General features: G+C 65.1%; 51 protein-coding genes (1 of these 51 only partly in view). 34 read left to right on the top strand and 17 right to left on the bottom strand.

What is annotated here, in order from left to right:
* The 17 genes from ispC to ispD form a co-directional block, all read left to right on the top strand.
* Window positions 1-1,161, top strand: partial view of a 1-deoxy-D-xylulose-5-phosphate reductoisomerase gene (ispC, locus tag ACFPU0_RS21990; protein WP_377695407.1) — the 3' portion only. Its footprint begins 30 nt before the window's first position; 1,161 of the gene's 1,191 nt are visible here — the last part of the coding sequence; the start codon falls outside the window, past its left edge; it ends in the stop codon at window positions 1,159-1,161.
* A gap of 15 nt (window positions 1,162-1,176) precedes the next feature.
* Window positions 1,177-2,529: a sigma E protease regulator RseP gene (gene rseP / locus ACFPU0_RS21985; protein ID WP_377695406.1), complete on the top strand. Its 1,353-nt coding sequence runs from the start codon at window positions 1,177-1,179 to the stop codon at window positions 2,527-2,529.
* Window positions 2,530-2,603: 74 nt separating this feature from the next.
* Window positions 2,604-4,967, top strand: coding sequence for an outer membrane protein assembly factor BamA (gene bamA, locus ACFPU0_RS21980; RefSeq protein WP_377695405.1), 2,364 nt, complete (start codon window positions 2,604-2,606; stop codon window positions 4,965-4,967).
* Window positions 4,968-5,009: 42 nt separating this feature from the next.
* Entirely contained in the window at window positions 5,010-5,513 is a 504-nt protein-coding gene (locus ACFPU0_RS21975; protein WP_377695404.1) for an OmpH family outer membrane protein, read from the top strand.
* A 2-nt stretch (window positions 5,514-5,515) separates the two neighbouring features.
* Window positions 5,516-6,574 carry a UDP-3-O-(3-hydroxymyristoyl)glucosamine N-acyltransferase gene (lpxD, locus tag ACFPU0_RS21970; RefSeq protein WP_377695488.1) on the top strand — a complete coding sequence of 353 codons (1,059 nt, stop codon included), beginning with the start codon at window positions 5,516-5,518 and terminating at the stop codon, window positions 6,572-6,574.
* A 48-nt stretch (window positions 6,575-6,622) separates the two neighbouring features.
* On the top strand, window positions 6,623-7,063 hold the full coding sequence (fabZ, locus tag ACFPU0_RS21965) for a 3-hydroxyacyl-ACP dehydratase FabZ (RefSeq protein ID WP_377695403.1): 441 nt from the start codon (window positions 6,623-6,625) through the stop codon (window positions 7,061-7,063).
* Window positions 7,060-7,836, top strand: coding sequence for an acyl-ACP--UDP-N-acetylglucosamine O-acyltransferase (gene lpxA, locus ACFPU0_RS21960; RefSeq protein WP_377695402.1), 777 nt, complete (start codon window positions 7,060-7,062; stop codon window positions 7,834-7,836). The genes fabZ and lpxA overlap by 4 nt, the downstream gene beginning before the upstream one ends.
* 4 nt (window positions 7,837-7,840) lie before the next feature.
* Window positions 7,841-8,974, top strand: coding sequence for a lipid-A-disaccharide synthase (lpxB, locus tag ACFPU0_RS21955; protein ID WP_377695401.1), 1,134 nt, complete (start codon window positions 7,841-7,843; stop codon window positions 8,972-8,974).
* Window positions 8,974-9,588, top strand: a complete 615-nt coding sequence (rnhB, locus tag ACFPU0_RS21950) for a ribonuclease HII (RefSeq protein WP_377695400.1) — start codon at window positions 8,974-8,976, stop codon at window positions 9,586-9,588. Before lpxB ends, rnhB begins: the two co-directional genes overlap by 1 nt.
* 277 nt (window positions 9,589-9,865) lie before the next feature.
* Window positions 9,866-13,390 (top strand): DNA polymerase III subunit alpha, encoded by a 3,525-nt coding sequence (gene dnaE, locus ACFPU0_RS21945; RefSeq protein ID WP_377695399.1) that lies wholly within the window; start codon window positions 9,866-9,868, stop codon window positions 13,388-13,390.
* 127 nt (window positions 13,391-13,517) lie between these two features.
* Window positions 13,518-14,468 carry an acetyl-CoA carboxylase carboxyl transferase subunit alpha gene (accA, locus tag ACFPU0_RS21940; RefSeq protein ID WP_377695398.1) on the top strand — a complete coding sequence of 317 codons (951 nt, stop codon included), beginning with the start codon at window positions 13,518-13,520 and terminating at the stop codon, window positions 14,466-14,468.
* A gap of 72 nt (window positions 14,469-14,540) precedes the next feature.
* The gene (tilS, locus tag ACFPU0_RS21935) at window positions 14,541-15,857 is read left to right on the top strand and encodes a tRNA lysidine(34) synthetase TilS (protein WP_377695397.1); all 1,317 of its coding nucleotides are present in this window, start codon (window positions 14,541-14,543) and stop codon (window positions 15,855-15,857) included.
* A 172-nt stretch (window positions 15,858-16,029) separates the two neighbouring features.
* On the top strand, window positions 16,030-17,658 hold the full coding sequence (locus tag ACFPU0_RS21930; RefSeq protein ID WP_377695395.1) for a CTP synthase: 1,629 nt from the start codon (window positions 16,030-16,032) through the stop codon (window positions 17,656-17,658).
* A gap of 3 nt (window positions 17,659-17,661) precedes the next feature.
* Window positions 17,662-18,507 carry a 3-deoxy-8-phosphooctulonate synthase gene (gene kdsA, locus ACFPU0_RS21925; protein ID WP_377695394.1) on the top strand — a complete coding sequence of 282 codons (846 nt, stop codon included), beginning with the start codon at window positions 17,662-17,664 and terminating at the stop codon, window positions 18,505-18,507.
* Between the two features lie 144 nt (window positions 18,508-18,651).
* Window positions 18,652-19,941, top strand: a complete 1,290-nt coding sequence (eno, locus tag ACFPU0_RS21920) for a phosphopyruvate hydratase (RefSeq protein WP_377695393.1) — start codon at window positions 18,652-18,654, stop codon at window positions 19,939-19,941.
* Window positions 19,942-20,259: 318 nt separating this feature from the next.
* Window positions 20,260-20,544, top strand: a complete 285-nt coding sequence (gene ftsB / locus ACFPU0_RS21915; RefSeq protein WP_377695392.1) for a cell division protein FtsB — start codon at window positions 20,260-20,262, stop codon at window positions 20,542-20,544.
* A complete protein-coding gene (ispD, locus tag ACFPU0_RS21910) occupies window positions 20,541-21,251 on the top strand; it encodes a 2-C-methyl-D-erythritol 4-phosphate cytidylyltransferase (RefSeq protein ID WP_377695391.1) in 711 nt (236 codons plus the stop codon). Before ftsB ends, ispD begins: the two co-directional genes overlap by 4 nt.
* Here ispD and ACFPU0_RS21905 read toward each other — a convergent pair.
* Window positions 21,227-22,141, bottom strand: coding sequence for a LysR substrate-binding domain-containing protein (locus tag ACFPU0_RS21905; RefSeq protein WP_377695389.1), 915 nt, complete (start codon window positions 22,139-22,141; stop codon window positions 21,227-21,229). The two genes, ispD and ACFPU0_RS21905, sit on opposite strands and share 25 nt — an antisense overlap.
* Before the next feature lie 103 nt (window positions 22,142-22,244).
* Here ACFPU0_RS21905 and ACFPU0_RS21900 point away from each other — a divergent pair, with 103 nt between their 5' ends.
* From ACFPU0_RS21900 to rpoS, 8 genes are all read left to right on the top strand, one after another.
* Complete coding sequence (locus tag ACFPU0_RS21900) at window positions 22,245-23,357, top strand: S-(hydroxymethyl)glutathione dehydrogenase/class III alcohol dehydrogenase (RefSeq protein WP_377695388.1); 1,113 nt, start codon at window positions 22,245-22,247, stop codon at window positions 23,355-23,357.
* A 96-nt stretch (window positions 23,358-23,453) separates the two neighbouring features.
* A complete protein-coding gene (fghA, locus tag ACFPU0_RS21895; protein ID WP_377695387.1) occupies window positions 23,454-24,299 on the top strand; it encodes an S-formylglutathione hydrolase in 846 nt (281 codons plus the stop codon).
* A 55-nt stretch (window positions 24,300-24,354) separates the two neighbouring features.
* Window positions 24,355-24,828, top strand: coding sequence for a 2-C-methyl-D-erythritol 2,4-cyclodiphosphate synthase (gene ispF / locus ACFPU0_RS21890; RefSeq protein ID WP_377695386.1), 474 nt, complete (start codon window positions 24,355-24,357; stop codon window positions 24,826-24,828).
* Window positions 24,825-25,883, top strand: a complete 1,059-nt coding sequence (gene truD, locus ACFPU0_RS21885; RefSeq protein WP_377695384.1) for a tRNA pseudouridine(13) synthase TruD — start codon at window positions 24,825-24,827, stop codon at window positions 25,881-25,883. The genes ispF and truD overlap by 4 nt, the downstream gene beginning before the upstream one ends.
* Window positions 25,871-26,620, top strand: a complete 750-nt coding sequence (surE, locus tag ACFPU0_RS21880) for a 5'/3'-nucleotidase SurE (RefSeq protein WP_377695383.1) — start codon at window positions 25,871-25,873, stop codon at window positions 26,618-26,620. The genes truD and surE overlap by 13 nt, the downstream gene beginning before the upstream one ends.
* 41 nt (window positions 26,621-26,661) lie before the next feature.
* Window positions 26,662-27,297, top strand: a complete 636-nt coding sequence (locus ACFPU0_RS21875) for a protein-L-isoaspartate(D-aspartate) O-methyltransferase (RefSeq protein ID WP_377695487.1) — start codon at window positions 26,662-26,664, stop codon at window positions 27,295-27,297.
* A 158-nt stretch (window positions 27,298-27,455) separates the two neighbouring features.
* A complete protein-coding gene (locus tag ACFPU0_RS21870) occupies window positions 27,456-28,328 on the top strand; it encodes a peptidoglycan DD-metalloendopeptidase family protein (protein ID WP_377695486.1) in 873 nt (290 codons plus the stop codon).
* 107 nt (window positions 28,329-28,435) lie between these two features.
* A complete protein-coding gene (rpoS, locus tag ACFPU0_RS21865; RefSeq protein WP_271408894.1) occupies window positions 28,436-29,440 on the top strand; it encodes an RNA polymerase sigma factor RpoS in 1,005 nt (334 codons plus the stop codon).
* Between the two features lie 446 nt (window positions 29,441-29,886).
* Here rpoS and fdxA read toward each other — a convergent pair whose 3' ends face one another.
* Together fdxA and mutS are read right to left on the bottom strand one after the other, a co-directional pair.
* On the bottom strand, window positions 29,887-30,210 hold the full coding sequence (fdxA, locus tag ACFPU0_RS21860) for a ferredoxin FdxA (protein ID WP_342243153.1): 324 nt from the start codon (window positions 30,208-30,210) through the stop codon (window positions 29,887-29,889).
* Between the two features lie 141 nt (window positions 30,211-30,351).
* The gene (gene mutS / locus ACFPU0_RS21855; RefSeq protein ID WP_377695381.1) at window positions 30,352-32,919 is read right to left on the bottom strand and encodes a DNA mismatch repair protein MutS; all 2,568 of its coding nucleotides are present in this window, start codon (window positions 32,917-32,919) and stop codon (window positions 30,352-30,354) included.
* A 70-nt stretch (window positions 32,920-32,989) separates the two neighbouring features.
* Between mutS and ACFPU0_RS21850 the strand changes: the two genes are divergently transcribed.
* The 3 genes from ACFPU0_RS21850 to recX all read left to right on the top strand — a co-directional run bounded on the left by ACFPU0_RS21850 (window position 32,990) and on the right by recX (window position 35,105).
* Window positions 32,990-33,502: a CinA family protein gene (locus tag ACFPU0_RS21850; RefSeq protein ID WP_377695380.1), complete on the top strand. Its 513-nt coding sequence runs from the start codon at window positions 32,990-32,992 to the stop codon at window positions 33,500-33,502.
* A gap of 87 nt (window positions 33,503-33,589) precedes the next feature.
* A complete protein-coding gene (recA, locus tag ACFPU0_RS21845; protein ID WP_044873798.1) occupies window positions 33,590-34,633 on the top strand; it encodes a recombinase RecA in 1,044 nt (347 codons plus the stop codon).
* 7 nt (window positions 34,634-34,640) lie between these two features.
* Window positions 34,641-35,105, top strand: a complete 465-nt coding sequence (gene recX / locus ACFPU0_RS21840) for a recombination regulator RecX (protein ID WP_377695379.1) — start codon at window positions 34,641-34,643, stop codon at window positions 35,103-35,105.
* Window positions 35,106-35,182: 77 nt separating this feature from the next.
* Here the strand turns inward: recX and ACFPU0_RS21835 are convergent, their stop codons facing one another.
* Together ACFPU0_RS21835 and ACFPU0_RS21830 are read right to left on the bottom strand one after the other, a co-directional pair.
* Complete coding sequence (locus tag ACFPU0_RS21835; protein WP_377695378.1) at window positions 35,183-36,262, bottom strand: LOG family protein; 1,080 nt, start codon at window positions 36,260-36,262, stop codon at window positions 35,183-35,185.
* Between the two features lie 236 nt (window positions 36,263-36,498).
* Complete coding sequence (locus ACFPU0_RS21830) at window positions 36,499-36,912, bottom strand: quorum-sensing-regulated virulence factor family protein (protein WP_377695377.1); 414 nt, start codon at window positions 36,910-36,912, stop codon at window positions 36,499-36,501.
* Between the two features lie 218 nt (window positions 36,913-37,130).
* On the opposite strand from ACFPU0_RS21830, the gene ACFPU0_RS21825 reads away from it, so the two are divergent.
* Window positions 37,131-37,841, top strand: a complete 711-nt coding sequence (locus tag ACFPU0_RS21825; protein ID WP_377695376.1) for a tRNA-uridine aminocarboxypropyltransferase — start codon at window positions 37,131-37,133, stop codon at window positions 37,839-37,841.
* On the opposite strand, the gene ACFPU0_RS21820 is transcribed toward ACFPU0_RS21825, so the two are convergent.
* Entirely contained in the window at window positions 37,842-38,822 is a 981-nt protein-coding gene (locus ACFPU0_RS21820; RefSeq protein WP_377695375.1) for a DMT family transporter, read from the bottom strand.
* A 125-nt stretch (window positions 38,823-38,947) separates the two neighbouring features.
* Between ACFPU0_RS21820 and erdR the strand changes: the two genes are divergently transcribed.
* Both erdR and ACFPU0_RS21810 read left to right on the top strand, forming a co-directional pair.
* Window positions 38,948-39,598, top strand: a complete 651-nt coding sequence (gene erdR, locus ACFPU0_RS21815) for a response regulator transcription factor ErdR (protein WP_377695374.1) — start codon at window positions 38,948-38,950, stop codon at window positions 39,596-39,598.
* Between the two features lie 72 nt (window positions 39,599-39,670).
* Window positions 39,671-40,036 carry a diacylglycerol kinase gene (locus ACFPU0_RS21810; protein ID WP_151136295.1) on the top strand — a complete coding sequence of 122 codons (366 nt, stop codon included), beginning with the start codon at window positions 39,671-39,673 and terminating at the stop codon, window positions 40,034-40,036.
* 4 nt (window positions 40,037-40,040) lie between these two features.
* On the opposite strand, the gene ACFPU0_RS21805 is transcribed toward ACFPU0_RS21810, so the two are convergent.
* Window positions 40,041-40,967, bottom strand: a complete 927-nt coding sequence (locus ACFPU0_RS21805) for a LysR family transcriptional regulator (protein WP_377695373.1) — start codon at window positions 40,965-40,967, stop codon at window positions 40,041-40,043.
* A gap of 123 nt (window positions 40,968-41,090) precedes the next feature.
* Between ACFPU0_RS21805 and fpr the strand changes: the two genes are divergently transcribed.
* Entirely contained in the window at window positions 41,091-41,870 is a 780-nt protein-coding gene (gene fpr / locus ACFPU0_RS21800; RefSeq protein ID WP_377695372.1) for a ferredoxin-NADP reductase, read from the top strand.
* 57 nt (window positions 41,871-41,927) lie between these two features.
* Here fpr and ACFPU0_RS21795 read toward each other — a convergent pair whose 3' ends face one another.
* Window positions 41,928-42,341 (bottom strand): VOC family protein, encoded by a 414-nt coding sequence (locus ACFPU0_RS21795; protein ID WP_377695371.1) that lies wholly within the window; start codon window positions 42,339-42,341, stop codon window positions 41,928-41,930.
* Between the two features lie 60 nt (window positions 42,342-42,401).
* Between ACFPU0_RS21795 and ACFPU0_RS21790 the strand changes: the two genes are divergently transcribed.
* On the top strand, window positions 42,402-42,704 hold the full coding sequence (locus tag ACFPU0_RS21790) for a putative quinol monooxygenase (protein ID WP_377695370.1): 303 nt from the start codon (window positions 42,402-42,404) through the stop codon (window positions 42,702-42,704).
* A 107-nt stretch (window positions 42,705-42,811) separates the two neighbouring features.
* Here ACFPU0_RS21790 and tsaA read toward each other — a convergent pair whose 3' ends face one another.
* From tsaA to rimO, 5 genes are all read right to left on the bottom strand, one after another.
* Window positions 42,812-43,504: a tRNA (N6-threonylcarbamoyladenosine(37)-N6)-methyltransferase TrmO gene (tsaA, locus tag ACFPU0_RS21785; protein ID WP_377695369.1), complete on the bottom strand. Its 693-nt coding sequence runs from the start codon at window positions 43,502-43,504 to the stop codon at window positions 42,812-42,814.
* Between the two features lies 1 nt (window position 43,505).
* The gene (locus ACFPU0_RS21780) at window positions 43,506-43,691 is read right to left on the bottom strand and encodes a hypothetical protein (protein ID WP_377695368.1); all 186 of its coding nucleotides are present in this window, start codon (window positions 43,689-43,691) and stop codon (window positions 43,506-43,508) included.
* 137 nt (window positions 43,692-43,828) lie between these two features.
* A complete protein-coding gene (locus ACFPU0_RS21775; protein ID WP_377695367.1) occupies window positions 43,829-44,470 on the bottom strand; it encodes a glutathione S-transferase family protein in 642 nt (213 codons plus the stop codon).
* Between the two features lie 49 nt (window positions 44,471-44,519).
* Entirely contained in the window at window positions 44,520-44,870 is a 351-nt protein-coding gene (locus tag ACFPU0_RS21770; RefSeq protein WP_377695366.1) for a thiol-disulfide oxidoreductase DCC family protein, read from the bottom strand.
* 120 nt (window positions 44,871-44,990) lie between these two features.
* A complete protein-coding gene (rimO, locus tag ACFPU0_RS21765) occupies window positions 44,991-46,313 on the bottom strand; it encodes a 30S ribosomal protein S12 methylthiotransferase RimO (RefSeq protein ID WP_377695365.1) in 1,323 nt (440 codons plus the stop codon).
* A gap of 208 nt (window positions 46,314-46,521) precedes the next feature.
* Here rimO and ACFPU0_RS21760 point away from each other — a divergent pair, with 208 nt between their 5' ends.
* Window positions 46,522-48,426 (top strand): potassium transporter Kup, encoded by a 1,905-nt coding sequence (locus tag ACFPU0_RS21760; protein ID WP_377695364.1) that lies wholly within the window; start codon window positions 46,522-46,524, stop codon window positions 48,424-48,426.
* Window positions 48,427-49,144: 718 nt separating this feature from the next.
* Here the strand turns inward: ACFPU0_RS21760 and ACFPU0_RS21755 are convergent.
* The 4 genes from ACFPU0_RS21755 to ACFPU0_RS21740 all read right to left on the bottom strand — a co-directional run bounded on the left by ACFPU0_RS21755 (window position 49,145) and on the right by ACFPU0_RS21740 (window position 56,325).
* Window positions 49,145-49,693 (bottom strand): cytochrome b, encoded by a 549-nt coding sequence (locus ACFPU0_RS21755; protein WP_377695363.1) that lies wholly within the window; start codon window positions 49,691-49,693, stop codon window positions 49,145-49,147.
* A 76-nt stretch (window positions 49,694-49,769) separates the two neighbouring features.
* The gene (locus ACFPU0_RS21750; protein WP_377695362.1) at window positions 49,770-51,047 is read right to left on the bottom strand and encodes a virulence factor family protein; all 1,278 of its coding nucleotides are present in this window, start codon (window positions 51,045-51,047) and stop codon (window positions 49,770-49,772) included.
* Window position 51,048: 1 nt separating this feature from the next.
* The gene (gene mprF / locus ACFPU0_RS21745; protein WP_377695361.1) at window positions 51,049-53,703 is read right to left on the bottom strand and encodes a bifunctional lysylphosphatidylglycerol flippase/synthetase MprF; all 2,655 of its coding nucleotides are present in this window, start codon (window positions 53,701-53,703) and stop codon (window positions 51,049-51,051) included.
* 216 nt (window positions 53,704-53,919) lie between these two features.
* Complete coding sequence (locus ACFPU0_RS21740) at window positions 53,920-56,325, bottom strand: EAL domain-containing protein (RefSeq protein ID WP_377695360.1); 2,406 nt, start codon at window positions 56,323-56,325, stop codon at window positions 53,920-53,922.
* Window positions 56,326-56,443 lie beyond the last annotated feature (118 nt).

Below are 56,443 nucleotides of genomic sequence, written 5' to 3'. Positions count from 1 at the left end.
GGGGCCACCGGTTCCATCGGCCTCAGCACACTGGACGTGATCGCTCGTCACCCGGACCGCTACACCGCTTTCGCCCTCAGCGGCTTCAGTCGCCTGAGCGAGCTGGAGGCGCTGTGCCTGCGCCATCGCCCCGAATTCGCCGTGGTGCCCGATGCCGAGTCTGCGCGCCATCTGCAGGGTGGGCTGCTGGCCGCCGGTCTGCAGACCCGCGTACTGGTGGGGGAGCAGGGGCTGTGCGAGGTCGCTGCGCATCCCCGGGCGGATGCGGTGATGGCGGCTATCGTCGGCGCCGCGGGCCTCAAGCCCACGCTGGCGGCGGTGGAGGCCGGCAAGCGGGTGCTGCTGGCCAACAAGGAGGCGCTGGTGATGTCCGGCGCCCTGTTCATGCAGGCGGTGCGCAAGAGCGGTGCCGTACTGCTGCCCATCGACAGCGAACATAACGCGATCTTCCAGTGCCTGCCCCAGGACTACGCTCGGGGTCTTGCTCCTGTAGGCGTGCGCCGCATCTTGCTGACCGCCTCTGGCGGTCCCTTCCGCGAGATGCCGCTGGAGCAGTTGGCGGATGTTTCGCCGGAGCAGGCCTGTGCCCATCCCAACTGGTCCATGGGGCGCAAGATTTCCGTCGACTCGGCGAGCATGATGAACAAGGGGTTGGAGCTGATCGAGGCCTGCTGGCTGTTCGATGCACAGCCCGCCCAGGTGGAAGTGGTGATTCATCCGCAGAGCGTGATCCATTCCCTGGTGGATTACGTGGATGGCTCGGTGCTGGCCCAGCTCGGCAATCCCGACATGCGCACGCCCATCGCATATGCCCTGGCCTGGCCGGAGCGGATCGATTCCGGTGTGTCCCCCCTGAACCTCTTCGCCGTGGCGCGCCTGGACTTCCAGGCTCCCGACGAGGAGCGCTTTCCCTGTCTGCGCCTGGCGCGCCTGGCGGCGGAGGAGGGCGGCAGCGCGCCGGCCATGCTCAATGCCGCGAACGAGGTGGCCGTGGCGGCCTTCCTCGACAGGCGCATCCGCTTCACCGAGATCGCGAGTATCATCGATGAAGTGCTGAACCGCGAGGCCGCCGCAGCGGTCGAAACGCTGGACGCCGTGCTGCATGCCGATGCCCGTGCCCGGGCGACGGCGCAGCAGTGGCTGGTCCGTCAGGGGCGTTAGCCCCGGAGGAAACCGATGAGCGCGCTATACATGATTGTCGGCACCCTGGTGGCTCTCGGGGTTCTGGTCACTTTCCACGAATTCGGCCATTTCTGGGTGGCCCGCCGTTGCGGGGTCAAGGTCCTGCGTTTCTCCGTGGGTTTCGGTACGCCGCTGCTGCGCTGGCATGATCGCCATGGTACCGAGTTCGTCGTGGCCGCCATTCCCCTCGGCGGTTACGTGAAGATGCTCGACGAGCGCGAGGGCGACGTTCCGGCGGAGCTGCTCGGGCAGTCCTTCAATCGCAAGCCGGTCGGCCAGCGCATCGCCATAGTGGCCGCCGGGCCGATCGCCAACTTCCTCCTGGCCCTGCTGTTCTTCTGGGCTCTGGCCATGCTCGGCAGTCAGCAGGTGCGGCCGGTCATCGGCAGTGTCGCGCCGGACAGCATCGCCGCCCTCGCGGGCCTGGAGACCGGGCAGGAGATTGTGTCGGTCGATGGCGAGGCGGTCAGCGGCTGGTCCCAGGTCAACCTGCAGCTGGTGCGTCGCCTCGGTGAGAGCGGCACGCTGCTGGTGGGGGTGCGCGACGAGGGGGCCACTACCGAACAGTCCCGTGAGCTGCACCTGAACGCCTGGCTCAAGGGGGTCGATGAGCCTGATCCCATCGGCTCCCTGGGCATCACGCCATGGCGCCCGGCCATTGCGCCGATCATCGCCGAGCTGGACCCGAAGGGCCCGGCCCAGGCTGCCGGCCTCAAGGTCGGCGACCGCTTGTTGGCCCTTGACGGCCAGGCCCTGGATGACTGGCAGCAACTGGTGGATCAGGTGCGCAAGCGTCCGGCCGAACGCATCACCCTCAGCGTCGAGACCGAGGGTCAGGTGCGTCAGGTCGTCCTGACCCTGGCCGCTCGCGGAGAGGATGATGCCCGCAGTGGCTACCTCGGAGCAGGGGTCAAGGCGGTCGAGTGGCCGGCGGAAATGCTCCGGGAAGTGAGCTTCGGCCCGGTCGCGGCGGTGGGTGAGGCGGCTGCCCGGACATGGTCCATGAGCCTGCTAACTCTGGATTCCTTAAAGAAAATGGTGCTCGGTGAGCTCTCGGTAAAAAACTTGAGCGGGCCGATAACCATTGCTAAAGTGGCGGGCGCTTCGGCCCAGTCCGGGGTGGGGGATTTCCTTAACTTCCTCGCCTATCTGAGCATAAGCCTGGGGGTTCTCAATCTGTTGCCAATCCCTGTCCTGGACGGGGGGCACCTGCTGTTCTACCTGATCGAACTGGCGCGGGGTCGCCCGTTGTCGGATCGGGTACAGGCTTGGGGGGTGCAGATCGGTATCAGTCTGGTCGTGGGGGTCATGTTGCTCGCCCTGGTAAACGATCTGAGCCGTCTGTAACGAGTCACTGAATGCCGAGTCTGCCGCCTTGCGCGGCAGATTCTTTATTACCGGTTGGAATAAAAAAGGACTTCATGAAACGCCTGCTGCTACCTGCGGTGCTTGCCGCACTCATGATCGCCGAGGTTCACGCCGAGTCCTTCACCATCTCCGACATCCGCGTCAACGGCCTGCAACGGGTATCCGCCGGCAGCGTGTTCGGCGCCCTGCCGCTCAACGTCGGCGAAATGGCGGATGACCGCCGCCTGGTCGAGGCCACCCGCGCCCTGTTCAAGACCGGTTTCTTCCAGGACATCCAGCTCGGCCGCGACGGCGACGTGCTGGTTATCACCGTAGTTGAGCGCCCGTCGATTTCCAGCATCGAGATCGAAGGCAACAAGGCCATCAGCACCGAAGACCTGCTCAAGGGCCTCAAGCAGTCTGGTCTGGCCGAAGGCGAAATCTTCCAGCGCGCCACCCTCGAAGGTGTGCGTAACGAGCTGCAACGCCAGTACGTGGCCCAGGGCCGCTACTCCGCCGAGATCGAGGCCGAAGTGATTCCGCAGCCGCGCAACCGCGTGGCGCTGAAAATCAAGATCAATGAAGGCTCGGTCGCGGCCATCCAGCACATCAACATCGTCGGCAACACCGTCTTCCCCGATGAAGACCTGATCGACCTGTTCGAGCTGAAGACCAGCAACTGGCTGTCCTTCTTCAAGAACGACGACAAGTACGCCCGCGAGAAACTCTCCGGTGACCTGGAGCGCCTGCGTTCCTATTACCTGGACCGCGGCTACATCAACATGGATATCTCTTCCACCCAGGTATCCATCACGCCGGACAAGAAGCACGTCTACATCACCGTGAACGTCGATGAGGGCGAGAAGTACACCGTCCGCGAAGTGAAACTCTCCGGTGACCTCAAGGTGCCGGAAGAAGAAGTGAAGTCCCTGCTGCTGGTGCAGAAGGGCCAGGTCTTCTCGCGCAAGGTGATGACCACGACTTCCGAGCTGATCACCCGCCGCCTGGGCAACGAGGGCTACACCTTCGCCAACGTCAACGGCGTGCCGGAACCCCACGACGAGGACAACACCGTTTCCATCACCTTCGTGGTGGACCCGGGCAAGCGCGCCTACGTGAATCGCATCAACTTCCGCGGCAACACCAAGACCGAAGACGAAGTGCTGCGCCGCGAAATGCGCCAGATGGAAGGCGGCTGGGCCTCGACCTACCTGATCGACCAGTCCAAGACCCGCCTGGAGCGCCTCGGCTTCTTCAAGGAAGTGAACGTCGAAACCCCGCAGGTGCCCGGCACCGACGACCAGGTGGACGTCAACTACAGCGTGGAAGAGCAGCCCTCCGGCTCCATCACCGCCAGCGTCGGCTTCGCCCAGAGCGCCGGCCTGATCCTCGGCGGCTCCATCAGCCAGAACAACTTCCTCGGTACCGGTAACAAGGTCAGCATCGGCCTGACCCGTTCCGAGTACCAGACCCGCTACAACTTCGGCTTCGTCGACCCCTACTGGACTCCGGATGGCGTGAGCCTGGGCTACAACGCCTTCTACCGCAGTACCGACTACGACGACCTCGACGTCGACGTGTCCAGCTACGCGGTGGACAGCTACGGCGCCGGCGTCAGCATCGGCTACCCGATCAGCGAGACCTCGCGCCTGACCTACGGCCTGACCGTGCAGCAGGACGAAATCAACACCGGCATCTATACCGTCGACGAGATCTTCGACTTCATCAAGCAGGAAGGCGATAGCTACCTGAACTTCAAGGGCTCGGTCGGCTGGTCCGAATCCACCCTGAACAAGGGCGTGCTGGCCACCCGCGGCCATTCCCAGAGCCTGGTGCTGGAAAGCACCATCCCGGGTAGCGACCTGTCGTTCTACAAGCTCGACTACCGCGGCCAGCTGTTCACTCCGCTGACCCAGAGCACCGCGCTGCGTTTCCACACCGAACTGGGCTACGGCGACAGCTACGGCTCCACCTCCGAGCTGCCGTTCTACGAGCACTACTTCGCGGGCGGCTTCAACTCCGTTCGCGGCTTCGAAGACAGCAGCCTCGGCCCACGCAGTACGCCGAGCCGCGGCGAGGCGGTTACCGGGAACGCCGGCACCGCAGCCGACCCGGACCAGGATCCGCTGCCCTTCGGTGGCAACGTGCTGATCCAGGGCGGTGTCGAGCTCCTGTTCCCGCTGCCCTTCGTCAAGGACCAGCGTCAACTCCGCACCGTGCTGTTCTGGGACGTGGGTAACGTATTCGACACCAGCTGCTCGTCCACCGCGACCAACTGCAGCAGCATCAACGCGGGCGAGCTGGCCAGTTCCGTGGGTGTTGGCCTGACCTGGATCACCGCACTGGGTCCGTTGAGCTTCAGTCTGGGCATGCCGGTCAAGAAGCCGGACAATGCGGATACCCAGGTGTTCCAGTTCTCCCTGGGCCAGACTTTCTAAGTGTTTCATCAAGACAACAGTATTTGTTGCAGGAGTTGCATCGTGCGTAAGTTGACTCAATTCGTTCTGGTTGCCGCTGCCTTGATGGCGACACCGGCCTTCGCCGAAATGAAGATCGCTGTACTGAACTACCAGATGGCGCTGCTGGAATCCGACGCCGCCAAGAAATACGCCGTCGACGCCGAGAAGAAGTTCGGCCCCCAGCTGAACAAGCTGAAGACCCTGGAAAGCGACGCCAAGCGCATCCAGGACCGCCTGGTGAAGGATGGCGAGAAGATGCAGCAGGCCGAGCGTGAGCGCCTGGAACTCGAATTCAAGCAGAAGGCCCGTGACTTCCAGTTCCAGTCCAAGGAGCTGAACGAAGCCAAGGCCGTCGCCGACCGCGACATGCTCAAGCAGCTCAAGCCGAAGCTGGACAAGGCGGTCGAGGAAGTCCTGAAGAAAGGCAGCTATGACCTGGTGCTGGAGCGTGGTGCGGTGGTCGACGTCAAGCCGCAGTACGACATCACCCGTCAGGTCATCGAGCGCATGAACCAGCAGCGCTGATGATGACAGCCCCGGTCTTCACCCTCGGCCAACTGGCCGAACGCCTCGGCGCCACCGTACGTGGCTCCGAGGACAAGGCGATCAGTGGTCTGGCCACCCTGCAGGAGGCCGGTCCCGGCCATCTCAGCTTCCTGGCCAATCCGCAATACCGCAAGTACCTCGTCGACACCAAGGCGGCCGCCGTACTGCTGACCGCGGCCGATGCCGAAGGCTACGCCGGCGATGCGCTGGTGGTGGCCAACCCCTACCTGGCCTACGCCGAACTCTCCCATCTGTTCGATCTCAAGCCCAAGGCCGAGCCCGGCATCCACCCGACTGCCGTGGTGGCGGCCGACGCCAAGGTCGATCCGAGCGCCAGCGTCGGTGCCTATGTGGTGATCGAGTCCGGCGCGCAGATCGGCGCCGGCGTGACCCTGGGGGCCCATTGCGTGGTCGGTGCCCGAACCTCGATAGGCGAGGGCGGCTGGCTGGCGCCCCGCGTGACCCTCTATCACGACGTGAAGATCGGCAAGCGGGTGGTGATCCAGTCCGGTGCCGTCATCGGTGGCGAGGGCTTCGGCTTCGCCAATGAGAAGGGCGTGTGGCAGAAGATCGCGCAGATCGGCGGTGTCACCCTGGGCGATGACGTGGAAGTGGGGGCCAACACCACCATCGACCGCGGCGCCCTGTCCGACACCCTGATCGGCAACGGCGTGAAGCTGGATAACCAGATCATGATCGCCCACAACGTGCAGGTCGGTGACAACACCGCCATGGCCGGCTGCGTCGGGATCTCCGGCAGCACCAGGATCGGCCGTAACTGCATGATCGCCGGCGGCGTGGGCATGGTCGGCCATATCGAAGTGTGCGACAACGTGTTCGTCACCGGCATGACCATGGTGACGCGCAATATCACCGAACCGGGCGCCTATTCTTCCGGTACCGCGATGCAGACCGCCGCGGAATGGAAGAAGAGCGCTGCCCGGATCCGCCAGCTGGACGACATGGCGCGTCGTCTGCAGCAGCTGGAAAAACGCCTGGCGGCAGTGACCCCGGGCGGGGATGCTTCATCAGATGCGTGATCCACGCTGCGCCGTGCATCCCCAATCCTTTCAGAAGGCTCCAGGAACATGATGGACATCAACGAGATTCGCGAATATCTGCCGCACCGCTACCCCTTCCTCCTGGTGGATCGGGTGGTGGAGCTGGATGTTGAAGGCAAGCGCATTCGCGCCTACAAGAATGTCAGCATCAACGAGCCATTCTTCAACGGCCATTTCCCGCAGCATCCGATCATGCCGGGCGTGCTGATCATCGAGGCCATGGCCCAGGCGGCCGGCATCCTCGGTTTCAAGATGCTCGACGTCAAACCCGCTGACGGCACCCTCTACTACTTCGTGGGTTCCGACAAGCTGCGCTTCCGCCAGCCGGTGCTGCCGGGCGACCAGTTGATCCTCAATGCGCAGTTCATCAGCGTCAAACGCGGCATCTGGAAGTTCGACTGCCAGGCCACCGTCGATGGCAAGGAAGTCTGCTCGGCCGAGATCATCTGTGCGGAACGCAAACTATGAGTTTGATTGACCCTCGCGCCATTATCGATCCGTCGGCGAAGCTGGCGGATGGCGTTCAGGTCGGCCCCTGGTCGATCATTGGACCCGATGTGGAAATCGGCGAGGGGACGGTGGTCGGACCTCATGTGGTGGTCAAGGGACCGACCCGCATTGGCAAGCACAACCGTATCTACCAGTTCTCTTCGGTCGGCGAGGATACGCCCGACCTGAAGTACAAGGGTGAACCCACCCGCCTGGTGATCGGCGACCACAATGTGATCCGCGAGGGCGTGACCATCCACCGCGGTACGGTCCAGGACAGGTCCGAGACCACCATCGGCGACCACAACCTGCTGATGGCCTATGTGCATATCGGTCATGACAGCGTGATCGCCAATCATTGCATCCTGGTGAACAACACCGCACTGGCCGGCCACGTGCACGTCGACGATTGGGCGATCCTGTCCGGCTACACCCTGGTGCACCAGTTCTGCCGCATCGGTGCACACAGCTTCTCCGGCATGGGCACCGCCATCGGCAAGGACGTGCCGGCCTACGTCACTGTTTTCGGCAATCCGGCCGAGGCGCGCAGCATGAACTTCGAGGGCATGCGCCGCCGTGGATTCAGTGCCGATGCCATCGCCGCCCTGCGCCGCGCCTACAAAGTGGTGTACCGCCAGGGGCTGACCGTGGAGCAGGCGCTGGCCGAGCTGGCCGAAGCTTCCGCCCAGTTCCCGGAAGTCGCCGTGTTCCGCGATTCCATCCAGTCCTCGACCCGTGGCATAACCCGCTGAACCCATGAATCGTCCCTTGCGCATCGCGCTGGTTGCCGGCGAGGCGTCCGGCGACATCCTCGGTTCCACCCTGATGCAGGCGCTCAAGGCGCGCCACCCCGATGCCCGTTTCATTGGTGTTGGCGGTCCGCGTATGCAGGCAGAGGGCCTGGAATCCTATTTTCCCATGGAGCGCCTGGCGGTCATGGGGCTGGTGGAAGTGCTGGGGCGTCTCCCCGAGCTGCTGCGTCGGCGCAAACGGCTGATCCAGTCCCTCATCGACGAGCGTCCCGACGTTTTCATCGGCATCGATGCGCCCGACTTCAACCTGGGCGTCGAACTCAAGCTGCGCCGTGCCGGGATCAAGACCGTGCACTACGTCAGTCCCTCGGTCTGGGCCTGGCGGCAGAAGCGGGTGCTGAAGATCCGCGAAGGCTGCGACCTGATGCTCACGCTCTTCCCCTTCGAGGCGCGCTTCTACGAAGAGCATGGAGTTGCGGTCCGCTTCGTCGGCCATCCGCTTGCCGATGCCATCCCGCTCGAGGCCGATCGCGCGGCTGCGCGCGCGGCACTGGATCTGCCGGACAACGTACCGGTAGTGGCCCTGCTGCCGGGTAGCCGGGGGGGCGAGGTCGGCAAGCTCGGTGCCCTGTTCCTCGACGCCGCCGAACGCATGCGTTCGGTCCGCCCGGGCATCCAGTTCGTGCTGCCTTGTGCCAGTCCCGAGCGGAGGGTGCAGCTGGAAGCCATGCTGGCGGGGCGTGATCTGTCGCTGAGACTGCTCGATGGGCGTTCCCACGAGGCCCTCGCCGCCTGCGACGCGGTGCTGATCGCCTCCGGTACCGCCACGCTGGAAGCGCTGCTCTACAAGCGCCCCATGGTCGTGGCCTACAAGGTGGCGCCGCTCACTTACCGAATTCTCAAGCGTCTGGTGAAGAGCCCCTACGTGTCCCTGCCCAATCTCCTGGCCCAGCGCCTGCTGGTGCCCGAGTTGCTGCAGGACGCCGCCACCGCCGATGCCCTCGCCCAGGCCGTGGTGCCGCTGCTGGACGACGGCGAGGTGCAGACCCACGGATTCGACGTCATCCATCGCGCCCTGCGCCAGGATGCGTCGCGCCAGGCGGCTGACGCCATCCTGAACCTGATCGGAGCCCCCTGATGCAACTCGGACTGGATTTCAGCCTGGTGGAACAACTGGTGGCCGGCGTCGACGAAGTCGGCCGCGGCCCGCTTTGTGGCGCGGTGGTCACCGCCGCGGTAATCCTCGACCCGGCCCGCCCCATCCTTGGCCTGAATGACTCGAAGAAGCTCTCCGAAGCGCGGCGTGATGCGTTGTTCGACGAGATCCGTGAAAAGGCCCTGGCCTGGTGCATCGCCCGCGCCGAGGTGGAGGAGATCGATCAGCTGAACATCCTGCATGCCACCATGCTGGCCATGCAGCGTGCCGTCGAAGGACTCAGTGTGACGCCGAAGCTGGCACTGATCGATGGCAACCGCTGCCCGAAACTCAAGGTGCCCTGCGCTCCCGTGGTCAAGGGCGACAGCCAGGTGCCGGCCATCGCTGCAGCGTCCATCCTGGCCAAGGTCAGCCGCGACCGGGAGATGGTCGAACTCGATGCTCTCTATCCCGGCTACGGCATTGCCGGCCACAAGGGCTACCCCACCGCCGTCCACCTCGAAGCCCTGCGCCGCCTGGGACCGACGCCGATCCACCGTCGCTCCTTCGGTCCGGTGCGCGCCCTGCTCGAAGCCGAAGGCGGAGAAAAGCGCTGAAGGCTGAAGGCTGAACGAAAAAGCTCGATGTGGTCCGTAGACCAAGGATGGGTAGAGCTTGCGAAACCCATCAGCCATGGTCCGCATGGGTTTCGTGCCTCAACCCATCCTACGAACTTGACATGGCGCCGTGCCGAGCGAAGGCTGTCCAGCCTCCAGCCTCCAGCCTCCAGCCTCCAGCCTCCAGCCTCCAGCCTCCAGCCTCCAGCCTCCAGCCTCCAGCCTCCGGTTGCTGCTACAATCCGCGACCCGTCGTTTTCTCCAGCAAGGCCCGTCCATGACCGCTTCCTTCGTCCATCTGCGTCTGCACTCCGAGTATTCCCTGGTCGACGGCCTGGTGCGGGTCAAGCCGCTGGTCAAGGCCGTGGCGGGGGCGGGCATGCCGGCGGTGGCGATCACCGACCAGAGCAACATGTGCTCCCTGGTGAAGTTCTACAAGACCGCCATGGGCGGCGGTATCAAGCCTATCTGTGGCGCGGACATCTGGCTGGCCAGTCGGGACGAAGACGGCCCCCTGAGCCGCATGACCCTGCTGGTGATGAATGCCAAGGGCTATCGCAATCTCACCGAACTGGTTTCCCGTGGCTGGTCCGATGGCCAGAGCAACGGCCTGGTGATCATCCAGCGTGACTGGGTGAAGGAGGCTGCCGAAGGTCTGATCGCCCTGTCCGGTGCCAAGGAAGGGGAGATCGGCATGGCCCTGCTGAACGGCGATCAGGCCAGTGCCGAGGCGCTGCTGGCCGAGTGGCAGGCCGTGTTCCCCGACCGCTTCTACCTGGAGCTGCAGCGTACCGCGCGGGTCAACGACGAAGAACATGTGCACGCCGCCGTCGCCCTGGCTGGCCGCTGTGGTGCGCCGCTGGTGGCGACCAACGACGTGCGCTTCATCAAGCCGGACGACTTCGAGGCCCACGAGACCCGAGTCTGCATCGGTGAGGGGCGCGTCCTCGACGACCCGCGCCGGCCGCGCAACTTTTCCGACCAGCAGTACCTCAAGTCTCCCGAGGAAATGGCCGAGCTGTTCGCCGACATTCCCGAGGCGCTGGAGAACACCGTCGAGATCGCCAAGCGCTGCAACATCGAGGTCCAGCTGGGCAAGCACTTCCTGCCCGATTTCCCCACGCCCAACGGCATGGGTATCGACGACTACCTGCGCCATGCCTCCTACGAAGGCCTGGAAGAACGCCTGGCGGTGCTCTGGCCGAAGGACACCACTCCCGACTACGAAGAGAAGCGCCAGCTCTATATCGACCGCCTGGAATTCGAGCTGGGCACCATCATCCAGATGGGCTTCCCCGGCTACTTCCTGATCGTTGCCGACTTCATCCAGTGGGCGAAGAACAACGGCGTGCCGGTGGGCCCGGGCCGGGGTTCGGGTGCCGGCTCGCTGGTCGCCTACGTGCTGAAGATCACCGACCTCGATCCGCTGGCCTACGACCTGCTGTTCGAGCGCTTCCTCAACCCCGAGCGGGTCTCCATGCCCGACTTCGACGTGGACTTCTGCATGGACGGCCGCGACCGGGTGATCGACTACGTGGCCGACAAATACGGCCGCAACGCGGTGAGCCAGATCATCACCTTCGGTTCCATGGCGGCCAAGGCGGTGGTGCGCGACGTGGCGCGGGTACAGGGCAAGTCCTACGGCCTGGCCGACCGCCTGTCGAAGATGATCCCCTTCGAAGTGGGCATGACCCTCGAGGCCGCCTACAACCAGGAAGAGGTACTGCGCGACTTCCTCAAGGCCGACGAGGAAGCCCAGGAAATCTGGGACATGGCGCTGAAGCTGGAAGGCATCACCCGCGGTACCGGCAAGCACGCCGGTGGCGTGGTGATCGCCCCCACCAAGCTCACCGACTTCGCCCCCATCGCCTGTGATGAGGAAGGTGCCGGCCTGGTGACCCAGTACGACAAGGACGACGTGGAAGCCGCCGGCCTGGTGAAGTTCGACTTCCTCGGCCTGCGCACCCTGACGATCATCAAGTGGGCCATGGAGATGATCAATCGCGAGCAGGAGAAGAAGGGCCTGCCGCCGGTAGATATCGACCGCATCCCGCTGGACGACAAGAAAACCTACGACATGCTGCAGAAGGCGGAGACCACCGCGGTCTTCCAGCTCGAATCGCGCGGCATGAAGGAGCTGATCAAGAAGCTCAAGCCGGACTGCCTGGAGGACATGATCGCCCTCGTGGCGCTGTTCCGTCCGGGCCCGCTGCAGTCGGGCATGGTGGACGACTTCATCAACCGCAAGCACGGTCGCGCCGAGCTGTCCTACCCGCACCCGGACTACCAGTACGCCGGCCTGGAGCCGGTGCTCAAGCCCACCTACGGCATCATCCTGTACCAGGAACAGGTGATGCAGATCGCCCAGGTGATGGCGGGTTACACCCTCGGCGGCGCGGACATGCTGCGCCGCGCCATGGGCAAGAAGAAGCCCGAGGAGATGGCCAAGCAGCGCGGTGGCTTCATCGAAGGCTGCTCCGCCAACGGCATCGATCCCGAACTGTCGGGCAACATCTTCGACCTGGTGGAAAAGTTCGCCGGCTACGGCTTCAACAAGTCCCACTCGGCCGCCTACGGCTGGGTCTCCTACCAGACCGCCTGGCTCAAGGCGCACTTCCCGGCACCCTTCATGGCTGCGGTACTCACCGCGGATATGCACAACACCGACAAGGTGGTGACGCTGATCGAAGAATGCCGGCACATGAAGCTGCGCATCGTCGCACCGGATGTGAACAACTCCGAGTACCGCTTCACCGTTGATAACGACGGCCAGATCGTCTACGGCCTGGGCGCGATCAAGGGCGTCGGTGAGGGACCGGTGGAAGCCATCACCGAATGCCGTGCCGAGGGCGGGCCCTTCAAGGACCTGTTCGACTTCTGCAACCGCGTCGACCTCAAGCGCATCAACAAGCGCACCCTGGAAGCGCTGATCCGCGGCGGCGCCCTGGATCGCCTGGGGCCGTTTTTCAGCAACGAGCCCAAGGCCTACCAGGCCGGCGTCGATCGCAACCGCGCGGTGCTGCTGGCGGCCATGGAGGAAGCCATCCAGGCCGCCGAACAGACCGCACGCAGCCATGACAGCGGCCACATGGACCTCTTCGGCGGCCTGTTCGCCGAGCCCGAGGCGGACATGTACGCCAACCACCGCAACGCCAAGGAACTCTCCCTCAAGGAGCGCCTGAAGGGCGAGAAGGACACCCTGGGGCTGTACCTGACCGGCCATCCCATAGACGAATACGAAGGTGAGATCCGCCGCTTCGCCCGCCAGCGCATCGTCGAGCTCAAGCCGGCGCGGGATACCCAGATCATCGCCGGCCTGATCGTCAACCTGCGGGTGATGAAGAACAAGAAGGGCGACAAGATGGGCTTCATCACCCTCGACGACCGCTCCGGGCGCATCGAGGCCTCGCTCTTCGCCGATGCCTTCAACGCCGCCAGCGGCCTGCTGCAGACCGACGCCCTGGTGGTGGTGGAAGGCGAGGTCAGCCACGACGACTTCTCCGGCGGCCTGCGCCTGCGCGCCAAGCGGGTGCTGAGCCTGGAAGAGGCCCGTACCGGCCTGGCGGAAAGCCTGCGCATGAAGGTGGACTTCAGCGCTCTGCAGGGCGATCGGCTGCGCTGGCTCGCCGAGCTCTGCGGCCGCCATCGCGGCTCTTGCCCGCTGACCCTGGACTACAGCGGCAGTGACGCCAAGGCATTGCTGCAGTTCGGCGATGACTGGCGAATCGCCCCGGCCGATGCATTGATTCAGGCATTGCGTGACCAGTTCGGCCGCGACAACGTCTTTCTGCACTACCGCTGATGCGAACGTGGCAACACGCCCGCCTCGGCCCGATTTCGATTTGATCTCGACCCGAACGCGCCCGATCCCTTAAGGTAGGGCGCCAAATGGAACCAGCCGCCTGGCCCCAAGCGCACGACGGAAGCCTATGAACCCGAACTTTCTGGATTTCGAACAGCCCATCGCCGATCTGCAAGCCAAGATCGAGGAGCTGCGTCTGGTCGGTAACGACAACGCCCTGAACATCACCGACGAGATCTCGCGTCTGCAGGACAAGAGCAGCGCGCTGACCGAGAGCATCTTCGGCAACCTCTCCAGCTGGCAGATCGCCCAGCTGGCGCGGCACCCGCGCCGTCCCTACACCCTCGACTACATCGAGCACATCTTCACCGAGTTCGACGAACTGCATGGCGACCGCCACTTCTCCGACGATGCCGCCATCGTCGGCGGTGTCGCCCGTCTGAACGATGCCCCGGTCATGGTCATCGGCCACCAGAAGGGCCGTGAGGTACGCGAGAAGGTCCGCCGCAACTTCGGCATGCCGCGCCCCGAGGGCTATCGCAAGGCCTGCCGCCTGATGGAGATGGCCGAGCGCTTCAAGATGCCGATCCTGACCTTCATCGACACCCCCGGCGCTTACCCGGGCATCGATGCCGAGGAGCGTGGCCAGAGCGAAGCCATCGCCTGGAACCTGCGCGTGATGGCACGCCTGAAGACCCCGATCATCGCCACCGTGATCGGCGAAGGCGGTTCCGGCGGCGCGCTGGCCATCGGCGTCTGCGACCGCCTGAACATGCTGCAGTATTCCACCTACTCGGTGATCTCGCCGGAAGGCTGCGCCTCCATCCTGTGGAAAACCGCCGAGAAGGCGCCGGATGCGGCCGAGGCCATGGGCATCACCGCCGAGCGCCTGAAGGGCCTGGGTATCGTCGACAAGGTGATCGCCGAACCCCTGGGCGGTGCCCACCGCGACCCGGCCACCGCTGCCGAGTCCATCCGCAAGGAGCTGTCCGAGCAGCTGAAGAGCCTGCAGAAGCTCGGCACCGACGATCTGCTGGCGCGTCGCTACGAGCGCCTGATGAGCTACGGCGTAGCCTGATCCGGGCCCAGGGCTGTAAAGATCGGGTCCCGGCTTTATGCTTGGGACCCGATTTCGTTTCCGGGCCGCCCAATGTCCCTCGAATCCCGCCTGCTGTCCGCCCTGGCCCCTTGGCGCCAGGCGCCGGCTTGGCGCGTCGCTTTTTCCGGCGGGCTCGATTCCACAGTGCTCCTGCACTTGTTGGTGCGCCTTGCCCAGTGCGAAGCCTTGCCGCCGCTTTCCGCCATCCATGTCCACCACGGCCTGCAGGCTGCGGCCGACGCCTGGCCTGCGCATTGCCGGCGAGTCTGTGAAACGCTTGGCGTGCCGCTCAGCGTCCTGCGGGTGAACGTGGACAACGGGCCCAGCCTGGAGCGTGCCGCGCGGGATGCCCGCTACGCAGCGTTCGTCGGCGAGTTGGGGGGGGGAGAGGTACTGTTCAGCGCCCAGCATCGGGATGACCAGGCCGAGACCCTGTTGTTCCGCCTGTTGCGAGGGGCGGGGGTGCGCGGCCTTGCAGGCATGCCGGAATGCCGGCCGTTGGGGCGGGGGACGCTGGTGCGGCCGCTGTTGCGAGTGTCCCGCGCCGAGCTGGAAGCCTATGCCCACGCCGAGGGCCTCCGCTGGGTGGAGGACCCGAGCAACGCGGATACGAACCTTGCCCGCAACTTCCTCCGCCACGACATCCTTCCGGCCTTGCGGAGCCGCTGGCCGGGCGTGGTGGAAAACCTCGCGCGCAGCGCCGCGCATATGAGCGAGGCCGAGGCCCTGCTGGGCGAGTTGGCCAGGACCGATCTCCAGGACGCCAAGGGCAATTGCGACTTCCCCTGGCTGCCGTTGCCGTCCCTCGATCTGCAGTCGCTGGCGGCACTGACGCCCGCCCGGCAGCGCAATGCCTTGCGCCACTGGCTGGCGCCGTTGACGCCGTTGCCGGACAGCGACCACTGGGCCGGCTGGGCGGACCTGAGGGATGCGGCCGCTGACGCCAGGCCGGTCTGGCGCCTGGCGACGGGGGAGCTGCATCGCGCCGACGGGCGGTTGTGGTGGCTTGCGGGGGAGTGGCTCGCCTCGCCGCTGTCGGGCCTGGACTGGATCGATCCGGGCCGGCCGCTGGAGTTGCCCGGCAATGGCCGGGTCGAACTGCTCGGCACGCCTCCCGCCGGCAGGCTGGAAGTGCGCTATCGGCAGGGCGGGGAAGTGTTGCAGCTACCGGGGCGGGGACGTCGCGACCTCAAGCGCCTGCTCAACGAGTCGCGGCTGCCGGCCTTCGTCCGTGGCCGATTGCCGCTGCTGATGGCGGATGGGGAGCTGCTCGGCGTTGCCAATCTGCCTGACCTCGACGGCTCGCGGCGGGGCGGCTGGCAGCTGCGCTGGACGCCACCGACGAATGACCAAGGTTTGAGCTGGTAGGGTCTTTCCGGTAGACTACGCTCCCGTCTTACATAGCTTCCGCTGATTCCTTCGGAATCGGCGGTTGTTGCTTTTGAAGCAGCGCCCATTGGCGCTCCATGGTTGAAGGCCTTTGCCCTTCATCGCTTTCCCCGGCGGCTTTCCGCCTAAACGCAGACTTCTAGGGTTTTTCATGACGCGCTACATCTTCGTCACGGGCGGTGTTGTTTCTTCTTTGGGGAAAGGCATCGCCTCGGCATCCTTGGCCGCCATTCTGGAAGCGCGGGGACTGAAGGTCACCATGCTCAAGCTCGATCCGTACATCAACGTCGATCCGGGCACCATGAGTCCCTTCCAGCACGGTGAAGTCTTCGTGACCGAGGACGGCGCCGAGACCGACCTCGACCTGGGCCACTACGAGCGCTTCGTGCGCACCACCATGACCCAGAACAACAACTTCACCACCGGCCGCGTCTATGCCGACGTGCTGCGCAAGGAGCGCCGTGGTGACTACCTGGGCGCGACCATCCAGGTGATCCCGCACATCACCGACGAGATCAAGCACCGCATCATCAAGGGCGCTGCCGGCGCGGACGTGGCCCTGGTGGAAATCGGCGGCACCGTCGGCGACATCGAGTCCCAGCCTTTCCTCGAAGCCATCCGCCAGCTGCGCGTGGAAGTGGGCGCCAAGCGCGCCATGCTGATGCACCTGACCCTGGTCCCCTACATCGCCACCGCCGGCGAGACCAAGACCAAGCCGACCCAGCACTCGGTGAAGGAACTGCGCTCCATCGGCCTGCAGCCCGACGTGCTGATCTGCCGTTCCGACCACGAAGTCGACCTGTCCTCGCGCCGCAAGATCGCCCTCTTCACCAACGTGGAAGAGCGCGCGGTCATCGCCCTGCAGGACGTCGACACCATCTACAGGATTCCCTCCGTGCTGCATGCCCAGGGCCTGGACGACTTCGTCGTCGAGCGCTTCGGCCTGCAGTGCAACGGTGCCGACCTCTCCGAATGGGACCGCGTGGTGGATGCCAAGCTGAACCCGGAAAAGGAAGTCACCATCGCCATGGTCGGCAAGTACATGGAGCTGCTGGACGCCTACAAGTCGCTGATCGAAGCGATGAGCCACGCCGGCATCCAGAACCGCACCAAGGTCAACCTGCGCTACATCGACTCCGAAGACATCGAGACCCAGGGCACCGGCCTGCTGGAAGGCGTCGACGCCATCCTGGTTCCCGGCGGCTTCGGCCTGCGCGGCGTGGAAGGCAAGATCACCACCGTGCGCTATGCCCGCGAGAACAAGATCCCTTACCTCGGTATCTGCCTCGGCATGCAGGTGGCGGTGATCGAGTACGCCCGTAACGTACTGGGCTGGTCCGACGCCAACTCCACCGAATTCGACAAGTCCAGCGGCCACCCGGTCGTGGGCCTGATCACCGAGTGGCAGGACGCCACCGGCGCTACCGAAATCCGTACCGAAGCTTCCGACCTGGGCGGCACCATGCGCCTGGGTGCCCAGGCGTGCCAGCTCGAAGCCGGTTCCCAGGTCCGCGCCTGCTACGGCAAGGATGAGATCGTCGAGCGTCACCGTCATCGCTACGAAGTGAACAACAACCTGCTGCCGCAGCTGCAGGAAGCCGGCCTGAAGGTCACCGGCCGCTCCGGCGACGGCGCCCTGGTTGAAGTGGTTGAGGCACCGGAGCATCCCTGGTTCGTCGCCTGCCAGTTCCACCCGGAGTTCACCTCCACTCCGCGTGACGGCCACCCGCTGTTCAGCGGCTTCGTCACCGCCGCCCTGAAATTCGCCGGGAAGGCCTGACCCATGGTGCAGAAGATCGTCCGCGTCGGCAGCATCGAGATCGCCAACGACAAGCCCTTCGTGCTGTTCGGCGGCATGAACGTGCTGGAGTCCCGCGACCTCGCCCTGAAAGTCTGCGAAGAGTACGTGCGGGTGACCGAGAAGCTCGGCATCCCCTACGTGTTCAAGGCCAGCTTCGACAAGGCCAACCGCTCCTCGATCAACTCCTTCCGTGGCCCGGGCCTGGAGGAGGGCATGAAGATCTTCGAGGACGTGAAGAAGACCTTCGGCGTGCCGGTGATCACCGACGTCCACGAGCCCCACCAGGCGGCTCCGGTGGCCGAGGTGTGCGACATCATCCAGCTGCCGGCCTTCCTCTCCCGCCAGACCGACCTCGTGGTCGCCATGGCCAAGACCGGCGCGGTGATCAACATCAAGAAGGCGCAGTTCCTGGCTCCCCAGGAGATGAAGCACATCCTCGCCAAGTGCGAGGAGGCCGGCAACGATCGCCTGATCCTCTGCGAACGTGGCTCCTCCTTCGGTTACAACAACCTGGTGGTGGACATGCTCGGCTTCGCCATCATGAAGCAGTTCGAGTACCCGGTGTTCTTCGACGTCACCCACGCCCTGCAGATGCCGGGCGGGCGTGCCGACTCCGCCGGTGGCCGCCGCGCCCAGGTCACCGACCTGGCCAAGGCCGGCATGAGCCAGGGCTTGGCGGGCCTGTTCCTCGAGGCCCATCCGGACCCGGACAACGCCAAGTGCGACGGCCCCTGCGCCCTGCGTCTGAACAAACTCGAGCCCTTCCTGTCCCAGCTCAAGCAGCTGGACGACCTGGTCAAGGGTTTTCCGCCGATCGAGACTGCCTGAACCGGCCGTTCTCCGGTAAAGTGCCGCGTGGGCACAATCTGACCGATCGGTCAGAACCTTCGCCGGGTCGGCCGACCCTGAGGCCCGGTGATTCGCCTCACCTTCTGCTGAGCGTTTTCGTCAACTTTTGGAGTGCTAACAACAATGGCAAAGATCGTCGACATCAAGGGCCGCGAGGTTCTGGACTCCCGTGGCAACCCCACCGTGGAAGCCGATGTGATCCTCGAGAACGGCATCGTCGGCAGCGCTTGCGCGCCGTCCGGTGCGTCCACCGGTTCCCGCGAGGCACTGGAACTGCGTGATGGCGACAAGAGCCGTTACCTGGGCAAGGGCGTGCTGAAGGCCGTGGCCAACATCAACGGCCCGATCCGCGACCTGCTGCTGGGCAAGGACGCTGCCGACCAGCAAGCCCTGGACCGCGCCATGATCGAACTGGACGGTACCGAGAACAAGGCCAAGCTTGGCGCCAACGCCATCCTCGCCGTGTCCCTGGCTGCCGCCAAGGCCGCTGCCCAGGCCAAGGGCATTCCGCTCTATGCCCACATTGCCGAACTGAACGGCACTCCCGGCCAGTACTCCATGCCGGTACCGATGATGAACATCATCAACGGCGGCGAGCACGCCGATAACAACGTCGACATCCAGGAGTTCATGGTGCAGCCGGTCGGCGCCAAGAACTTCGCCGACGCCCTGCGCATGGGCGCCGAGATCTTCCATCACCTGAAAGCCGTGCTGAAGGCCCGTGGCCTGAACACCGCCGTGGGTGACGAAGGTGGCTTCGCGCCGAACCTGGCTTCCAACGAAGACGCCCTGGCCGCCATCGCCGAAGCCGTCGCCAATGCCGGCTACAAGCTGGGCACCGACGTGACCCTGGCCCTGGACTGCGCTTCCAGCGAATTCTTCAAGGACGGCAAGTACGACCTGTCCGGCGAAGGCAAGACCTTCGATGCCGCCGGCTTCGCCGACTACCTGGCCGGCCTGACCCAGCGCTACCCGATCATCTCCATCGAGGACGGCATGGACGAGTCCGACTGGGCCGGCTGGAAAGGCCTGACCGAGAAGATCGGCGCCAAGGTGCAACTGGTGGGCGACGACCTGTTCGTGACCAACACCAAGATCCTCAAGGAAGGCATCGAGAAGAGCATCGCCAACTCGATCCTGATCAAGTTCAACCAGATCGGTTCCCTGACCGAGACCCTGGAAGCCATCCAGATGGCCAAGGCCGCCGGCTACACCGCGGTGATCTCCCACCGTTCCGGTGAAACCGAGGACAGCACCATCGCCGACCTGGCCGTAGGCACCGCCGCCGGCCAGATCAAGACCGGCTCCCTGTGCCGTTCCGACCGCGTGTCCAAGTACAACCAGCTGCTGCGCATCGAAGAGCAACTGGGCGACAAGGCTCCGTACCGCGGCCGTGCCGAGTTCCGCGGCTAAGAGACTGGCCACGATCGGCTGCGCGTCGGAATAACTGCGTTGAGAATGGCTTCGGGTTTGCTCATTTACAGCTCGTAAACTACGCACCCTCAGCCATTCTCGCCTTGTTCTTCTCCAGCTCGCGCGATCGTGAACAAGTCTCGGTCGGTCCATGTTGAAATCAGGCGCTGAATGCATCTTTACTTCATGTAAACTTCGCACCTTCACCTGATTTCACCTGACCGGTCGTCTCCCGCCGCACGGCAGCGACGCAACCGGTTGAGGAATGGTAAAAGGGCAGCGCAAGCTGCCCTTTTCGCATGGATACTCCCTGGCAAAATGACTCGCCCTAACACTTACTGGCTGTTCGTCGTCCTGATCCTGCTGCTGTCTGGCCTGCAGTATCGCCTCTGGGTGGGCGACGGCAGCCTGGCGCAGGTCGAGGAACTGCAGCAGCAGATCGCCGAGCAGAAAGGCGAGAACGAACGCCTGCTGGAGCGCAACCGCATCCTCGAGGCGGAAGTGCTGGAGCTGAAGAAGGGCATGGAAACCGTCGAAGAACGTGCCCGCCATGAGCTGGGCATGGTCAAGGACGGCGAAACCCTCTACCAGATTGCCGAATGAGCCAGTCCGATACTCCCTTCTTCTGGGCGGTGATTCCCGCCGCCGGCGTCGGTGCCCGCATGCGCGCCGACCGTCCCAAGCAATACCTGGAACTCGCCGGGCGCACCATCCTCGAGCACAGCCTCGACTGCTTCCTCGACCACCCGCAGCTCAAGCGGCTGGTCATCAGCCTGTCGGTGGACGACCCTTACTGGCCGGCACTGCCCTGCGCCGGCGACGACCGCATCATCCGTGCCGACGGTGGCAAGGAGCGCGCCGACTCGGTGCTGAGCGCACTGCTGCGCCTGGCCGAACACGGTGCCCGGCCCCACGACTGGGTGCTGGTGCACGATGCGGCACGGCCGAACCTGTCGCGTTTCGACCTTGACCAGCTGCTCGCCGAGCTGGCCGATGACCCTGTGGGCGGCCTGCTCGCGGTGCCGGCCCGGGACACCCTCAAGCGTGTCGGTGCCGATGGGCGGGTGGCGGAAACCGTCGATCGCAGCCTGATCTGGCAGGCCTACACGCCGCAGATGTTCCGTTTCGGTGCCTTGCACCGTGCCCTCGCCGACGCCCTGGTGGCTGGAGTCGCCATCACCGACGAAGCCTCGGCCATGGAGTGGGCGGGATACGCACCGAAGCTGGTGGAAGGGCGCGCCGATAACCTCAAGGTCACCCGTCCCGAGGACCTCGACTGGCTACGTCAGCGCTGGTCGATGCGCGGCTGACCCTCGGCGTACTCCGGCCGCCCGGCCAGCCCCTCCTTCAACAGGTTCACCAGTTGCCGCACCTTGGGTGAAAGGTGCCGCTGCTGTGGATAAAGCGCCCAGACCGCGGTGTTCGGTGGCCGGTGCTGTTCCAGCAGGGAGACCAGGGCACCGCTGCGCAGATGCTCCAGCACGTAGTAGTCCGGCAATTGGCACAGGCCGAAACCCCGCAGGGCCGCGTCCAGCACCGCCTGCCCGCTGTTGCAGCGCCAGTTGCCCTGGACCCGGATGGCATGCTCGCGCCCCTGCTGGAGAAAGTCCCAGTGGTCGGTACTGCCGATCAGGCAGTTGTGCCGCGCCAGTTCCGACAGGCTGTGGGGACGGCCATAGCGTTCCAGGTAGGACGGGGCCGCGCACAGGTACATGACCCTGGGGGCCAGGCGGGTTGCCACCAGTCTCGAGTCCTGCAGGCGGCCCAGGCGGATCGCCAGGTCCAGTCCTTCATGCACCAGGTCCAGGGTGCGGTTGCTCAGCTCGATATCCACCCGCAGCTGCGGGTGGCGCGCCATGAATTCGTTGACCAGCGGCACGATGAAGCGCTCGCCGTAGGCCACTGCGCAGGTCATGCGTAGCAGGCCCTTGGGTTCGCTGGTGAGGTCGCTCACCGCGCGTAGTGCTTCCTCACGCGCGTCCAGCAGGCGTTGGCAGTGCTGCAGGAAGGTCTGGCCGGCTTCGGTCAGGGCCACCTTGCGGGTGCTGCGGTAGAACAGGCGGGTCTGCAGGCGCTCTTCCAGGCGGGCGATCTGCCGGCTGACATGGGAGGAAGAAACCCCCAGGCGATCGGCGGCGGCGGTGAACTGGCCTGACTCGGCGACGGCGACGAACTCGTCCAGGCCTTCCCAGCGACTCATGGATTATCCCTCAGCGGCAATAATGTTTTTCATTGAGGTGGATTATTTACCATCAGACGCTCAACTACACTCCTTGGCCATTTCAATCAGCTGGAGACTCACCATGATCAAGTCCCGTGCCGCCGTGGCCTTCGCGCCCAACCAGCCGCTGCAGATCGTCGAAGTGGATGTAGCGCCGCCCAAGGCCGGCGAAGTCCTGGTGCGGATCGTGGCCACCGGCGTCTGCCATACCGATGCCTACACCCTCTCCGGAGCCGACTCCGAAGGCGTGTTCCCCTGCATCCTCGGCCATGAAGGCGGCGGCATCGTCGAAGCGGTGGGCGAGGGCGTCACCTCGGTGGCGGTGGGTGACCACGTGATCCCGCTCTATACCCCGGAATGCGGCGAGTGCAAGTTCTGCAAGTCCGGCAAGACCAACCTCTGCCAGAAGATCCGCGCTACCCAGGGCAAGGGCCTGATGCCCGACGGCACCACCCGCTTCTCCTACCAGGGCCAGCCGATCTACCACTACATGGGCACCTCGACCTTCTCCGAGTACACCGTGCTGCCGGAAATCTCCCTGGCCAAGGTGCCCAAGGAGGCGCCGCTGGAGAAGGTCTGCCTGCTGGGCTGCGGCGTGACCACCGGCATCGGTGCGGTACTCAACACCGCCAAGGTGGAGGAGGGCGCCACAGTCGCCATCTTCGGTCTCGGCGGCATCGGCCTGGCGGCGATCATCGGCGCGAAGATGGCCAAGGCCAGCCGCATCATCGCCATCGACATCAACCCGGCCAAGTTCGACATCGCCAAACAGCTTGGCGCCACCGACTTCGTCAATCCCAAGGAGCACAGCAAGCCGATCCAGGAGGTCATAGTCGAGCTGACCGATGGCGGCGTGGACTATTCCTTCGAGTGCGTCGGCAATGTCCAGTTGATGCGCGCCGCCCTGGAATGTGCCCACAAGGGCTGGGGCGAGTCGGTGATCATCGGCGTGGCCGGTGCCGGCCAGGAGATCAGCACCCGTCCGTTCCAACTGGTGACCGGCCGCGTCTGGCGCGGCTCGGCCTTCGGTGGCGTCAAGGGGCGCAGCGAGCTGCCGAGCTATGTGGACAAGGCACAGAAGGGCGAAATCCCGCTGGATACCTTCATCACCCACACCATGGGCCTGGATGAGATCAACAAGGCCTTCGACCTGATGCACGAAGGCAAGAGCATCCGTTCGGTCATTCACTACTAATGAAGCGAGAAGCCTGAAGCTCGAAGCTGGAAGTTCTCGGGAGCCCGTGCTCCTGGCTTCCAGCTTCTGGTTCATGGCCTGGACGGAGACTGCTCCATGACCCTCGAAATCGTTTCCAGCAACAAGAGCTTCGGCGGTTGGCACAAGCGTTATCGCCATCGCTCCAGCAGCCTCAACTGCGACATGGTGTTCGCCGTCTACCTGCCGCCCCAGGCCGAGCAGGGCGCGAAGCTGCCGGTGCTCTACTGGCTGTCGGGGCTGACCTGCACCGACGAGAACTTCATGCAGAAGGCCGGCGCGCAGCGCCTGGCAGCCGAACTGGGGCTGATCATCGTCGCCCCGGACACCAGCCCGCGCGGGGCGGACGTACCGGGCGACCCGGACGGCGCCTGGGACTTCGGCCTGGGCGCCGGCTTCTACCTGAACGCGACCCAGGAACCCTATGCCCGGCACTACCGCATGCACGACTACGTGGTGCACGAGCTGCCGGCGCTGATCGAGGCCAACTTCCCGGTATCCGGGAAGCGCGGTATCAGCGGCCACTCCATGGGCGGCCACGGCGCACTGGTCTGCGCCCTGCGCAATCCGGGGCGCTACCAATCGCTGTCGGCCTTCGCCCCCATCAGCAACCCCATGGCCTGCCCCTGGGGCGAGAAAGCCTTCAGTCGCTACCTGGGCGAAGACCGTGCCCGCTGGCGCGAATGGGATGCCAGCGGGCTGCTGGCCGAAGCGGAGGAACGCCTGCCGATCCTGGTCGACCAGGGCGACCGCGACGATTTCCTCGTCAACCAGCTCAAGCCCGAGGCGCTGCAAGCCGCGGCCAAGGCCGCGGGCCATCCGCTGACCCTGCGCCTGCAACCCGGCTACGACCACAGCTACTACTTCATCGCCAGCTTCATCGACGACCACTTGCGGCATCACGCCGAGGCCCTTAAGGGCTAAGTGCCGTCAAAGCGGGTAGAATCGCGCCCTGACTTTTCAGGGCGTATTTCTGACTATGCGAATTGGCCACGGTTACGACGTACACCGCTTCGGCGAGGGTGATTTCATCACCTTGGGCGGTGTGCGCATTCCCCACAAGTTCGGGCTCATCGCCCATTCCGATGGCGACGTGCTGCTGCACGCCCTCAGCGATGCGCTGCTGGGTGCAGCCGCGCTGGGCGACATCGGCAAGCACTTCCCGGATACCGATCCGCAGTTCAAGGGCGCGGACAGCCGTGCGCTGCTGCGCCATGTGCTGGCCCTGGTGAAGGCCAAGGGCTGGAAGGTCGGCAATGTCGACGGGACCATAGTCGCCCAGGCACCGAAGATGGCTCCGCACATCGAGGCCATGCGCGCCAACATCGCCGCCGACCTGGAAGTCGAGCTGGACCAGGTCAACGTCAAGGCCACCACTACCGAGAAGCTCGGCTTCGCCGGTCGCGAGGAGGGCATCGCCGTGCATGCGGTGGCCCTGTTGCTGCCGGCATGACCGAGCTCGAACTGCTGGGCCCGCGTGCCCATGGCGAGCCCCTGGGGCAGGCGCAGTTGAAGGCGACGGCGGAGGATTTCCAGGTCGATGAGGTACTGGACATCCCCCTGGCCGGCGAAGGCGAGCACCTCTGGCTCTGGGTGGAAAAGCGCGAACTGAATACCGAGGAAGCGGCGCGGCGTATCGCCCGCGCGGCCGGTGTGCCGCTGCGGGTGGTCAGCTATGCCGGGCTCAAGGACCGCCAGGCCCTGACTCGCCAGTGGTTCAGCCTGCATTTGCCGGGCAAGGCCGATCCGGATCTGTCTGCCGCCGAGAACGCCAACCTGCGCATCCTCAGAAGCGAACGCCACAAGCGCAAGCTGCAACGCGGCGCCCATTCGGCCAACGGATTCACCCTGCGCCTGACCCGCCTGGCGGCCGATCGCCAGGCGCTGGACCTGCGCCTTGAGCGCCTCGCGGAAGCCGGCGTGCCCAATTACTTCGGCCTGCAGCGCTTCGGCCATGGTGGCGGTAACGTCGTCGATGCCCGCGCCTTCGCCGAACGCAAGGAGCTGCCCGTGCAGCGCAACCTGCGTTCGCGGCTCCTCTCGGCGGGACGCAGTTTCCTGTTCAACCGGGTGTTGGCCGAGCGGGTCGCCGCCGGCACCTGGAACCAGGCCCAGGTCGGCGATCTGCTGGCGTTCACCGACAGCCGCAGCTTTTTCGCGGCCGGCGAGGCTGAATGTGTCGACCCGCGCCTGGCGCTACTCGACCTGCACCCGACCGGCCCGCTCTGGGGCGCCGGTCCGTCCCCCGCAGCGGGAGGCACCCAGGCCCTGGAGCAAGGCGTGGCGAGGGCTGAGGAGGCACTTTGCCATTGGCTCGGCGAAGCGGGACTGGCGCACGAACGGCGCATCCTCCGCCTCCCCATCGGCGGTCTGACATGGCATTATCCCGAGCCTGACGTTCTGCAACTGGAATTCGTCCTGCCGGCTGGATGCTTCGCCACCGCAGTGGTGCGTGAACTTGTCGATCTGCTGCCGGCAGGACAGATGGAAAACCCATGCGCATTCTGATTTCCAACGACGACGGGGTGAATGCCCCCGGTCTCGCCGCTCTGCATGGTGCGCTCAAGGATTACGCCGACTGCGTAGTCATCGCACCTGACCAGGACAAGAGCGGTGCCAGCAGTTCCCTGACCCTGGACCGCCCGCTGCATCCCAGCGAGCTGGAGAACGGTTTCATCAGCCTCAATGGCACGCCGACCGACTGCGTGCATCTGGGGCTGAACGGCATGCTCGAGCAGTTGCCGGACATGGTGGTATCGGGCATCAACCTCGGCGCCAACCTGGGCGACGACGTGCTCTATTCCGGTACCGTGGCGGCCGCCCTCGAAGGGCGCTTCCTGGCCTTGCCCGCGTTCGCCTTTTCCCTGCTGTCGCGCCAGGTGGACAACCTGCCCACCGCCGCCCATGTCGCCCGCCGGCTGGTGGCGGCCCATGACCGGCTCGACCTGCCGCCGCGCACCGTGCTCAATGTGAACATCCCCAACCTGCCGCTGGAGCGCATCCGTGGTATCCAGCTGACCCGGCTCGGGCATCGGGCGCGCGCTGCGGCACCGGTGAAAGTGGTCAACCCACGGGGGAAAGAGGGATACTGGATATCCGCGGCCGGCGATGCCGAAGACGGCGGGCCGGGCACGGATTTCCATGCGGTGATGCAGGGCTACGTATCCATCACGCCCTTGCAGCTCGATCGGACTTTCAACGAGGCCTTCAATGGTCTCGACAGCTGGTTGGAGGGCCTGCTCTGATGTCCCGGGAACAGGACGACCTGATGCGCCGCGGGATCGGCATGACCTCCCAGCGTACCCGCGAGCGCCTTATCCAGCGGTTGTACGAGGAAGGACTGTCGAACGCCCGCGTGCTCGAGGCCATTCGCCGGACGCCGCGTCACCTGTTCGTCGATGAAGCCCTGGCCCATCGCGCCTACGAGGATACGGCGCTGCCCATCGGTCACAACCAGACCATCTCCCAGCCCTACATGGTTGCCCGGATGACCGAGTTGTTGCTCGCCGCCGGCCCGCTGGACAAGGTGCTGGAGATAGGTACCGGTTCCGGGTATCAGACGGCGATCCTCGCGCAGCTGGTGGAGCGCGTGTTCTCCGTGGAGCGTATCCAGGTACTGCAGGACAAGGCCAAGGAGCGGCTCGCGGTGCTCAACCTGCGCAACGTGGTGTTCCGCTGGGGTGATGGCTGGGAAGGCTGGTCCGCGCTGGCGCCGTACAACGGCATCATAGTGACCGCCGCCGCGGCCGAGGTGCCGCAGGCATTGCTCGATCAACTGGCCCCGGGCGGGCGCCTGGTGATTCCGGTAGGCGCTGGCGACGTCCAGCAGTTGATGCTGATCATCCGTGAGGAGCAGGGGTTCGCTCGTCATGTGCTCGATGCGGTGCGCTTCGTGCCGCTGCTCAACGGCCCCCTGGCCTGAGTCCGCACCGAGGGAACCTGCGTCGCGGGCAACTTTCTGATGCATCGCAAGCCGCTCGCCTGCTGCACATTGTGCCGCAGGCGGCTGGCTCACCCGGATATTTCCGGCACAATAACTAACACCTAGGAACGTTGGGAAAGGGGACAAGAGTGAGCCTGATGGCCATTCGGCAGAGGATCAGCATGGGGAAAGGGCTCACCTGGTTGCCCGCTATGGCCGTTGGCATCTTGCTGGCCGGCTGCTCCAGTACCCAAAAGGACGGTGTCAGCGTCGTGGACCGCAACCACTCGGGGGCGTCCGCCGCTCCGCAGCGCAAACCCGTCACCAGCGGCCAGTACCGGGTCCAGCGCGGCGATACTCTCTACTCGATCGCTTTCCGCTTCGGCTGGGACTGGAAGGCCCTGGCCGCGCGCAACGGCATTCCGGCCCCTTACGTGATTCGCCCTGGCCAGATCATTCGCTTCGACGTCCAACCCGGCCAGGCACGACCTGCGGCCGTTGCGACGGCACCTGTGGTTGCCAATCCCAAGACGGGAAGCGGTGTTTCCAAGCGGCCGCCTGTGCAGCCCCAACAGCCGGCTGTCCGTCCGCAACCCCCCGTGCAGCAGCCTGTGGCAACGGCCCCGGCGACTGCGCCGAAAGCGTCTGGCACGGGCTCTGCGGCGGGTTGGGTGTGGCCTGCGAGCGGCCCTCTGATCGGGCGTTTTTCGTCAAACGGCAGTTTGAATAAAGGGATTGATATCGCTGGGGAATTAGGCCAGCCTGTCTTGGCTGCGTCAGATGGTTCTGTTGTATACGCCGGAAGTGGATTACGGGGCTACGGCGAACTGGTCATCATCAAGCACAGCGATACCTACGTAAGCGCCTATGGTCATAACCGCAGGTTGCTAGTGCGGGAGGGACAGCAGGTCAAGGTCGGGCAGACAATTGCCGAGATGGGCTCAACGGGGACTGACCGGGTGAAGCTTCATTTTGAGATTCGCCGTCAAGGTAAGCCTGTAGATCCCCTGCAATACCTGCCACGTCGTTGATCCGTTATTCAGCCCGTTCCACCACGTGGTAAGGACGGGCTCAGGCGGCGCCAGGGATAGAAGGCTTCGCCGGGGCTTGTTGTCGAACTCAGCAAGGGACAACAACAATGGCACTCAATAAAGAAGCGCCGGAGTTTGACGTCGATGACGAACTGCTCCTTCTGGAGCCGGGGGTCATTTTGGATGATGCGTTGAGCGAGGAGAACGACGCGCCTCTGCCTACCGCCAAATCCCGACACTCAACCTCACCCAAGCAGCACAAGTACATCGACTACACCCGCGCGCTCGACGCGACCCAGTTGTACCTCAACGAAATCGGTTTCTCCCCCCTGCTTACCCCGGAAGAAGAAGTGCACTTCGCGCGCCTCGCACAGCGCGGAGATCCTGCCGGGCGCAAGCGCATGATCGAAAGCAACCTCCGCCTCGTGGTCAAGATCGCGCGACGCTACGTCAACCGTGGCCTGTCGCTGCTCGACCTGATCGAAGAGGGCAACCTCGGGCTGATCCGGGCGGTGGAGAAGTTCGATCCGGAGCGGGGCTTCCGCTTCTCGACCTATGCGACCTGGTGGATCCGTCAGACCATCGAACGGGCCATCATGAATCAGACGCGGACCATCCGCCTGCCCATCCATGTGGTCAAGGAACTCAACGTCTACCTGCGGGCTGCGCGTGAGTTGACTCACAAGCTGGACCACGAACCGTCGCCGGAAGAGATCGCCAACTTGCTGGAAAAGCCGGTTGACGAGGTCAAGCGGATGCTTGGGCTCAACGAGCGGGTGACTTCCGTGGACGTTTCCCTCGGACCGGATTCCGACAAGACCCTGCTGGATACCCTGACCGACGAGCGTCCGACCGACCCTTGCGAACTGCTGCAGGACGACGACCTCTCGCAGAGCATCGACCAGTGGCTATCCGAGCTGACCGACAAGCAGCGTGAAGTGGTGGTGCGGCGCTTTGGTCTGCGTGGCCACGAAAGCTGCACGCTGGAGGAAGTGGGCCAGGAAATCGGCCTGACCCGCGAGCGGGTGCGGCAGATCCAGGTCGAGGCGCTCAAGCGCCTGCGGGAAATCCTGGAGAAGAATGGCCTGTCCAGTGACGCATTGTTCCAGTAGTGCTTTGGTGATTTGCAAAAGCCCGGCTTCGGCCGGGCTTTTTTGTGCTTGGCCATGTAAGTGATTGCTTACAAAGAGCGTACGTGATTGCTGGAAGTTGTTGCTGGTGAACAGCCTGATTCAATAGAGGTATTTTTTAACTTATTGATATTTAAAGAATTATTTTTATGCTGAAGTGCCTTTCATCCCGTGGACTACGATTTTGGCAACTTGCTCCGGGCCTCCGGATCGCTAATATCACACCTGCGTACAGGATGTATGCGGGTTGATAAGGAAATCGACCAGGACATCGCCGGATGCGATTCATCAGGATGATGAGCAAGGACTACAGGGAATAGGGACAAAAGAGTGGGCGGGTACCCCCCGCCCCTTTTTTCGTCCACAGGAAAGCAAAAGGCCCGCATATGCGTATGCGGGCCTTGTTGCGTCTGGGCTGCTGAGTTGGATCAGCGCTCCAGGTGTTCCAGCTTGCCTTTGACGCCATCCCATTCCTCGGCGTCGGGCAGGGAGTCCTTCTTCTCGGTGATGTTCGGCCAGACTTCGGCCAGATCACGGTTCAGCTCGATGAACTCCTGCATGTCTTCAGGCACCTCATCCTCGGAGAAGATGGCTTGTGCCGGGCATTCAGGCTCGCAGAGCGCGCAGTCGATGCACTCGTCCGGGTGAATGACCAGGAAGTTCGGGCCTTCGTAGAAGCAGTCCACCGGACAGACTTCCACACAGTCGGTGTATTTGCATTTGATGCAGTTGTCGGTGACGACGAAGGTCATTTCTATTCTTCTCCTCAAGCGGCGGCTCGGAAGCCCTCTGCATCGGGCTTCTCGGCTCGGGAACTCACGGCATCGGGGCAGGCTGTTTCCCCGAGGTATTCCAGAGCGCGCGGGATTCTAGCAGCTTGTGCGGTCCAAGGGTTAGATGCGTGACTTCAATGTATATAACAGCTCCAGCGCCTGCCGGGGGGTTAGATCATCCGGTTTGATCTTCGCCAATTCGTCCAGCACCGGGTGCGGCAGGCTGGCGAAGAGATCGCTTTGCATGGGCGCGCTCGGCTGGCCGGGATCATGGCGCGGACTTTCATGGGGCAGGCTGGTGGTTTCCAGGCGCGCCAGGTGTTCGCGGGCGCGCTGGATAACTCCGCCGGGAACCCCTGCCAGTTGCGCCACCGCCAGGCCGTAGCTCTGGCTGGCCGGGCCGGGCAGCACATGGTGCAGGAACACGATGCGCTCGTTGTGCTCGGTGGCGTTCAGGTGCACGTTGGCCACCACCGGTTCGCTTTCCGGCAGTACGGTCAGCTCGAAATAGTGGGTGGCGAAGAGGGTGAAGGCGCGCAGCCGCGCCAGGTGCTCGGCAGCCGCCCAGGCCAGCGACAGGCCGTCGAAGGTGCTGGTGCCGCGGCCCACTTCGTCCATCAGTACCAGGCTGCTGGCGCTGGCGTTGTGCAGGATGTTGGCGGTCTCGCTCATCTCCACCATGAAGGTTGAGCGGCCACCGGCCAGGTCGTCGCTGGAGCCGATGCGGGTGAAGATGCGGTCCACCAGTGACAGCTCGCAACTGGCCGCGGGCACGAAGCAGCCGATATGGGCGAGCAGCACGATCAAGGCGGTCTGGCGCATGTAGGTCGACTTACCGCCCATGTTCGGGCCGGTGATGATCAGCATCCGCGTGGCGTCGTCGAGGTCCAGGTCGTTGGCCACGAAGGGTGTGTCCAGCACCTGCTCCACCACCGGGTGGCGGCCCTGGTTGATGCGCATGCAGGGCTCGTCGACGAAGCGCGGTCGATTCAGGTCGAGGTTCAGGGCGCGCTCGGCGAAGTTGCTCAGCACATCCAGCTCGGCGAGGGCGGCGGCGGTGTCCTGCAGCGGCGCCAGTTGCTCGATCAGCAGTTCCAGCAATTCCTCGTAGAGCATCTTCTCCCGGGCCAGGGCACGGCTCTTGGCGGACAGCGCCTTGTCCTCGAAGGCCTTCAGCTCCGGGGTGATGAAACGTTCGGCACCCTTCAGGGTCTGGCGGCGGATGTAGTCCGCCGGCGCCTGCTCGGCCTGTACCCGCGGCAGCTCGATGTAGTAGCCGTGGATACGGTTGTAGCCGACCTTGAGGTTGGGCAGGCCGGTGCGAGCTTTCTCGCGGGTCTCCAGGTCCATCAGGTACTGGCCGGCGTTCTCGCTCAGGGCCTGCAGTTCGTCGAGCTCGGCGTCGTAGCCGGTCTTGATCACACCGCCATCGCGGATCACCGCCGGTGGGTTGTCGATGATGGCGCGGGCCAGCAGGTCGGCCAGTTCCGGATAGGTGCGGATGCTGCTGGCCAGGGTCTGCAGGTGAGGTGCTTCCAGCGCGGTCATCGCGCCTTGCAGTTGCGGCAGGGCGGCGAGGGCGTCGCGCAGGCGCGCCAGGTCCCGCGGCCGCGCATTACGCAGGCCGATTCGGGCGAGGATGCGCTCCACGTCGCCGATTTCCTTCAGCTGCGGCTGCAGGGTTTCGAAGCGATAGCGATCCAGCAGGCAGTCGATGGCGTCCTGGCGCGCTTCCAGGACGGAGCGGTCGCGCAGCGGGCGGTTCAGCCAGCGACTCAGCAGGCGGCTGCCCATGGCGGTCTGGCAGCGGTCGATCACCGACTGCAGGGTGTTGTCCCGGCCGCCGGAGAGGTTGACGTCCAGTTCCAGGTTACGGCGGCTGGCGGCATCCAGGATCACGGTGTCGTCGATGCGCTCATGGCGCAGGCTGCGCAGGTGGGGCAGGGCGGTGCGCTGGGTTTCCTTGGCGTAGGCCAGCAGGCAGCCGGCGGAGCCGATGGCCAGGGTCAGGGTTTCGCAGCCGAAGCCCTTGAGGTCCTGCACGCCGAACTGCTGGCACAGGCTTTTCTTCGCCGAGTCGCGGTCGAAGTCCCATGGCGCGCGGCGACGCACGCCTCGGCGCTTTTCCGCGGGAAGGCCCTGGGGCCAGTCGTCCGGAATCAGCAACTCGGCCGGATTGAGGCGCTCCAGTTCGGCCAGCAGGTTTTCCCAGCCCTTGATCTCCTGGACGCTGAAGCGGCCACTGGTGATGTCCAGCACCGCCAGGCCGAACAGGCGCTCGTCACCGAGCACGGCGGCCAGCAGGTTGTCGCGGCGTTCGTCCAGCAGCGCTTCGTCGCTGATGGTGCCGGGGGTGATGATGCGCACCACCTGGCGCTCCACCGGGCCCTTGCTGGTGGCCGGGTCGCCGATCTGCTCGCAGATCACCACCGATTCGCCGAGTTTCACCAGCTTGGCCAGGTAGCCTTCCACCGAATGGAAGGGGATGCCGGCCATGGGAATCGACTTGCCCGCCGACTGGCCGCGTGCGGTCAGGGTGATGTCGAGGAGCTTGGCGGCCTTCTTGGCGTCCTCGTAGAAGATCTCGTAGAAGTCGCCCATGCGGTAGAACATCAGCTGGTCCGGGTGCTGGTTCTTCAGCTTCCAGTACTGCTGCATCATGGGTGTGTGTTCGCTGAGATCGCTCATTGCCTGGCCTTGCGTGCAAAAGGCGCTAGTGTACGGTATCCCGCTGGCCCGCTTTAACCCCGGAGTGCACATGTCCGTTTCCGAAGATGAGCTGACTGTTCTGGCCGCCCGGCTGGGCGAGAAACTGAAGGCGCGTGGCGAACTGGTGAGCACGGCGGAATCCTGCACCGGCGGCGGTATCGCCGAGGCCATCACGCGGATTCCTGGCAGCTCGGCCTGGTTCGAGGCGGGCTATGTCACCTACTCCAATGCGCAGAAGACCGAGCAGTTGGCGGTGCCGGCCGAACTGTTCCCGCAGGTCGGGGCGGTGAGTCGCGAAGTGGTCGAGGCCATGGTGCGCGGCGCCCAGCGGCGCAGCGGTGCACGCTTCGCCGTGGCCGTGAGCGGTGTCGCAGGGCCCGACGGCGGCTCGCCGGAGAAGCCGGTGGGCACCGTCTGGCTGGCCTGGGGCGACGGCGGCGAAGTGAAGGCCGTGCGCCGCCAGTTCCCGGGCGATCGTCTGGCAGTTCGCCGGCAAGCGGTGGCCGAGGCCCTCAAGGGGCTGATCCGACTAGCTGCAGGAGAAAAAGCCGGCCAGGGGTAGGCGAGCGACTTGCCCTATGGAATAATACTGGCTACTTATACAGTTGTTGGTGGCCGCCAGGCCCTCTTGATTTTAGTGAGGACTTCAATGGACGAGAACAAGAAGCGCGCCTTGGCTGCTGCCCTGGGCCAGATCGAGAAGCAGTTCGGCAAAGGCGCGGTCATGCGCATGGGCGACCACGATCGCCAGGCCATTCCGGCCATCTCCACCGGTTCCCTCGGCCTGGACATCGCCCTCGGCATCGGTGGCCTGCCGAAAGGCCGTATCGTCGAGATCTACGGTCCCGAGTCCTCCGGCAAGACCACCCTGACCCTCTCCGTCATCGCCGAAGCCCAGAAGCAGGGCGCCACTTGCGCCTTCGTCGACGCCGAGCACGCCCTGGACCCGGATTACGCCGGCAAGCTCGGCGTGAACGTCGACGACCTGCTGGTTTCCCAGCCGGACACCGGTGAGCAGGCCCTGGAAATCACCGATATGCTGGTGCGCTCCAACGCCGTCGACGTGATCATCGTCGACTCCGTGGCCGCCCTGGTGCCCAAGGCCGAAATCGAAGGCGAGATGGGCGACTCCCACGTCGGCCTGCAGGCGCGCCTGATGTCCCAGGCCCTGCGCAAGATCACCGGCAACATCAAGAACGCCAACTGCCTGGTGATCTTCATCAACCAGATCCGCATGAAGATCGGCGTGATGTTCGGCAACCCGGAAACCACCACCGGCGGTAACGCCCTGAAGTTCTACGCTTCCGTGCGTCTGGACATCCGCCGTACCGGCGCGGTGAAGGAAGGCGAGGAAGTCGTGGGCAGCGAAACCCGCGTCAAGGTAGTGAAGAACAAGGTGGCGCCGCCGTTCCGTCAGGCCGAATTCCAGATCATGTACGGCAAGGGCATCTACCGCACCGGCGAGATCATCGACCTGGGCGTCCAGCTGGGGCTGGTCGAGAAGTCCGGCGCCTGGTACAGCTACCAGGGCAACAAGATCGGCCAGGGCAAGGCGAATGCAGCCAAGTACCTGGAAGACAATCCCGAAGTCGGCAGCGCCATCGAGAAGATCATCCGCGAGAAGCTGCTGGTCGATTCCGCCGCCAGCAAGTCGACTGCCTCGGTCGATGACCTGGCCGATGTAGACCTCTGATCCGACCATGCCCGTCGTGCTCGATAGCCCAGCCGCCGTGCGGCTGGCAGCCATGGATATGCTGGCGCAGCGCGAGCACGGGCGAGTCGAGCTGACGCGCAAGCTGCGTCAGCGCGGCGCCTCCCCCGAGTTGATCGACAGCGCCCTCGACCGCCTGGCGGAAGAGGGCCTGCTCTGCGAATCCCGTTACCTGGAAAGCTTCATCGCCAGCCGTGCCCGTGGCGGCTATGGGCCCCAGCGCATCCGTGAGGAGCTGGCGCAGCGCGGCTTGCCCCGCGGCGACATCGACCAGGCCCTGCGCGATGCCGATATCGACTGGAGCGAGCAGCTGCGCGAGGTCTGGCGTCGCAAGTTCAGCGGCCGTCAGCCCAACGATGCCCGGGAGCGAGCCCAACAGGGCCGATTCCTTGCCTACCGAGGCTATCCCATGGAGATGATCAGCCGTCTTCTGCGTGGCAACCTCGACGACTGAGTTCACCGATCAGGCAGCCTCGAGCCATGCGCGAATGCGCATGGCTGCTTTGCAACGAAGGCGCGCAGTGAAGCGGATCAGGCCTTGACGGCCCAGTGCTGCGGCAGGTTGATGAAGTCGATGAGTTCGCGCAGGCGGCCGTGGTCGCGCCCGTTGAAACGAAACGCCAGACGGATCAGTTCGCTGAACTCCGGCTCGTCTCTCTCCGATTCCGAATAGGCCTGCTGGCTGAAGTCGCCCTCCAGGCAGAGGTCGGCGAACTGTTCCTGCACCTGGCCCAGGGACTTTTCGCTGAGCGGATGGTTCATGCGGATCACGAAGCTGTTCTTCAACCAGCGGCTGGAGTGGTAATTGCGATAGAACTGGGCGATCTCCGCGGCCGCCTCGTCGGCGTTGCGCACCAGGCGCATCAGGTTCATGTCGCTGGGCAGGATGTAGCGGTTGCGTTCCAACTGCTCGTGGAGGAAACCGATAGCGTCTTCCCAGTAACTGCCGTCGGGTTCATCCAGCAGCACCACGGGCACCACCGGGCTCTTGCCGGTCTGGATCAGGGTCAGCACCTCCAGCGCCTCGTCCAGGGTGCCGAAGCCACCCGGGCAGAGCACCAGCGCGTCGGCTTCCTTGACGAAGAACAGCTTGCGCACGAAGAAGAAGTGGAACGACAGCAGGTGCTCGGTGCCATCCACCGTGGTGTTGGCGTGCTGCTCGAAGGGCAGGGTGATGTTCAGGCCCAGGCTGTTCTCCAGCCCCGCGCCTTCGTGTGCCGCAGCCATGATGCCGCCGCCGGCACCGGTGATCACCATCAGGTCGCGCTTGGCCAGTTCCGCGCCCAACTGGCGGGCCAGGGTGTAGATGGGATGGCCTTCCGGGGTTCGTGCCGAGCCGAATACCGTCACTTTGCGGCGCCGCTTGAACTGCTCGAGGACGCTGAAGGCGTGCTCCATTTCGCGCAGGGTCTGCAGCATGATCTTGGCGTCCCAGCGGTTGCGATCGGCCTGGGCCATGCGCACCACGGTGATCAGCATTTCGCGGTAGAGCGCGAGGTTCGGACTGCCGCTGGGGACGGTGAGGTTGATCAGTTCGTCGACCTTCTGCGTGAGGTCGATGCCACTGGTCTGGAAATGCCGGGAGAGGTAGTCGTCCGGATCATAGGGCATAGCATTCTCCTTGCTCATCAACTACTCAGAGCAGCGCTACTGGCCATGTCCGGAATCCGGGCGACCCAGTCGAGCCGCTCAGCTACAGCTTGCGGCAGGGGCCGGATCTTTTCCAGCTCGCCTGTGGGTAAAAGGAACCCGCCGGGCTGTGCGGAACAGTACCGGCGTGGGGCGCGAACACGGAACGCAGAGGCGCGCTCCTGCGAAGGAGCGCTCGAGCCCGGGCGCGGGAGGGATCAGTTGGACCTGGCCTTGAGGCCGCAATCCTGGGCGGTGAAACGTTCGGAGGTCACCGGGCGATTGGTCTTGTATTCGCTGAATTCGTAGCGCAGGCCGGCGCCACGGGCCAGCAACTGGCGGTAGCCGGTATTGCGGCAGACGCTGGCGCCCAGCTGTGCGCGCACCGCGTCGGGGTTGGCGCGCATTTGCGCGGCGTGGCCCTCGCGAACGCTGAGGTGGTTGACCAGTTCATTGCCGTCCACCGTGTAACCCTGGTCGAGGATGTCTTCGTTGATTGCCCGGGGCGTGCCAGCGCTGCTCTCCTTGGCGACTTTCTCGAGCATCCTGGTCAGCTCGTAGTCCTTCAGCGAAGCGGCCTGGGCACAGACTGGCAAGGCCGCGCAGAGGGCGAGGGCGGTGAGGCGCAACATGGGAATCTCCTGACGAAATGAAGCTGTTTGACCAGCGCCGCAATTGTGCGTTCGCGGGGCGCGCTTGTCGCGTGAAAAAAGTCCGTTCCAGGCGGTCGACGGCGGTGCCCGGCGTCTCTGTTAGAATCGGCCGATCCTGCTCGCCACCACTCATACGGACGCCCGCCGCCGACCAGGCCCGCGCGGGGCATCCGGCCGCTGTCCTGGAACCCGCTTCGATGAGCCATGCCGTTTTTCGCCTGCGCGCCGAATGCCTCGCGCGCGCCACCCGTCCCTTCGTTGCCCGCGGATCGCGGGCGCCGCGCTGTCCGGAATGTCGGGTGGCATTCGATTACTGCTTCTGTACCTGGCGGCCGAAGGTGCCGGTGCGCTCGGGCGTGTGCCTGCTGATGTACTACTCCGAGCCCATGAAACCGAGCAACACCGGCTGGCTGATCGCCGACCTGGTGCCCGACACCTGGGCATTCGGCTGGTCTCGTACCGAAGTGGATGACGCGCTGCTCGGCTTGCTGGAGGACCCGCAATGGCAGCCTTACCTGGTGTTCCCCGGCGAATACGCCGAGCCGGCGCGTGTGGTGGACCGGGTAAGCGCGGAGGACGGCAAGCGGCCGCTGTTCATCCTGCTCGACGCGACCTGGACCGAGGCGCGCAAGATGTTTCGCAAGAGCCCCTACCTGGATCGGTTCCCTGTACTCAGCCTGACTCCGGAGCAGATCTCCCGTTACCAACTGCGCCGCTCCAGGAACGACGAGCATCTGTGCACCGCGGAAGTGGGCGCGCTGTGCCTGGAGCTGGCTGGCGATGAACAGGCGGGAGCCGCGTTGAACGCCTACCTGGATGTCTTCACCGAACGCTACCTGGGCGCCAAGCGGGCCCTGCCCCTGGACGAGACGAGCCCGGCGCACCAAGCGCTCAGCGCCTATCTCTGATCAGGCTTGCACCTTCACCGGGGCCGCCTGGGGCTCGTGCTTCTGCGGCCAGAGCTGGGCTACCAGCATGCCGGCGAACATCAGGGCACAGCCGATGTAGCCGCGGGTGTGGAGGGATTCGTCCAGCAGCAGGGCGCCGGCGATGGCTGCGAACACCGCTTCCAGCGACAGGATGATGGCGGCATGGGAGGCGATGGCATGGCGCTGCGCGACCACCTGCAGGGTGTAGCCGATGGCAACGGCGATCACCCCACCGTAGAGGATGGCGGGACCGGCCTGGAGTATGGCGTCGACCTTGATTTCTTCGAAGACCAGCGCCAGGACCAGGCTGACCACCGCGCAGACCGCGAACTGGAGGATGGACAGGCGAATCGGGTCGTAGCGACTGGCGAAGAAGCCCACCAGCAGCACATGCACGCCCCAGACACAGGCGCCGGCCAACTGCAGCCAATCGCCGGAGGCCACCTGGAAGCCTTCGCCGACGCTGAGCAGGAACATCCCCACCACCGCCAGGCAGGCGCCCAGCCAGGTACCCATGCCGGTGCGGTGGCCGAGGAGCAGGCCCAGCAGCGGCACTATGATGACGTACAGGCCGGTGATGAAACCGGAGTTGGTGACGCTGGTGAAGAGCAGACCCACCTGCTGCAGGTTTATCCCCAGCGAAAGGGCCAGGCCCATCAGCAGGCCGCCCAGCAGCATGCCGCGGTTGAGCGGGTGCCTGACCGCGGGCCTGGGCAACACCAGCAGCAGCGGCAGGAGAATCAGGGCGCCGAGGGTGAAGCGCAGGCCGGTGTAGAGGAACGGGCCGATCGCATCCATCCCCAGGCGCTGGGCGACGAAGGCTGCGCCCCAGATGGCGGCGGTGATCAGCATCAGGATGTCGGCGCGCAGTGTTTGGCTTCGCATGGAGGTTCTCGGCGGGAAAAGCCGAGAACTTTGCCGCAAAGCGTTCGACTTGACCACCCCGTCCCGGCTCGGCATGCTGGGCGCCGCTTTACGGCCTGCCCGTATCAAGCTTCGGGCCTGGCCGGCGTACCCCGTCGTGCCGAAACGCCTCTCTCACCCCCGGGAGGCGTGTCTGGGCCCATTACAAAAAGGACATGCCCATGGCCTCATACGAAATCCTCATCGCCGATGACCACCCGCTGTTCCGCAGCGCCCTGCAGCAAGCCCTGACCCTGGGGCTGGGGCCCGATGCGCGGCTGGTGGAGGCGGCGAGCATCGCCGAACTCGAGACCCGCCTGGCCGAGCGTGCCGACTGGGACCTGGTCCTGCTCGACCTGAATATGCCGGGTGCCTACGGCTTCTCCGGCCTGGTGCTGTTGCGTGGCCAGTACCCGCAGATCCCGGTGGTGATGATCTCCGCCCAGGAGGAGGCGGCGGTGGTCGCCCGCTCCCGCGAATTCGGCGCCAGCGGTTTCATTCCCAAGTCCAGCCCGCTGGAGGTGATCCAGAGCGCGGTGCGCGCGGTGCTCGATGGCGATACCTGGTGGCCGCCCCAGGTGGAAGAGGCCCAGGCCCTGTCCGACGAGGCCAAGGCCGCCAGTGAAGGCCTGGCGAGCCTGACGCCCCAGCAGTTCCGCGTGCTGACCATGGTCTGCGAGGGACTGCTGAACAAGCAGATCGCCTTCGAACTGCATGTCTCCGAGGCCACGGTAAAGGCCCATGTGACTGCGATCTTCCGCAAGCTCAACGTGCGTACCCGTACCCAGGCTGCGTTGCTGCTGCAACAGATGGAATCGATTCCGTCGACCTGAAAACGGTCATTTCACGCAAATTTGCAGCGCGTTGCGCTAGGCTGCGCGCTCCGTTCAACTACCCCGTTTCCTATGTCGCCATTCAAAGGCCAGACCGGCCTCAAACGCATCCTCAATGCCGCGGGCTATTCCCTCGACGGCCTGCGCGCCGCCTTCACCGGCGAAGCCGCCTTCCGCCAACTGGTACTGCTCAATGTGGTGCTGATCCCGCTGTCCTTCTTCCTCGACGTCAGCCGTGGCGAACGCGCCCTGATGATCGGCGCCTGCCTGCTGGCGCTGATCGTCGAGCTGCTGAATTCGGCGGTGGAAGCGGCCATCGACCGCATTTCCCTGGAACGCCACCCCCTGTCGAAGAACGCCAAGGACATGGGCAGCGCGGCGCAGTTCACCGCGCTTACCCTGATCACGGCGGTCTGGGCCACCATTCTCCTCGGATAAGGCCTCAGGCAATCGGCGGCAGCACGATCTCGTCGCTGCGCGTCACCCCGGCGGTCAGCGCCCGGCACTGATCGAGGAACTCGCGCATGGCCGCGCTCTGATACTTCTGCCGGTGCCAGATGAAATAGAACTGCCGGCGCAGGTCGATGCCCGGTGTTTCTACCGGCACCAGGCTGCCGCGCCGGAAGGCGTCGCGCAGGGCCAGCCGCGAGATGCAGCCGATGCCCAGGCCCGACTCCACCGCGCGCTTGATCGCCTCGGTGTGTTCCAGCTCCAGGCGGATGTTCAGCGGGGTAGGGTGGTGGCGCATGGCCTGGTCGAAGGTCAGCCGGGTGCCCGAGCCGTGTTCCCGGAGGATCCAGGCTTCCCGGCTCAACTCCTCCAGGCTGGCCTGGCCCACTGACGCCAATGGATGCTGGGGCGCGCAGAACACCACCAACTCGTCTTCCACCCAAGGCAGGACTTCGATATCCGGATGTTGGCAATCGCCTTCGATCAGACCCAGATCAAGTTCGTGGAGGGCGACCTGCTGGACGATATTCGCCGTGTTCTGCACATGCAGGCTCACCCGGCATTCGGGGTGGCGCTGCATGAAGGCGCCGATCAGCAAGGTGGCGAGGTAGTTGCCCACGGTCAGGGTGGCGCCGACGTCCAGTGAGCCGAAACCGGTCTTGCCATTGAGCAGGTCTTCGATTGCGCGGGCCTGGTCCAGCAGGGCCACGGCCTGGGGCAACAGCTGCCGGGCCAGGGCATTGAGGCTCAGGCGCTTGCCGGCGCGGTCGAACAACTGGCAGCCGGACTGGCGTTCCAACTCGGTCAGCGAAGTGCTGGTCGCCGACTGCGACAGGGACAGCTGTTCGGCGGCACGGGAGACGCTTTCCTGCTGGGCGACGGCGACGAATACCTGGAGCTGACGGAGAGTAAATCGCATATCTATATAACCGATAACCTATATCTTGATAATTCAGTTAACAGATATTGTGGCTGTCACTACAATGGCGCGCAATTGCGCCCTTCGGCGCTGGCGAATTCCAAACTTTCGGAGCCCCCGTAAATGAGCAACCTCAACTCCGAGCGCATCCTCAGCGTTCATCACTGGAACGACACGCTGTTCAGCTTCAAGTGCACCCGTGATCCGGGCCTGCGCTTCGAAAACGGCCAGTTCGTGATGATCGGCCTGCAGCAGGAAAGCGGCCGCCCGCTGATGCGCGCCTACTCCATCGCCAGCCCGAACTGGGAAGAGCACCTGGAATTCTTCAGCATCAAGGTGCCGGATGGCCCGCTGACCTCCCAGCTGCAGCACCTGAAGGAAGGCGACGAGATCATCATCAGCAAGAAGCCCACCGGGACCCTGGTGCTGGACGACCTGAACCCCGGCAAGCACCTCTACCTGCTGAGCACCGGCACAGGCCTCGCGCCCTTCATGAGCGTGATCCAGGATCCGGAAACCTATGAGCGCTTCGAGAAGGTCATCCTGGTCCACGGCGTGCGCTACGTGAACGAAGTGGCCTACCGCGAGTTCATCACCGAGCACCTGCCGAAGAATGAATTCTTCGGTGAAGCGGTCAAGGACAAGCTGATCTACTACCCCACCGTGACCCGCGAGCCCTTCGAGAACCAGGGCCGCCTGACCGACCTGATGCGCAGCGGCAAGCTGTTCGAGGACATCGGCCTGCCGCCGATCAACCCGCAGGACGACCGCGCCATGATCTGCGGCAGCCCGAGCATGCTCGATGAAACCAGCGAGGTTCTCGACAGCTTCGGCCTGAAGATCTCCCCGCGCATGCGTGAGCCGGGCGACTACCTGATCGAGCGCGCCTTCGTCGAGAAGTAAGTGTCCGCTGCAACAAGACAAGGCCCGCCAATCGGTGGGCCTTGTCGTTTCCGGGATTCAGACCGGGGAGCTGAAACGCTGTCCGGAAATGGCCGGGTGGTAGATCGGCTGGATCTTGTTCCCGGCCGGGTCCAGCACATGGAAGCTGTGGGCGCCGTCGCCATGGGCGAAGGGGCGGTCGAGCATGGTCACCCCCTTGGCCTTGAGATACCGATACCAGGCATCCAGTTCTTCCAGGCTGTCCACCACGAAGCCGTAGTGGTCCACCGCCTGCACGCCGCTGCTGGGGGCGAATGCGCGGCCGAGGGACAGGTTGTCGTTGCCGCAGGTGAGGTAGACCAGGTCGTCGTTGGCGCGGTTGAGGACTTCCATGCCCAGTACGTCCACGTAGAAGCGTTCGCACTCCTCCAGGTTGGGTACGACGATGGCGATGTGGCGCAGGCCGTTGAGGCGGCCGGGACGGCTGGGCATTTTCTGGGCTCCATTTTTGTATACAATTTGCATTAAATATAAGACAAAATGGAGTTCGAAGTGTACTGCCTTCTTCTCAAGACCCGCCTGCGCCCCGGTAGCCTGGACGCCTTCATGGACGCCATGCGCGTCAATGCCGCAGCCTCCGTGCGTGACGAACCGGGTTGCCTGGTATTCGATGTACTGCGGGACCGCAGCGATCCCGATCTTGTCTGGCTCTACGAGGTCTACACCGACGAAGCGGCTTTCGAGGCGCACATGCTGACCCCGCACTTCCTCGCCAGCCGGCCGCTGGTGGAGCCGCTGATTCTTCAGCAGGACTGCATCGAGGCCGACTCCCTGGCGCTGAACGCCGCCCGCTAGCTCGCCATGTAGGGGGACAGCGCTTTTTGTCCACCAACGTCGTCACGGGGTAGCGCCACTGGTGGATCGGTGAAGCGTGATCCACCCTACGGAAACCTTGCCGCAGTTCAGCCCAGTGCGATCTCCAGCACTCGGATGCGGCCCGGCTCGGGGTAGTGCCAGCGCACGTCCACGTCCCACAGGCGTGCGCCATAACGGCGTTCGGGCTCGGGTTTCTGGTAGGCCGGGCGCGGGTCCTGGGCCAGGCATTGCTCGATCAGTTCAGCCAGGGGCTCGCCCAGACGCTGGCCGTGTTCGCGGGCCTGGAGCAGGGCGGCGGGCTCCCACTCCACCGGAATCAGCTCGGGCGCGGCATCGGCGATGGCGTTCAGCGCGCCGTCCTGGCGATCGGCATAGGGTACATAGGGCTTGATATCGATGACCGGGGTGCCATCCAGCAGGTCGATGCCTGACAGCCATAGACGACCGGCTTCCACCTTGTCCAGCTTCACCACCGACTGACCGATGCCGTTGGGGCGGTGAGTGGAGCGGCTGGCGAACACGCCGATGGACTGGTTGCCGCCCAGGCGTGGCGGGCGAACCTTCAGTCGCGGCTTGTCCTCCAGGGCCTGGTGGAAGAGGAATAGCAGCCAGACATGGCTGACCTGCTCCAGTCCCGCCACGGCGTCGCCCGTGTCGAAGGGCGGCAGCAGTTCCAGCACGCCGCGGGCGGCGGGCGCGAGATGGGGCTGGCGGGGAATGGCGAACTTTTCCTTGAAGCAGGAGCGAAGGTAGCCGACCGGGGAAACACTGTGCTGCATGTCAGTAGGGCTCGCGGCAGCCGGCATCGCGGAAGGGCCCGCCCAGGCGCAGCCATCCCTCGCCGGGACTGGTCTGGGCACAGGTCAACCCGCCATCCAGCTTGCTCTGCCAGAGGTAGAAGGGAGCGGGCGCGGCAAGTGCCGGGGCGGCGAGTGCGAGCAGGAGGCTGAAGAGGGCGAGGCGCATGGCGGGTATCCGGTAACTGGCGCGGCTACCCTAGCGCTCGCCCATGCACCGCGCAAGGGCCGCGCTAAAGATGGAAGCCGCCGTCGATGGGGATGACGTTGCCGGTCATGTAGGCGCCCGTTGAGCTTGCCGCATTGTCAGGCCGGGGCGGCCTGGGCGGCGGCCAGCTCTGCATCCTTGGCCAGGGCGCGGTTATAGGCCGGACGCTTGATGAAGCGGGCGATGTAGTCCTTGATCACCGGAACCTCCGGGATCAGTCCGAACTGGGTGGTCCAGTTCAGTGCGCTGCCCCAGAGCACGTCGGCGGCGGTGAACTGCTCGCCGAGCAGCCAGGGGCCTTGCTGCAACTGGCTGACCAGGGTCTTCATCACGCTGTCGAAATCACCGTAGGGCGAGCGCGCCTCGGGAATGGGTTCGCGCTTCTGCACGCGGTCCACCACCGCCGGTTCGAAGCAGGAGCCGTAGAACACCATCCAGCGCAGGTAGGGGCCGCGCAGCGGGTCGCCCAGGGGTGGCGCCAGCCTGGCTTCGGGATAGAGGTCGGCGAGGTAGAGATAGACGGAAACCTGTTCGGTGACCACCGCATTGCCGTGGGTCAGCGTGGGCACCTTGCCCATGGGGTTGATGGCGAGGAACTCCGGCTTGCGTTGCTCGCCGGCCTTCATGTTCATCACGTGGAGCTGGTAGTCGGCACCGAGTTCTTCCAGCAGGGTCAGGGCGCCGGTGGAGCGGGTGTAGGGGCAGTGGTAGAGGGTTACCTGGCGGTTCTGGCTGGTCATTGTTGTGATTCCGCTTGGGGCATGGATGCTGCGAGTCTAGACGCAGCCTCTAGAGCCTGCCGTCCCGCCTCAAGCGGCGCAGAACCCAGCGGCGGTAGACCAGTGACAGGAGTGGCCTGATCAGCGGCAGCCCGATCAGCCAGGCCAGCGGAGCCATCTTGGGGACCCGCGCAAGCAGGAGGATGTAGGCGTCCAGTTCGCGATGGATTTGGCCGGCTTCGTCCTGGACGTGGAGTTCGGTCAGGGCGAGGTAGGGATCGATGCCCAGGGCGCGCAACTCGGCGTCACGGCCGGTGATGTCGATCCAATCCACACCTTCGGCAGCGCGGGGGAGGGATTCGTACCAGCGGCGGTCGGCGATGCAGCGCGGGCAGGCGCCGTCGTAGAAGACCTTGAGCATGGTGGGGCTCTGTTGATGGGTATCGCTGCGCTCAACCACATCCTACGACTAAGCGGGCGCATGAGTTTGCCCAAAAGAAAAGGCCCCGCATCAGCGGGGCTCTTTCATCCAACTATCGGCTCAGACCAGCTCGGCCCACATGTCGTACTCGTCGGCATCGACGATACGCACGCGCACCTTGTCGCCCGGCTTCACGTTGGTGGATTCGATGAACACGCTGCCGTCGATTTCCGGCGCGTCCGCCCAGGAACGGGCCACGGCGCCTTCGTCGTCCACTTCGTCGATCAGCACGTCCATCTCGCGGCCGATCTTCAGCTGCAGGCGGGCGGTGGAGATGGCCTGCTGGTGGGCCATGAAGCGCTCCCAGCGGTCCTGTTTCACGTCATCCGGCACCAGCTCCAGGCCCAGGTCGTTGGCCGGGGCGCCTTCCACCGGGGAGTACTGGAAGCAGCCAACGCGGTCGAGCTGGGCTTCGGTCAGCCAGCCCAGCAGGTACTGGAAGTCTTCCTCGGTCTCGCCGGGGAAGCCGACGATGAAGGTGGAGCGGATGGTCAGGTCCGGGCAGATCTCGCGCCATTTCTTGATGCGGGCCAGGGTCTTGTCCTCGAAGGCCGGGCGCTTCATGGACTTGAGCACCTTCGGGCTGGCGTGCTGGAAGGGGATGTCCAGGTAGGGCAGCAACTTGCCTTCGGCCATCAGGGGGATCACGTCATCCACGTTGGGGTAGGGGTAGACGTAGTGCAGGCGCACCCACACGCCCATGGCGGACAGGGCCTCGCACAGCTCCAGCATGCGGGTCTTCACCGGCTGGCCATTCCAGAAGTCCAGCTTGTACTTGAGGTCGACGCCGTAGGCGCTGGTGTCCTGGGAGATCACCAGCAGCTCCTTCACGCCAGCCTTGACCAGGCGCTCGGCCTCGGACAGCACGTCGCCCACCGGGCGGCTGACCAGCTTGCCGCGCATGGAGGGGATGATGCAGAAGCTGCAGCTGTGGTTGCAGCCTTCGGAAATCTTCAGGTAGGCGTAGTGACGCGGGGTGAGCTTGATGCCCTGCGGCGGCACCAGGTCGACGAAGGGGTCGTGGTCGGCCTTCGGCGGCACCACTTCGTGCACGGCGCTGACCACCTGCTCGTACTGCTGCGGGCCGGTCACCGCCAGCACGCTGGGGTGCACATCGCGGATGCTGTCTTCCGACACACCCATGCAGCCGGTGACGATCACCTTGCCGTTCTCGGCGATCGCCTCGCCTATGGCGTCCAGGGATTCGGCCTTGGCACTGTCGATGAAACCGCAGGTATTGACCACCACCACGTCGGCATCCTGGTAGGTCGGTACGATCTCGTAGCCTTCCATGCGCAGCTGGGTGAGGATGCGTTCGGAGTCTACGGTCGCTTTCGGGCATCCGAGACTGACGAACCCGACTTTGGGCGTTGCGGTGGACATTGCGGCTAACCTCGATGGGCGCTCGGAAGGGCGCCTCTGATCAAAAAGTGCGCAATTCTAGCGGCAGGCGTCAGCCATTTCCACCCTCATCTGCTGTCATTTCGCAGCTAGCCTGTAGGAAGCTGGCGTAGGAAGGGCGGGATGCCCTTCAGCGCCGGCAAGGCTTCTCAGACGATGCACGCCAACCGTCATCAGCAGGAAGGTCTGGATGAGCGAAAGCATCACGCACCACGCCGAGCAGCACGCCGGACATACCGCTTCCGGAATCGGTCTGCTGGTGGCCGCCGCCGGGGTGGTCTACGGCGATATCGGCACCAGCCCCTTGTACACCCTGAAGGAAGTCTTCTCCGAGCAGTATGGGGTCCAGGTCAACCATGATGGGGTCCTGGGGGTGCTGTCACTGATCTTCTGGTCCCTGATCTGGGTGGTTTCGATCAAGTACGTGCTGTTCATCCTGCGTGCCGACAACGAAGGCGAAGGCGGGGCCATGGCCCTGACCGCCCTGGCGCAGCGCGCCGCCAGGTCCCGGCCGAGGCTGAAGGCGACTGTGCTGCTGCTCGGCCTTTGCGGCACGGCGCTGTTCTATGGAGACAGCATGATCACGCCGGCGATTTCGGTGCTGTCGGCCATCGAGGGGCTGGAGATCGCCTTCGACGGCCTGGAGCGCTGGGTGGTGCCCCTGTCGTTGATCGTGCTGGTGGGCCTGTTCCTGATCCAGAAGCATGGCACGGCGCGCATCGGCATCCTGTTCGGGCCCATCATGGTGCTCTGGTTCAGCGTGCTGGGGGCCCTGGGAGTCTACGGGATCATCCAGCAGCCCGAGGTGCTGAAAGCACTCAACCCATACTGGTGTGTACATTTCTTCATTGTTCATCCGGGCATTGGGGTTGCCATCCTTGGGGCGGTGGTTCTGGCCCTGACCGGCGCCGAAGCGCTCTACGCCGACATGGGGCATTTCGGCCGCAAGCCCATCGCCCGCGCCTGGTTCTTCCTGGTGCTGCCGGGGCTGGTGCTGAACTACTTCGGCCAGGGCGCGGCCATCCTCAGCGACGCCGCGGCTGCGCGTAACCCCTTCTACCTGCTGGCGCCCGGCTGGGCGCTGCTGCCCATGGTGCTGCTGTCCACCCTGGCCACGGTGATCGCGTCCCAGGCGGTGATTTCCGGCGCCTTCTCCCTGACCCACCAAGCCATGCAGCTGGGTTACATACCGCGCATGTTCGTCCAGCACACCTCCCAGCAGGAGCAGGGACAGATCTATATCGGTGCGGTGAACTGGGCGCTGATGGTGGGCGTGGTGCTGCTGGTGCTGGGCTTCGAGTCGTCCGGGGCCCTGGCCTCGGCCTACGGCGTGGCGGTGACCGGAACCATGCTGATCACCACCCTGCTGGTTTCGGTGGTGATGCTGTTGCTGTGGAAAACCCCCTGGTGGCTGGCGCTGCCGGTGCTCGTCGGGTTCCTGTTGGTCGACAGCCTGTTCTTCGCCGCCAACGTACCGAAGATTGTGCAGGGCGGTGCCTTTCCGGTGATCGCCGGCGCCGCGCTGTTCGTCCTGATGAGCACCTGGAAGCGCGGCAAGCAGATAGTCGTGGAGCGCCTGGACGAAACCGCGCTGCCGCTGCCGCTGTTCATCGGCAGCATACGTTCGCAACCGCCCCATCGTGTACAGGGCACCGCAGTGTTCCTCACGGCCCGGACGGACGCCGTGCCCCACGCGCTGCTGCACAACCTGCTGCATAACCAGGTGCTGCATGGACAGGTGGTGCTACTGACGGTGGTGGGCGAGGACACGCCGCGGGTGCCGGCGGACCGGCGTTTCGAGGTGGATGCCTATGGCGATGGCTTCTTCCGGGTGATCCTGCACTTCGGCTTCATCGAGGAGCCTGACGTGCCCGCGGCGCTGAAGCTCTGTCACCTCAACGAGCTGGATTTCAGCCCCATGAGCACCACCTACTTCCTCAGCCGCGAAACGGTGATACCCACCAAGCGCATCGGCATGGCGCGCTGGCGCGAGGCGTTGTTCGCCTTCCTGCTGAAGAATGCCAACAGCAACCTGAAGTACTTCAACCTGCCGCTCAACCGGGTGATCGAGCTGGGAACGCAGGTGGAGATTTGAATGGGGTTGGAAGGGCGGACCGGCGGTCCGCTTGGCGAATGAATTGACTATGTCTGCGTTAAGTGTTGCTAGAGCGTCCTGAGCCAAGCTGCTTATCGAGCGGACGGCGAGTCCCTGTTTCGCCCTCCCGGGCGACTCCCTTTTGCAGTCGCCCAAAAGGAAGCAAAAGGCTTGCCCCTGCATCCGGGTCCGGCTGCGCCGGACTCCCCTCGCTCCATCGTTGCGCCGGGGGCCCGGCGTGAGGGGCCATCCATGGCCCCGCACGCCTCTCGCGGCATCCATGCCGCTCGTCCCCCTCTGCAACGATTCCGCTCGGCCTCCTGACGGGGCGGAAGCGCCGCCCCACCTCTGCTGCACAGGTCCAGGCTGCTGGTGGCTTCAGGATTGTTTGTGCCTCGCCGGCGCGAGTCACCCCTCTCCTCTTCAGGGGTGAAGAGGCACGCTTTCGGAAGCACCGCTTCCGGTGCCGATGAACGCCTGAGCGCGAAGCGATCAGGCAGGGGCGCAGGGCGGGGGCCGGGGGTGAGGGAGGTGTCAGACTGGTGCGGAAACCTGAAAGCCCCGTACTAGAGACTTCTATTCGGTCCTGCAACAGCTAACGCAGACATAGCCAATGAATTCGCCCCTGCAAGGATGGCTGACCAAGGGCCGCGGATCGCTCCCCTCTCCCTTCAGGGAGAGGGGCTGGGGGAGAGGGCGCGAGGCCCCTTCAAGGCAGTCAGCTCCTGCCCGGCAGCATCCGCACCAGGGTGTTGTCCCGGCTCACATAGTGGTGGATCAGCGCCGCCACTGCGTGCAGGCCGATCAGCCAGTAGCCGGCGGTGCCCGCCAGTTCATGGAGCTCCTTGATCTGCCCGGCCAATTCCTTGTTCGGGCCGATCAGCGCCGGCAGTTCCAGGCCGAAGAAGGGAATGGGCTTGCCGGCGGCGCTGAGGATCAGCCAACCGGCCAGGGGCGTGCCGATCATCAGGGCGTAGAGCGCCAGGTGCATCAGCTTGGCCAGGGCGTTCTGCCAGCCGCTCGGAGCCGGTTCGATGGCCGGGGCGGGGTGGAGCAGGCGGCCGATCAGGCGTAGCCAGACCAGGAAGAACACCGCCATGCCGAGCATGAAGTGCCATTGCTTGAGCAGTTCGCGGATTTCGCTGCCCTTGGGAAAGTTGCCCTTGAGTTCGATGCAGGCATACACCGCTGCGATCAACACCAGCATCAGCCAGTGCAGGGCGATGGACAGGCTCCCATAGCGGGAAGGCGCGTTCTTGAGACTCATCACGGTTCCTCTTTCTCGTTTTGGCGAAACGGTTGCGCAGGATAACCGCGTTGTCTTAAGCGAATCTGAACCTGGGTCAATGTTCGCTCGGCAGTTCCTGGCGTTTCGCCACCGCTGCCAACAGTTTCTCCGCCAATGCCGGGTAATTCTCGTCGTAATGGTGGCCGCCCGGCAGTTGCAGCTTCTCCCCCACTGCGCCGGCCTGGGTGCAGCCGCTTTCCTCCGCCTCTTCCTTGCCATACACGCAGAGCACCTTGGCCGCGGGCAGTCTGGCCAGTTCCGGGCCGGTGGCGGCTTCCTTGCCGGCCTTGCCGAGCCAGCCCTGCACCTCGATCTCGAAGCTGCCACTGCGGGCCAGGGCCAGCAGCAGAATGGCGTCCACCTGGTCCTGGTCGGTCCTGGGCAGGCGGTTGTAGAAGGCGGGCAGCACGTCGGCGCCGAAGGAGTAGCCCGCCAGCACGAAGCGTTTGGCGCCCCATTTCTCGCGATAGTCCCGCATCAGCCGGCTGAGGTCGGCGGCGCCCTGGTCCGGGCTCTTGTGCTGCCAGAAGTAGCGCAGGGCGTCGATACCCACCACCGGGTGGTCGCGCTTGGCCATCTCGTCGGCCACCGCGCGGTCCAGGTCGCGCCAGCCGCCGTCGCCGGAGTAGAACAGGGTGACGGTGCCGGCGGGGCTGGCGGCGGGAACCTCCACCACCGGCAGTGGATCGCCCTGGCCCTGGAGCAGGCTCTGCAGGCGTTGCTGGAGCAGTTGGACGAGGCTGGTGTCGTAGTCGCCGATCAGGGTTTCGGCGTTGGCCTGGTTGCGGGCGAACGCGGCGCTGGCATCGTCCGGGGTGTCGTTCCAGGCGGCGAGCCAGCGACCGTGGGGGGCCTGCTGTGGCAGCGTGGCGGAGCAGTCCGGAGTGTCCAGGCTGAAACCGACGGACAGGGCCTGGGCATTGTCGTCTTCCTGGCCGGCCAGCCAGCGCCAGGCGAAGGCTGCCCCCGGGCCGATGCCGGCCACCAGGGTGGGGGCGCCGCCAAGGCTCTTGCCGGCCTGCGCCAGGCGCTGCTGCTGGGCGGCGCAATCCCCGGCCGGTAGTTCCACCTGCAGCAGGCGGGCGTTGCCGCTGCGGGCCAGGGCGCGCAGCTCGGTATCGCTCAGGCGCTGGTCGTCGCTGGCCAGCAGCAGCACAAGGTGTCGTACCGAGCCGGCGGGGTTGGCCAGGGAGGCGGCGCTGCCGTCGGCCAGTTTCAGGTGATCCAGCCCGACGCGGGGCGCAGGGCGGCTCCAGACCAGCAGGGCCACGCCCACCAGGGCGAGGATCAGGATCAGCAGCAGGCGTCGCCAGTTGCGCTTGAGCACGGGCACCTCAACGTTTGACCAGGCCGGTGAAGCCGCCCGCGATCAGGGCTGCCGTATCGGCCAGCGCCACCAGCGGGTCGAGGCCGGCGGGCACGGCCATGTAGCGCGGCTCCCAGTCGGGCTGGAACTTTTCCTTGAAACGGCGCAATCCTTGGAAGTTATAGAACTGCTCGCCACGGCGGAAAACCAGGGCGCCGAGCCGTTGGGTCAGGGGCGCCCCACGACGCGGCTGCAGCCCGGCCAGGGGCACCATGCCCAGGCTGAAACGCGCGTGCCCACGTTCCTTGTAATGCAGCAGCAGGTTGAGCATGAGGAACTCCATGGTCAGCTTCGGCGCCTGTGGGTGGACGCGCATCAGGTCGATGCTGGACAGGGTGTTGCCCTCGGTTTCCAGGAGGTTGGCAAAGGCCACGGGCCTGCCTTCGAACTGGATGGTGGCGATGCGGAAGTGGTTCAGGTAATCCGGGTCGAAGCGGCCGAGGGAGAAACCTTTCTCGCGCCCCTGCTTGCCTTGCATCCAGGCGTCGGAAATGGCCTGGAGCTGGTCCAGGGGGGCGGTTCCGGCCTCGAAGATCTCCAGGCTGAGCCCGTCGCGCTGGCCGCGGCTGAGGGTATAGCGCAGGTCCTTCATGGCCTTGTTCTTGGCATCCAGGTCGAAGCGGGGCAGATCGACCCGCGCCTCCTCGCCCAGCTTCAGGGCGGACAGCCCGATGTCCATGTAGTAGGGCAGGTTCTCCGCGCGCACCTGGTAGAACACCGGCCGTGCATGGTGAAAGTCGCAGAGGTCGCGAAACTGCCAGATCAGCTCGGCGCGGCGGGAGGCCGGGCCTACGGGGTCGAACAGGGCCACCAGGCTGCGGCCGCGACGGGCATACATGAGGAAGGCGTCGCCCCGGGGGTGGAAGAGCAGGGCCTTGTCTCCGGTCAGCACCAGGCCGCCGTCCGGCTGGTCGGATTTGCGGATCACCAGGGCGGCGTGCTGCAACTCCTCGGCCGTGGGTTCGTGGATGGTCGGTGGCACCGGGCGCAGCAGCCAGGCCAGGGCGACGCCGGCCAGCAGCAGGCCGCTGGCCAGGGCGGCACGCAGTGCGCGCGGGGCATCGCCATCCACCTCGAACTGCCACCAGAGCTCATGGCTGTAGGGGACGCCCTGGAAGGCGAAGAACATCAGCCAGAGGGTGGCAGCCAGCACACAGGCGCTGGCTGCCAGGTTGAGTGGCGAGAAGGGCACTTCCAGCAGGCGGCTGGGGCGGTAGAAGGCGGCGCGGAAGATGGCCAGCAGCACGGCGGTCATGGTCAGCAGGCTGGCTTCCTCCCAGTCGAAGCCCTTGAGCAGCGACAGTCCCGCGCCCGACAGCAGCAGCACGACCGTCAGCGCCCAGGCGGCCGACAGGCGATGGCGCAGGCCGTGGGCCAGCAGCAGGCAGAGCACGCCAATCAGGCTGGCGGCGAGGTGCGAGGCGTCGATCAGGCGGTGGGGAATCAGGAAGCTCAGGTGCTCCAGGCGTGTATCCACCGCCGGTGTGACGCCGGAGAACAGCAGCACCACGCCGGACAGGAATACCAGTAGCGACAGCACCGGCGCGGCCAGGCCGGAGGCGGCGCGCAGGGCCTGGCGACCCGCGGGGAACAGGCGCCGGGCTTCGTTGGCCAGGAGCAGCAGGCAAGCCAGCATCAGTGGCAGGCCGACATAGGTCAGGCGATAGAGCAGCAGGGCCGCCGCCAGTGGCGCCGCGCCCAACTGGCCGGCGAAGGCCGCCAGCAGTACGGCTTCGAACACCCCGACGCCGCCGGGAACATGGCTGAGTACCCCGGCTGCCAGGGCCAGCATGTAGACCAGCAGGAAGGCGCCGAGCGGCGGCGCTTCCGGCAGCAGGACATAGAGCACGCAGGCGGCGGCGCAGACATCCACCACCGTGATCAGCAATTGCAGCGCCGAGAGGCGCAGGCCGGGCAGGCGCACACTGCGGTTGCCCAGACGGATCTCGATGCAGCCCGGCACCGGGGCTTCCGGCGTGCGCTGGCGGGATATCCACAGGACCAGCAGGGCGCTGGCCAGCAGCACGGCCGCGCCCAGGATGATCACCAGGCTTTCCGGCAGGCCAAGGGCTCGCGACGCGGCGGCCGGCGCGCTAAGTGCGGCGAGCGCTGCCAGCGGCGGCAGCGCCGAGCCCAGCGCCAGGCTGGCGAACAGGGTGATGCGGGCGATGTCCCCGGCTGCCAATCTGTCGCGCCCGTAAAGGCGGAAGCGTACCGAGCCTCCGGTGAGCATCGACAAGCCCACGGCATTGCCGATGCCGGAGGCGCAGAAGCTGCCCAGCGCCATGCGCGGCAGCGGCAGGTGCACGCCAGCGAAGCGGCAGCCGGACCATTCGTAGCCGACGTAGGCGATGAAACCGACGGTGGTGGCCGCCAGAGCCAGCAGCAGGCGGCTGCCGGGGACATCATGGATGGCTGCGCGCAGGGCGTCGGGGTCGAGTTCCCGCAACAGGTGCCAGCAGGCCAGCAGACCGAGAATGAAGACCAGCAGGGTGAATGCAATGACGATCCACTGCCGGTAAGCAGTGAGATTGTCGAGCCAGCGAAGTGGGGCGGATTCTTCGTTGGCTTGGCCGTTGGTCAGGGTTTCCACATTTTCCAACTGCGGGTTGTTGGCGCGCATCGAGCACCTCTGGGCAATGTGCGCCACTGAGTGTGGGCGGCGACAGCAAGTTCCAAGTGTCAGGCCGATTTTTTCTTCGCGGGTTCAGCGCCAGCCAGAAGGACGGGGCAAGGCCGCAGTCACGCCAAGTCTAGGCGAGCGGGGGACGGCGGCTGGAGAAGCGGCCGGGCAGGCAAGTGAGTGGGCGGCAATTTGTCGCGGCTGCGCAGGGGCCGGTCAGTGCCAGGCCGAGCGGGTCTCCCAGTCACGGAACTGCTCGGCGGGGATCGGCTGGCTGATCTTGTAGCCCTGGGCGATATCGCAACCGTACTGGCCGAGCTGGTTGAGGGTCAGCTGGTCCTCCACCCCTTCGGCCACCACCGTCAGGTCCAGGTTATGGGCCAGTTCGATGATGGAGCGGACGATCTTGGCCGAACCGTCGTTGCTGGTCATGTCGCTGACGAAGGACTGGTCGATCTTCAGGGAGTCCACCGGCAGTTTCTGCAGGTAGGCCAGGGAGGAATAACCGGTGCCGAAGTCGTCGATGGTCAGGTGGGCATCCAGTTCCTTGAGGGCGGAGAGGGTCTGCAGGGAGGCCACCGGGTCTTCCATCAGCGCGCTTTCGGTCAGCTCGAACTCGATCCAGTGGGGCTTGGCCCCCCAGGTGGCGAAGGAGCCCTGGATGCGCTCCAGCAGCCGTGGGTCGCGCAGGTCATGGGCCGAGAGGTTGACCGAGATGGGGCGTTCGTCGCCCTCCTCGTGCCAGGCATAGCGTTGGCCCAGGGCGGTATCCAGCACCCAGAGGGTCAGCGGGGTGATCAGCCCGGTGTTCTCCGCCAGGCGCACGAACTCGTCCGGCGGCAGCATGCCGTGCTGCGGATGGCGCCAGCGCACCAGGGCCTCGGTGCCGCAGACCTTGTTGCTGGCGATCTCCACCTTGGGTTGGTAATAGAGCAGCAGCTCGTTGCGATCGATGGCCCGGCGCAGGTCGCCCATCAGGGTCAGGTGCTGGGCGCATTCCTGGTCCAGGCCGCCCTGGAATACGGCGAAGCCGGCATTGGAGCGCTTGGCCTGTTCCATGGCGCTGCCGGCGCGGCGGATCAGGGCCTCGGGGGCCGTGCCGTGGCCGGGGTAGAGGGCGATGCCGATGCTCGCCCGTGCCTCCAGGTACAGGCCGGACAATTCCACCGGGTCGTACAGCGCCATCAGGATCTGCTTGGCCAGCAGCGAGGCCTGCTCGGCGCCACCATTGGGCATCAGCACGGCGAACTCGCATTCGCCCATGCGCGCCACGGTGCGCTCCACGCCCACCACCTGCTTCAGGCGTGTGGCGATTTCCAGTTGCAGGCGATCGCCTTCGCGGTAGCCGAGGGTCTCGTTGATTTCCTGGTTGCGGGCGATTTCCAGGTGCAGCAGGGCGAACGAGCGGCGTTCCTGGCGCGCCGTGGCGATGGCGGCGTCCAGCAGCTCGCGCAGGCGTACGCGGTTGGGCAGTCCGGTCAGGGTGTCTTCGTAGGCCATGCGCCGGATGGTCGCTTCCGCTTCCGCCGCCCGCGCGCGGGTGCGCAGGGTGGCGATGCCGAATCCGAGGTCGTTGGCCATGGCCAGCAGCAGCTCCACTTCCTTCTCGTCGAACGCATCGGCATGGGCGGCCATGATCACCAGCATGCCGATGAGCCGCTCTTCGACCCGCAGAGGCAGGGCCAGGGCCGCGGCGAAGCCGTATTCACGTGCCTCCTGGTGCAGCGGGGCGGCGGGATCGTCGAGCAGGTCGCGCATCACCAGCGGGGCGCCGGCCTGCAGGGCCGTTTCCAGCTGGCTGTGAAAACTATTGTCATGGCCACCCGCGCCCCAGCCCTGGCAGATGCCGTTGGCGGCATTGCAGGCCATCACCTTGTAAGGTCTCGCCGGATCGTCCTGGCGGTAGTCGACCCAGGCCTGGCGATAGCCGCATTCGTCCACCAGCACCCGGCAGATTTCCGCCAGCAGCGGCGTTTCGCTGGTGGCATGGATCACCGCATGGTTGACCGCCACACGGGTAGACAGGGCGCGGTTGAGGGCTTCCACCTGGAGTTCGGCCTGCCGGCGCCGTGCCTTGATGCGCAAGGCCTGGAGGCCGAAGGCCAGGTCGTCGGCGGCTTCGCTGAGCAGTTCCAGCTCCCGTTCGCCGAAGGCATCCGGCTCCTTGGCGCAGATGGCCAGGGCACCGAAGATCTCGCCATCCACCCGCAAGGGCAGGGACAGCACCGAGGCGATGCCGTGGGTAATGGCGCTTTCCCGCCATGGACTGAGCCTGGGGTCGGTAAGGATATTGCGCGTGATGGTCGGGGCGCCGGTGCGGATAGCCGTGCCGGTGGTGCCATGTCCGCGTTCGCGGTCGGCCCAGGTGATGTTCAGCGAGTCCACATAGGCCCGGTCGAGCCCGACATGGGCCAGGGGCGTCACCGTCTGCGCTTCATCATGCTCGGCCCGGCCGACCCAGGCCATGCGGTAGCCACCTTCCTCCACCACCACCCGACAGATTTCCTGGAACAGGAAGCAGGGATCCTCGGCGCGCAGCAGGGCGCGATTGCAGCCGCTCAGGGTGCGCAGAGCACGGTTCAGGTACTCGACTTCCTCGCTGGAGGGGCAGTACGCAGCCATGGCCAATCTCCACCGGATGGGTGCGCTTCAAGTATAGAGGCTGGGGCCTGGCTGGACGGGCGCTCGAGGAGCGGCCTGGACGGGCGGAAGGGGGAGAGGCGGAAATGAAAAAGGCCAC

The sequence above is a fragment of the Pseudomonas sp. GCM10022186 genome, from assembly GCF_042656385.1.
In the GTDB taxonomy this organism is placed as follows: Bacteria; Pseudomonadota; Gammaproteobacteria; order Pseudomonadales; family Pseudomonadaceae; genus Metapseudomonas.
The sequence above is the reverse complement of the archived record's forward strand: the minus strand, read 5'-3'. Positions and strand labels throughout refer to the sequence as shown.

Bases quoted from the DNA above. Each gene is read 5' to 3' on its own strand.
- ACFPU0_RS21775 (WP_377695367.1), bottom strand. From the start codon at position 44,470: ATGACCAGCCAGAACCGCCAGGTAACCCTCTACCACTGCCCCTACACC.
- recX (WP_377695379.1), top strand. From the start codon at position 34,641: ATGCCCGTCGTGCTCGATAGCCCAGCCGCCGTGCGGCTGGCAGCCATG.
- kdsA (WP_377695394.1), top strand. From the start codon at position 17,662: ATGGTGCAGAAGATCGTCCGCGTCGGCAGCATCGAGATCGCCAACGAC.
- fghA (WP_377695387.1), top strand. From the start codon at position 23,454: ATGACCCTCGAAATCGTTTCCAGCAACAAGAGCTTCGGCGGTTGGCAC.
- ACFPU0_RS21850 (WP_377695380.1), top strand. From the start codon at position 32,990: ATGTCCGTTTCCGAAGATGAGCTGACTGTTCTGGCCGCCCGGCTGGGC.
- surE (WP_377695383.1), top strand. From the start codon at position 25,871: ATGCGCATTCTGATTTCCAACGACGACGGGGTGAATGCCCCCGGTCTC.
- ACFPU0_RS21835 (WP_377695378.1), bottom strand. From the start codon at position 36,262: ATGCCCTATGATCCGGACGACTACCTCTCCCGGCATTTCCAGACCAGT.
- tilS (WP_377695397.1), top strand. From the start codon at position 14,541: ATGTCCCTCGAATCCCGCCTGCTGTCCGCCCTGGCCCCTTGGCGCCAG.
- ftsB (WP_377695392.1), top strand. From the start codon at position 20,260: ATGACTCGCCCTAACACTTACTGGCTGTTCGTCGTCCTGATCCTGCTG.
- fabZ (WP_377695403.1), top strand. From the start codon at position 6,623: ATGATGGACATCAACGAGATTCGCGAATATCTGCCGCACCGCTACCCC.
- ispF (WP_377695386.1), top strand. From the start codon at position 24,355: ATGCGAATTGGCCACGGTTACGACGTACACCGCTTCGGCGAGGGTGAT.
- rimO (WP_377695365.1), bottom strand. From the start codon at position 46,313: ATGTCCACCGCAACGCCCAAAGTCGGGTTCGTCAGTCTCGGATGCCCG.
- mutS (WP_377695381.1), bottom strand. From the start codon at position 32,919: ATGAGCGATCTCAGCGAACACACACCCATGATGCAGCAGTACTGGAAG.
- ACFPU0_RS21795 (WP_377695371.1), bottom strand. From the start codon at position 42,341: ATGCCCAGCCGTCCCGGCCGCCTCAACGGCCTGCGCCACATCGCCATC.
- ACFPU0_RS21830 (WP_377695377.1), bottom strand. From the start codon at position 36,912: ATGTTGCGCCTCACCGCCCTCGCCCTCTGCGCGGCCTTGCCAGTCTGT.
- bamA (WP_377695405.1), top strand. From the start codon at position 2,604: ATGAAACGCCTGCTGCTACCTGCGGTGCTTGCCGCACTCATGATCGCC.
- fdxA (WP_342243153.1), bottom strand. From the start codon at position 30,210: ATGACCTTCGTCGTCACCGACAACTGCATCAAATGCAAATACACCGAC.
- mprF (WP_377695361.1), bottom strand. From the start codon at position 53,703: ATGCGCGCCAACAACCCGCAGTTGGAAAATGTGGAAACCCTGACCAAC.
- ACFPU0_RS21930 (WP_377695395.1), top strand. From the start codon at position 16,030: ATGACGCGCTACATCTTCGTCACGGGCGGTGTTGTTTCTTCTTTGGGG.
- lpxD (WP_377695488.1), top strand. From the start codon at position 5,516: ATGACAGCCCCGGTCTTCACCCTCGGCCAACTGGCCGAACGCCTCGGC.
- accA (WP_377695398.1), top strand. From the start codon at position 13,518: ATGAACCCGAACTTTCTGGATTTCGAACAGCCCATCGCCGATCTGCAA.
- ACFPU0_RS21780 (WP_377695368.1), bottom strand. From the start codon at position 43,691: ATGCGCCTCGCCCTCTTCAGCCTCCTGCTCGCACTCGCCGCCCCGGCA.
- ACFPU0_RS21770 (WP_377695366.1), bottom strand. From the start codon at position 44,870: ATGCTCAAGGTCTTCTACGACGGCGCCTGCCCGCGCTGCATCGCCGAC.
- ACFPU0_RS21900 (WP_377695388.1), top strand. From the start codon at position 22,245: ATGATCAAGTCCCGTGCCGCCGTGGCCTTCGCGCCCAACCAGCCGCTG.
- ACFPU0_RS21875 (WP_377695487.1), top strand. From the start codon at position 26,662: ATGACCTCCCAGCGTACCCGCGAGCGCCTTATCCAGCGGTTGTACGAG.
- eno (WP_377695393.1), top strand. From the start codon at position 18,652: ATGGCAAAGATCGTCGACATCAAGGGCCGCGAGGTTCTGGACTCCCGT.
- recA (WP_044873798.1), top strand. From the start codon at position 33,590: ATGGACGAGAACAAGAAGCGCGCCTTGGCTGCTGCCCTGGGCCAGATC.
- ACFPU0_RS21740 (WP_377695360.1), bottom strand. From the start codon at position 56,325: ATGGCTGCGTACTGCCCCTCCAGCGAGGAAGTCGAGTACCTGAACCGT.
- rpoS (WP_271408894.1), top strand. From the start codon at position 28,436: ATGGCACTCAATAAAGAAGCGCCGGAGTTTGACGTCGATGACGAACTG.
- rseP (WP_377695406.1), top strand. From the start codon at position 1,177: ATGAGCGCGCTATACATGATTGTCGGCACCCTGGTGGCTCTCGGGGTT.
- ACFPU0_RS21805 (WP_377695373.1), bottom strand. From the start codon at position 40,967: ATGCGATTTACTCTCCGTCAGCTCCAGGTATTCGTCGCCGTCGCCCAG.
- ACFPU0_RS21755 (WP_377695363.1), bottom strand. From the start codon at position 49,693: ATGAGTCTCAAGAACGCGCCTTCCCGCTATGGGAGCCTGTCCATCGCC.
- rnhB (WP_377695400.1), top strand. From the start codon at position 8,974: ATGCAACTCGGACTGGATTTCAGCCTGGTGGAACAACTGGTGGCCGGC.
- ispD (WP_377695391.1), top strand. From the start codon at position 20,541: ATGAGCCAGTCCGATACTCCCTTCTTCTGGGCGGTGATTCCCGCCGCC.
- ACFPU0_RS21905 (WP_377695389.1), bottom strand. From the start codon at position 22,141: ATGAGTCGCTGGGAAGGCCTGGACGAGTTCGTCGCCGTCGCCGAGTCA.
- erdR (WP_377695374.1), top strand. From the start codon at position 38,948: ATGGCCTCATACGAAATCCTCATCGCCGATGACCACCCGCTGTTCCGC.
- ACFPU0_RS21820 (WP_377695375.1), bottom strand. From the start codon at position 38,822: ATGCCGAGCCGGGACGGGGTGGTCAAGTCGAACGCTTTGCGGCAAAGT.
- truD (WP_377695384.1), top strand. From the start codon at position 24,825: ATGACCGAGCTCGAACTGCTGGGCCCGCGTGCCCATGGCGAGCCCCTG.
- dnaE (WP_377695399.1), top strand. From the start codon at position 9,866: ATGACCGCTTCCTTCGTCCATCTGCGTCTGCACTCCGAGTATTCCCTG.
- ACFPU0_RS21825 (WP_377695376.1), top strand. From the start codon at position 37,131: ATGAGCCATGCCGTTTTTCGCCTGCGCGCCGAATGCCTCGCGCGCGCC.
- lpxA (WP_377695402.1), top strand. From the start codon at position 7,060: ATGAGTTTGATTGACCCTCGCGCCATTATCGATCCGTCGGCGAAGCTG.
- ACFPU0_RS21870 (WP_377695486.1), top strand. From the start codon at position 27,456: ATGGCCATTCGGCAGAGGATCAGCATGGGGAAAGGGCTCACCTGGTTG.
- ACFPU0_RS21810 (WP_151136295.1), top strand. From the start codon at position 39,671: ATGTCGCCATTCAAAGGCCAGACCGGCCTCAAACGCATCCTCAATGCC.
- fpr (WP_377695372.1), top strand. From the start codon at position 41,091: ATGAGCAACCTCAACTCCGAGCGCATCCTCAGCGTTCATCACTGGAAC.
- tsaA (WP_377695369.1), bottom strand. From the start codon at position 43,504: ATGCAGCACAGTGTTTCCCCGGTCGGCTACCTTCGCTCCTGCTTCAAG.
- ACFPU0_RS21760 (WP_377695364.1), top strand. From the start codon at position 46,522: ATGAGCGAAAGCATCACGCACCACGCCGAGCAGCACGCCGGACATACC.
- lpxB (WP_377695401.1), top strand. From the start codon at position 7,841: ATGAATCGTCCCTTGCGCATCGCGCTGGTTGCCGGCGAGGCGTCCGGC.